Origin of the sequence: Pseudomonas sp. TH15, assembly GCF_016651105.1 — a bacterium.
In the GTDB taxonomy this organism is placed as follows: Bacteria; Pseudomonadota; Gammaproteobacteria; order Pseudomonadales; family Pseudomonadaceae; genus Aquipseudomonas.
In genome coordinates this window covers 112095-169765 of the sequence record NZ_JAEKEL010000002.1, presented here as the reverse complement: position 1 = coordinate 169765, position 57671 = coordinate 112095, and the positions used below count along the sequence as shown (strand labels likewise).

Below are 57671 nucleotides of genomic sequence, written 5' to 3'. Positions count from 1 at the left end.
TCGGCAGGGCGATTCGGTGGGGCGGGAAAAAACTTTTATCGCCTCATAAAAGATGTCGATTTTTGTGATTTCGATTACGTCGCATTTTCAGATCAGGACGACATCTGGCTTTCCCATAAATTGAAACGTGCTACGCTTTTCTTGCAAAGTGGAGTATGCGACGCTTATTCGGGCAGTGTAACTGCTTTCTGGCCCAGCGGAAAAAGTTGCCTTCTGGATAAAAGTCAGCCTCAAGTAGCTTGGGATTATCTTTTTGAGGCCGCAGGTCCTGGTTGTACTTACGTATTTCAGTTACATCTGGCCCGTCAAATAAAGAATGCCTTGATCGCAAATTGGGATTTGATTCAGTTTATTACTCTACACGATTGGTTTTGCTATGGATTTGCTCGTGCGAATGGGTATAAATGGTTTATCGACTCTCATTCATGTGTTCTTTATCGTCAGCATTTGCAGAATCAGGTTGGCGCGAATGTCGGGTTGAAGTCTTTGATTAGTCGATATAGAACTATTAAGAACGGCTGGTGGTTCTCTCAAGTCCTATTGATCATACAAGTTCTCAACAAGTCCAATGAACTCTTTGTTCGCAAGTGGATTAAAATGGGTTGGCGCGAGCTGTTCTACTTGGGTTGTCAGGCTGCTCAATGCAGGCGTCGGCGCCGAGATAAGATACTGTTTTCTGTCGTTTGTTGGGTAAGCGCCTTTGCCAGGGCCAAAGACGGTCACCTTGCGGCAATTCCGCCGGATGCTGAAGAGCGATCGTGATTTTTGATCAGCTTCCAGAACGACTCCAAAAGTATCATGTGCGTCGGAAACATTTTTTTGTCTATCCGATTGACCCAGAAAGCCAGGTTTTTATAGTAAAATCGGAATATTGGGCAGCCATTTGGCGTGATGATTAAATGTTTAAGATGTGGGCATATTGCCACCCTTTTGTCGTTCCTTCAGCGCCTTGCTGTCCTTGGTTAGCAAAATTCGATCCATCTTTTCCGTGATAATCACGCCAATTCATCCTCTCCCTCTGGTGATCGATCTGTCTAATGGCAAGTAGCTATCAATTATGAGGGGGGTGGCTATAATTATGAATTTTGTGCACTTATTTCGTTGCTGATGGAAGCGTCTTAAGCGATCTTTCTAATCGGTGAACGCCAAAATATGAATGGAGCTGGATCGAGTGGCAAGCCGTTTTACGTCAGGCTCTCAACAGAGTTTAGCAATATTCGAAGAGGGGAAGGAAAATCGTCCGTCGAATCAATCGGTTCACGTCAAGATTTTGCTCTGCACGTTCAATGGCGAACGTTTTTTGGCGGAGCAGCTGGACTCAATAGCTGCACAAACGCATGAAAATTGGTCTGTCACGGTATCTGATGACGGATCATCAGACCGCACAATTGATATTCTTAGGGAATATAAATCTCGTTGGGGCGCCGAAAAGTTACTGATAGTCGATGGTCCCCGCGCCGGGTTCGCACAAAATTTCATGTCCCTCGTTTGTGATCTTGAAGGTCGCTCGGATTATTATTCCTGGGCGGATCAGGACGATATCTGGGACGCGTACAAGATAGAAAGGGCGCTGGAATGTATCGGGAGGACTCCTGCGGACACCCCGGTACTTTATTGTGGGCGCACCAATATTGTTACCGAAAATGGCGAACCCGTAGGTCAGTCACCTTTATTCAAGCGTCCGCCGTCATTCTGCAATTCCTTGGTACAGAGCTTGGCGGGAGGCAATACGATGGTGTTCAACCATTCGGCTCAGAAACTGCTGATGTCAGTTGGGCGAAAGTTCCCGATAGTCTCTCATGATTGGTGGGCATATTTGGTAATTACCGGTGTAGGTGGAACTGTTTATTATGATAAGCAACCCCACCTGAATTATAGGCAGCATGCTGGAAATATAGTGGGGGCGAACTCGAGTTTTTTTGCTCGACTCAAGCGACTCAAAATGATTTTCAGTGGTCGCTTCTACGATTGGAATCAAAAAAATATTTTTGCCTTAGAAACAATGCAGTACAGTTTGACAATGAATAATCAACGGGTGCTCGAGAGTTTTCAGAAGGCTCGCAGCGGCGGAGTAGTCACTCGTGTTTTTTATTTAAAAAGGTCAGGAGTGTACCGACAGACTCTATTAGGGGGCTGTGCACTTGTGTTTGCGGTTTTGTGCAATGCAATCTAGTTTGATTGATCTCTGGCTATCAATGGGGATTGATAAATATGTTAGGTGTTTAGTGGAAAAGGGTGGGCTATGACTCAAGTAAACGTCGGAGTGAATCCTCATTCGGCTCATTCGATATCGCCTCTTTTGTTTCTGCTGGGTTTCTGGAGAAACAAACAGATTATTTACCAGATGACACGGCGTGAAGTGGCGAGCAGGTATAAGGGCTCTGCACTTGGATTGCTGTGGTCGCTGTTTAATCCAATACTGATGCTCGTGGTGTATACTTTCGTTTTCTCCGAGATCTTCAAGGCTCGTTGGGGAGGGGCAGGTGGCGACGATAGTAAAACGCAGTTTGCGGTGGTTTTATTTGTCGGGATTATTGTCTTAAACCTATTTTGTGAAGTGATTAACAGGGCGCCAGGTCTAATTGTTTCGAACGCAAACTTCGTAAAAAAGGTGGTGTTTCCTGTCGAAACGCTATCATTGGTCACTGTTTTAGCAGCGCTTTTCAATAGCGCCATTAATTTGACGGTATTACTGGTAGCTCTTGTGGTTTTTAACGGAGCCATTCCCTGGACTGCACTTTTGATTCCATTGGTAATACTTCCCTTGGTGTTGCTGATCGTAGGGTTATCTTGGTTTCTTGCATCGCTTGGCGTTTTTATCCGAGATGTGGGTCAAACTATCAATATCATTACCACAGTACTAATGTTTTTGTCCCCGGTGTTCTATCCGCTGGACGCGGTTCCTGAACGGTTTCGCTCAATCATACTGCTCAATCCACTGACATTCATAATCGAACAATCCCGAGCGGTATTGATTTGGGGTGATTTGCCAAACTGGAGTGGGCTTCTGATATATAGCGGTGCATCTCTGGTGATTGCCTATATGGGTTACATCTGGTTTCAAAAAACCAGAAAGGGGTTTGCAGATGTCCTCTAACGAGTTTGCAATTCGCGTAACTGATATCAGCAAGTTCTATGAGGTTTACTCAAGCCCTAGAGACAGGCTGAAGCAGTTCTTTTTTCCGTTTTTTCGTAAGTTTTTCGGGCGTCTAGAAAGACAGTACTACAAACAATTTTGGGCGCTCAATAATGTTTCCTTCGAAATCAAGAAAGGGGAGACGGTTGGCATTATTGGGAGGAATGGTGCGGGCAAATCTACTTTACTTCAGATCATATGCGGAACACTTCATCCGTCTGCCGGATCGATAGAAACTAACGGACGTATTGCAGCACTGCTTGAACTGGGCTCTGGATTTAATCCCGAGTTTTCAGGTAGGGAAAACGTATTTCTCAATGCCGCTGTCTTGGGGCTGACTCGTAAAGAAGCAGAGGCTCGGTTCGATGATATCGTTGCATTCTCCGAGATTGCTGACTTTATTGACCAGCCTGTAAAGACCTACTCAAGTGGTATGTATGTCCGTCTTGCGTTTTCCGTAATTGCACACGTTGACGCAGATATATTGATAGTGGATGAGGCGCTGGCGGTCGGAGATGTCTTCTTCCAGCAAAAGTGCATGCGTTTCCTTCGAGCGCATCAGGAAAAAGGCGGTACGGTTGTATTTGTAAGCCACGACACCAGTGCGGTTGTAAATTTGTGCGAGCGCGGCGTACTTCTTACAAAGAATGGTCCGCCAATTGTAGATGCGACAGATGTCATCTGCCGAACTTACATAAAAGATTTATATGCTGACAGGGATATACACGCCATCGCGGAATCAGATGGTGTCGAGCATCCGGTATTGCATTCTACGGACGGAAAGCAGGAGCAGTATAGCGCGAATGAACTGCCAGATAATCCAATCAGGGCTTCGCCTTTCAGGGACGAAGCTGAATCATTTGGGAACGATGGTATTAGAATTCTAAATGCTTGGTTTGAAAATGAAGTGGGTGATCGGATTAGTAATCTGGTTGGTGGGGACTCTGTAAGATTTACCCTTCTCGCCAAGGCTACCAAATACATCAATAATCCAGCGTTTGGGATCATGATCAAAGACCGCTTGGGCCAATATGTATTTGCAGAGGGCACGGATTTAGCGTTTCGAAACACGGGATTGCGTGTTCGACCTAACGAAGAAGTCAGGGTCCACTTTTCTTTCAGGATGCCGATTCTCATACAAGGCGATTATTCCATAAATATTGCCGTTGCCGATGGTATTGGCGATGATCATGTGCAACATCACTGGTTAAACGATGCGATGGCTCTGCACAGTTTGAATAGCAGGCTTGTACATGGTATTAGTGGGTTGCAGGATCTGAATATGAATATAGTTGTAAGTTCGGTCGCCGGTGCGGAGTTGAGTTGAAATGATTGCCACTAAATATGGGAAGATGAATGTTATAGCGGCAGACAGAGTGGTGTCCAACTCTCTCTCGTTATACGGCGAATGGGCCGGTGACGAACTGGTTTTTCTGAATAAGCTTATAAAGCCAGGTATGAATGTGCTCGATGTAGGTGCATTCATCGGAACTCACACGCTGGCGTTTTCTAAGTTCGTAGGTGAAAACGGTGGAGTCTATTCTTTCGAGCCGCGTCGAGAAATTCACCAGGTTTTATCATCCAACATTCAGTTGAATGATTTAAAGAATGTCCACGTGTTCAACATGGGGTTGGCAGAAGCCTCGGGCACCATCGCGCTCGAATCTATAGATATCACCGCGTCGGTTAACTTTGGGGGACTGTCGATAAATGATGTCGTGCCAAAGGAAATCAACAGTGTCTATGAAGTTGATATTTCCACAGTGGATTCACTTGATGTTCCCTCGATAGACTTCATAAAACTTGATGTCGAGGGCATGGAGAGGCTGGTCCTTGAGGGCGCCCGAAATGTGGTTTCAAAAGATCGCCCATTGATTTTTTGTGAGTGTAACTCCCTCGCATCAGGTTATGAAATTTTTGAGTTTTGTAACGGTGTGAGTTATACGGTTTTTGCGATATTGTCCGACGCCTACAATCCGGAAAACTTCAATGGTGTTGCTGAAAATATCTTCGGTGATGCTAAAGAGGTTTCTCTATTGTTGGCACCCGCTGCAAAGATTGAAGCGCTTGAGCGTGCAGATTTGTTTGAGAGCTTGATTCAGATAAACAACCTGGAGGATTTTGTTCTTCCAATGCTGCATAAGCCACAGTACGCGCACGAGGTTCTGGCTTATACAGATTCAGCGAAAAAGCTTGGCTTATATTTTCCCTCCCCTAAGAATGACCGGGAGCGGGCCAGACAAAAAAATGAGTATGAATCTATACTCAGAGAAAAAGAACGAAGAATTGATATTCTCGAGTTCAATGCTGTGCAGTCAGAACAAAAGATAGTTGCGATGGCGGCGGATGCCGAATCAAAGCAGCAAGTGATATATTCTTTGCATAGCGATATTTATTCTTTGCATAGCGATATTCAGGCGCTAGTCTCCTCCACTTCGTGGCGAGTTACTGCGCCTGTGCGGTTTGCCATGAAGTATTTTTATAAGCTTAAAAAATTCTTCCGACGATCTCCGCATATTATAGAAAATATCCGGGACTCAAGGGTGTATCGAAACTCTTTAGTACTGTCCGCAAAGATTTGGGTGAAGGTGGCGTGCCTGCTGTAAAAAACAGGTTGAGAATGTTTCGTCAAACGATGACATCTCCAGTGCAGGTTAACAACTCGGTGGCCAAGGTTAATGCTGTTGAAATTGATAAGCTTAGGTCTGAGCTTACGAGCGCTGATCTTATAATCGACACGATTATTTTTGACCACAATGGAGGCGGTGGGTCGAACGCTTATACCTCTGAACTGATTGCCGTAATGCTTGCGGAAAACAAACCGTCTCTGAGAGTTTATTGCTGGGATGCAGATTGGTATGTTCAGCTCAGGACCGAATCGGAGTCTGATGCCAAGGTCTACTCGACCTCAAGCCTCGAAGAGCTGTTTGCGTGTCTGGCTGCTTCCGGTGCCAAAAATATTGTTGTCAATTCGTTTTATGGATACAAATTCATAGAACAATCTATTGATCATGTTATTGATCTCAAGATTTGCTTGGGAGCCTCTCTCGATTTTAAAGTGCATGACTTCCACGCATTGTGCCCTTCGCCCCATCTTTCAGACAGTGAACAAAAATATTGTGGTGTACCGGTTGATCACAATGCCTGCATGAAATGCCTGCCTAAGAACCTCAGTTGGTATCACACATGGTTGAGCGAAAGCGACAGGGCTGTAGATATCGATGTATGGCGTTCTCCTTTTCAAAGGTTGTTTGATGTATGTGATGTGATTACATGCTTCGACGCTTCATCGATCGACATATTGCTCTTGGACTTCGTTATTCCTGAAGATAAGTTCCACGTCGTTCCGCATCAGGCAAAGTATTTGGTGTCTTCCAGGAAGGTTGCCATTCCGGAGAAGTTGAGTGTTGGTGTTATTGGCACGCTTTCTCATATCAAGGGTGGGGATTCGGTCAGTGCGCTATGCTCATATATAGACAATCAAGCGCTAGGGGTGCCGGTAGTCGTCATTGGAGAGAGCTATACTCCACTGCCTGATAGTGCAATCGTCTATGGTCGTTACTCCCCCGTTGAGCTGCCATCGATCATTGAAGCCACTGGCGTTAGCGTAGTGCTGATGGCTTCCATTGTCCCGGAGACGTTCAGTTACACAATTTCAGAAGCAATAGAGATGGGGATGCCTATTGTCGCCTTTGACATAGGTGCTCAGGGACGACGGGTCAAGGAATATCGAATGGGTAAGGTCGTGCCGGTCGGTGCTGCCCCCGAAGAGATTCTGGCCGCTATCCAATCTATCCATAAAGCTGCAAAGGAATAAAATTATGTTGGTCTATACCTCTATTACCAAAAGCTACCTGCCTAAGGCCAGAGTGCTCGCAAAGTCGGTGAAAAAGTTTCACCCGGACTGGACTTTTGTGTTGCTCTACTCCGATGATTTGCCAGCGGGATTCAACTTGGTTGAGGAGCCATTCGATGAAGTTCTCACGATTGAAGATCTCGGCATCCCCGATTGGAAACAGTGGGCGTTTGGTCACACCGTAGTTGAGCTTTGTACTGCGGTCAAAGGGACGGCGGCAGAGGTATTGGCCCAGCGGCCGGGTGTCGACAAGGTTATGTACCTCGATCCGGATATCAAGGTTTTCAACTCGTTGAATCTCCTCGCAGAGTTGTTGGATCAGCAGGAGATTTTGTTGACACCTCATCTGCTGGATAAAGAGTCGGATGTCGCCTCGATTTGCGATAATGAACTCTCTGCATTGAAGCATGGAGTCTACAATCTTGGATTCTTCGCTGCCCGCACGACTGGTCAAGGACTCGAATTTATCCAATGGTGGGCGAACCGTTTACGTTTGTTCTGCCGTGATGATATCCCTGCGGGTATCTTTACTGATCAGCGCTGGTGCGATCTGGCTCCGGCGTTCTTCAGTGGCTTGCATATCGTTAGGGACCGGGGATGCAACGTCGCTACCTGGAACATAGCCCATCGGCCACTCAGTAAAGATAACGTGGGCAATTTCCTTGTAGCCGGCGTACCTCTACGCTTCTATCATTTTACCGGCTATGACAGCGGAGCCGGATTTGGAATGCTTGCGCGCTATGCATCCAGCCAAGAGGTTGCTCAGGAGCTATGGGACATTTACGCGCGGGATATCAAGGCAGAAGGTCAAGGTGACCAGAAACTGAAGGGTTGGTATCTTGGCCAATTTGACAACGGTGAGCCTATTCCTGCAAAAGCTCGTCGTCTGTACCAGCAGCGCGTAGATGTGCAGAAGGCATTTCCGCTTCCCTACGGTACCCAGGAACCATGCTATTTCAGTTGGTGGAAAGCTGAAACCAACAGCGGCGCTTCTCAACCGGTAGACAGTGGCGTTCCTAAACAAAGCATCGCTTCACTAATAGGACAAAGCCTGGCGTCGCCTAAAGTCGGCGTTCAGCATTTTAAAACCGTTGTGAGAGTAATCAAACGCGACGGCGTAAGCGGTTTTATTAAAAAGTTAATGGCTCGATAAAACTTGCTTGCTCGCAGTAGGTTCTAATTTACTTGGACCTGCTGCGGGAGCGGCTTGGACTGCAAGTCTTAATTATTTGTAGTTGGTATGAAATTTCCATGAAACGAACCAAAATACTAGTGACAGGTGCGTCAGGGTTTGTTGGTTCGGCATTGATGAACCGTTTAGCGATGTCACCGTGTTACGAAACTATTGTTGCGGTCCGGCATAGTTTTGAAGCTCCGGCCGGTGTCACCGTTCGTGAAATTCAGAGTTTAAGTAAAGACTGCGACTATAAGGATGTGCTGAGCGGGGTTGATATCCTTGTGCATTGCGCTGCAAGAGTTCATGTAATGAATGAACTGGCGGTTGATCCTTTGGCAGAGTTTCGTTCTGTGAATGTCGAGGGAACCCTGGCGCTGGCACGACAGGCCGCGGCTAGTGGAACAAAGCGTTTCATATTTTTAAGCTCGATAAAGGTCAATGGAGAGGCTACTAAAGCCGCACATCCATTTACTACAGATGATAAACCTGCTCCTTCAGATCCCTACGCCGTTTCAAAATTTGAAGCGGAAGTAGAGCTGCGCAAGATTGCTGAAATTACTGGGATGGAGCTTGTCATTGTACGGCCTCCATTGATTTACGGGCCGGGAGTGAAAGCAAATTTTCACGCCATGATGCGTTGGTTGAATCGTGGAGTGGTGCTCCCATTCGGAAGAGTCTCTAATAAACGTAGTTTTGTTGCTGTGGCCAATCTGGTTGATCTTTTATGTGTCTGCCTGGAACACCCCAATGCGAGCAATGAAACATTTCTGGTGAGTGACGGGAGAGACTTGTCAACTACGGAGTTACTTCGCTTGATGGCGGAGGCGCTAGGAAAGCCGGCCCGATTGATTCCAGTTCCAGTGAGTTTGATGAAGGTGATAGCAGGCCTGGTAAAGCGCAGTGGCGTTGCGTCTCGGTTATTTGATTCTCTCCAGGTTGATATCAGCAAGGCTGAGAAGTTATTAGGCTGGGAACCTCCTTTCAGCATTGAAGATGCAATGAAGTCTACGGCGCAGTATTTTCAAAAGGAAAGTTTATCATGAGGGTGGGGTGGCTGATTTTTTCTGTATTTGTACTGTCATTTATCCTGACCGCGGCATTGCGTAAGTATGCTTTGAATAAGAGTTTGATGGATATTCCCAATCAGCGAAGTTCCCATTCTGTTCCCACGCCCCGTGGTGGAGGTGTGGCAATAGTTATTTCGTTCTTGTTTGCATACGCGACGTTATTCTGGGTTGGGAGTTTGCCGCTCGGTACAGTGTTGGCGGGGATTGGCGGGGGAGGTGTTGTAGCGATTATCGGATTTATGGATGATCATGGCCATATTGCTGCTAGATGGCGGTTACTAGGACATGCTGCAGCGGCTATTTGGATTCTGCTTTTTATGGGGGGTATGGCGCCGATCACTATATTTGATGCAACTATCGACCTTGGTTGGTTAGGACAAGTGTTGGCAGTCTTCTATTTGGTATGGATGCTGAACTTATATAACTTCATGGATGGTATCGACGGAATTGCTAGTGTTGAGGCAGTTATCGTTTGCTTGGGTGCTTGTTTGTTGTATTGGCTTGGAGGTGTCGAAAGCCAGGTAGCGTGGGTGCCGCTTATGCTTGCAGCAGCGGTCGGTGGGTTTCTTTGTTGGAATGCCCCTCCAGCCAAGATATTCATGGGGGATGCGGGGAGTGGTTTTCTAGGGATAACCCTTGGGCTGCTGTCACTGCAATCCACGTGGATTGGACCCAGCTTTATATGGATGTGGGTCATCCTTTTAGGTGTCTTTATAGTTGATGCCACTTTTACACTATTTCGGCGCTTGATTCGTGGCGAGAAAGTATATGAAGCTCACCGAAGCCATGCCTATCAGTTCGCTTCGCGACGCTTTGGAAGTCATATGCCGGTCACGGTGGGTGTGGCGTTAATCAACGTATTCTGGTTATTTCCGATAGCTTATTTGGTCGTGTCGAACGTTATTGCTGGCATGACTGGAGTGCTGATTGCTTATACACCGTTATTGCTCTTGGCACTGTTCTTCAGGGCGGGAACATCGGAAAATCAAGAGCAATCTAAATAGGAAGAAAGTTGGAAGCAGTTCATGGGTTTGCCAAAAGCAGCTTTTGCTGCTTTTGGTGTTTTTGTTCTACTGGTTTGATCGTTGTTCAGTCGACTTTACTCGTCCGAATACAACGATCAGACACATAATCGACACTAAAGGAATAGCGCCGAAAAGATACCTGAAATCTGATGCTATCGTTGTAGGTAGGAATGAAGCATACATCAGGCCTGCTGCGATAAATATCAGGGCTCCTATGAACTTGGCGTGTCCGACGTACCTTGCTTTGCAACCCGCCAAGGAAACCAGCACCATTAGTCCCAGCCAGAAGGCGTGTCTGTAAATCGGCCAGTCGAAAAAGGTGGAGGCGATTCTGTAAAGCAGATGGCTTCGCTGATTCACACCTATTTCCAGTGATACTGCTTTCAGGTATTGCGGATTACCATCGACTCCAATATGTACAGGGAGTGTTCCCTCAATACCTTTCAGGCCAAGCAGCGTGGCGTAGGACTGCAGGCGATGATGGATATAAGCTTCCGGGTTTTGTAGAAGCATGGCTTTCCACGCGGTTTTGAGCGTGTCGGGCGTTAACGTCAGCCATGCGCTTGATACCGGATTGCGATCGAGAAAGTCCACTCTGCTAGGGCTGTATACCGAGCGGATCGCGTTGCGTTGATCATCACTAATTGGAAAAGCAAATTCTGAACTGGTTTTCCCCGAGTAATTAACGATGCCGGCAAGGTCAAACTTCATAATGCTGTTGTAGCCGACAGATTCAAAGTTTTGGTTCGGGCTATGAATGCTCAGTTTGACCAGGCTTTGCAAACCTACAGTAATTAAACCAAAAGTGATTACCAGCGACAGTACGGTTATAGCTCTATTTTTTTGAAAGTAATTGCAGAGTGCAATGGCAGGAATAATGAGCAGCACGGGAACCATGAAAATCCCTTGTTGCCGCGTGAGGTAGGCCATTGAAAGAAAGAAAAGGCAGAGAATAGTGCATGGCAGTCTGAATCGCAGTGTCCCACCTGTGGCGGCCAAACCTGCCGCGCACGCCCCGGCTAGAAATGATCCGAAAAGGACATCCTTCCAGATGATACCGGTATAAATGAAAAGGATTGGGTTGATAATCAAGCATACAGAAGCTATTACTTGCCACGCTTGAATTCGCAATGTTCCATCAGTGCGTTTAAGGTTCGTCAGGACAATGATGACTGTTGCCATTGAACCGTATAGCAATACGGCGTTGATGATCACAATAATGGATGTTGACTCAGCTCCTCCGCCGAACCAGCGTAAAAGCGCTGACATAAAAGGCGGATTGAAGCTGGCAAGTTCTCCTGTTGCCGCTTCGTATAGCTGGACACTGGTGTCCATCGATATTTGCCCTGGAACATGTATTGCTATAGCGCCGAGCGAGGAAAAAATAGAAAGGGCAATCACGCAGTATATAAAAACCGTCGCATCGATCGTGAACCAACGCCTCCAGGAGTGTCCTGTCTCGGGCTTCAATTCTTTAGGGGCAACAGACATAATAAAATCCTTCGGATGCTCTCAAGGCAGTGATTCTCAATAATTTTTTGTAAAGCGTGCTGTGAGTAAGCGCTTCACGTTTTAAGAGCAACTGCGATGCCGGAAACGATCAAAGCAACTCCGATGAAGTATTGAAGCTGGAATCTTTCTCCCAAGAAGAAATGGCTGCCAATAGGAACAAGCACAAAGGCAAGCGCCATTAGAGGATACGCTTTCCCAAGCTCGATTTTTTGCAGAACCCAGATCCACGCAATGGTGGTGATTCCATAGAGCGCCAAAGCCCAGAAAATAATGAATATTGTACTGGGGTCAAAGAAACTACCCGTCCTCTGCAGTGAGGCTGCACTCAGTTTGAAGAGTATCTGGCCCGTTGCGATGCCGACTACACAGAGAATTGCTATAAAATAAATCATCAATTATTTTCGCTTTTTGCAAGTGTAGCGGCATTGGCGCCTTTCTTGTTCAGGTGAAATGCACGTCTCGGGGTGGAAGCGATATCGTGCCCGAGAAAAGCCAGGATAAATTGGATGCCGACAATAATTGGCAGCGCAGATAACATGACTGTGCCGGCTGGCGTGGGAATACCTGAGTTTATCGAGTCAATCCAATGACTCAAGCCGAATATTCCTCCCCCGGCCAACATAATGACCCCCATGGGAAGCTCCAGAGATGCCACCGACATGTTTCGTAGGTAGTAGCTGTAGAAAATTCGCTTTCCAAAATTTCTGATATGCTTGAGTAGAAACTCACCGACAATTTTCGATATTTTTAAGTTACTGACTTCGTCGCCGTACTTGGCGTCCATAGGGATATCTATCACTACTGCGCGGAGTATGTTCAGACGAAACAGTATGTCAGTTTCAAAAAAATAGCGTTTACTGATTTTGTCAAATGGTAAGTGTCGGGCTGCGTCCCGGTGAATTGCAGTGTAGCCATTAGTGGGATCAAACAGTTCCCAGTAACCGGAGGAAAACTTGGTCATGAAAGATAGTACAGCATTGCCAAATAGACGCATTTTAGGCATTGCACGTATTTCTTCCAGATCGAAGAATCTATTGCCCTTGGTATAATCAGCCTCACCAGACAGGATAGGGTCGGTGAAATGGGTTATTAAGGATGGATCCATCTGTCCGTCGCCATCGATTTTAACCATTACGTCCATACCATCGGCGATGGCGGCTCGATAGCCAGTCATCATTGCACCGCCAACACCCTGATTTTCAGGATTTCTAAGCACTCGAACGCGAGGGTCGGAACAGTTTGCTTCGACAAACTTACCAGACTCAACGGGGCAGCAGTCGTCAATTACATAGATAGTATCAACTTCAGGGCCAATAGCCGAAATGACCCCGAGAATATGTTCTTTGACTTTATAGCTGGGAATTAAAACAGCGATTTTTTTGTCTGCTGTAATCACTTTATATCCGGAGAATTGATAGTTTTTGATGAGGTTTGTATTAACTAATGTCGTTTATTGTACCTTATTTTTATCATTTACCAAGTATTCCGGGCCGTCCGCCCGTCATGAGATGTGATCCGGAGCTTTCTCACGATGATTCTTGAAGAAGTGAAGGCGCCCCAACACTGTTTGCAGAGGACATTTTGTGGCATTATGCAAGCCTTATGCCCTTACGTTAACAGTCGTGCCGCGATGCCCTTGAGACATTCCCTTCGCGACATCGCTTTCGTGCGCCGCATACCTATTCTCGGTAGCCAAAAAACTGGATGAATCATGGACGCAAATCACCAAATCTCGTTGTTCTCAGCAGTTGCGGCCAATGCCGGGCTTGATTTTGCCGAGCCGATTATGCGGGTCATTAATCGGCATTGGTACATTCTCGGAGAGGAAGTGAAGGCCTTTGAGCGTGAGTTTGCCGATTACGTTGGGACCGATCACTGTGTTTCGGTAGCGAATGGATCGGAAGCTCTTGAGATAGCGTTGCTGGCGCTGGGAGTCGAGCCAGGTGATCGTGTTGTCACTGTTGCCAACGCAGGTTTCTACAGCAGTACCGCCATTCATGCTGTCGGTGCGATACCTGTTTATGTGGATGTCGACGACGTTACCCTAACGATGTGCCCGGTTTCGCTCGAAAAAGCCCTGAACGTTGATGCTAAGGTGGTAATCGTCACCCATCTCTATGGGCAGTTGAGCGATGTTCAGACTCTGGCTTCCATCGCGCGCTCGAGGAATGCCCTTGTGCTTGAGGACTGTGCTCAAGCCCATGGCGCGAGATCTGCTGACGGGATGGCGGGTGCTTTTGGGGACGCAGCATGCTTTAGCTTTTATCCGACAAAAAATCTTGGCGCGTTGGGTGATGGTGGTGCGATTGTTACCTCGTCTTACGATCTGGCGCAAAAATTATCCACGCTGCGACAGTATGGATGGTCGACCAAGTATCATGTAACGACTCCTGGCGGTCGCAACAGTCGATTAGATGAGATGCAGGCCGCGATACTTCGTTTGAAACTCCCTAAGCTCGATGGTTGGAATGCTGAACGGCGTTCGATTGCCCAGCGGTATTGCAATTCATTTTTAGGTCTGCCTGTAAAGCTACCTTGTAGTACCGGGGTTGATTTCGTTAGTCACCTGTTCGTTTTGCGAGTAGCCAAGCGTGATTCGTTCATCGCTTATCTCAAACAACATGGTGTCGCCACGGATGTTCATTATCCTGTCCCTGATCATCGGCAGCACGCTTATAAGTATGAGGCAGAATGTGACTTGCCCGTCACTGAGAAGACTTGTACTGAAGTTGTTTCCTTGCCTTGCTACTCCAGGCTTGACTTCTGAAGAAGTCGAGAGAGTAATCAATACTGTTAAGAAATTCTTCGAGCAGGAAAATTAATGTGCTATCGCTGATTATTCCTGTCTATCGAAACGAGGAATCGATTCCTTTTCTGCTGGATGCAATCGAAGATATTCGCTCAAAATTACTGGACTCACTTGAGGTTGTCTTTGTTGTTGATGGCAGCCCTGACAAATCATATGAGTTGCTACAAAGTCTTCTAGCCAGTCACGATTTTCGTTCGCAACTGATACTGCTATCTAAGAATTTCGGCTCTTTTATGGCCATCAGGACCGGGCTGCAACATGCCAAGGGATGTCGATTCGCCGTAATGGCTGCAGATTTGCAGGAGCCGCCAAGCCTTGTCTTAAGTATGAATCAGATGCTAAAAGAGGAGTCTGTAGACGTTGTTGTAGGGGTTCGTGAGAGCCGTCAGGATCCTTTTTTTCGAAGTTGGCTTCAAAGGTTTTTTGGGGACTTTACAAGCGTTATGTCATCCCCGAAATGCCGGCGGGTGGTGTTGATATGTTTGGCTGCAATCTCGATTTCAGAAATAATCTGCTGAAGCTCGATGAACGACATAGTTCTTTGGTGGCTCAGATATTCTGGCTGGGTTTTCGGCGAAAAGTTGTCTATTACAGTCGAGTTGCCAGGCAGCATGGAACATCAGCATGGACCTTCAGGAAGAAAGTTAACTATCTGATGGATAGTGTATTTTCATTTACAGATTTGCCAATACGACTGCTTATTCGAATAGGCGCTACGGGCTCAGTACTATCTGCACTATACGGTGTCAGTGTATTGATTGCGCGTATGGGCGGCCTTATTGATGTTCCGGGTTACGCCATGACCCTGTTTACAATAACTTTGCTTGGCAGTTTAAATTTGCTCGGATTGGGGATCATTGGCTCGTACGCTTGGCGAACCTACGAGAATACGAAAGGTCGGCCATTGGCGATTCCTATGAAGATTTCGGAGTTTGGAGTTCGAGATGAGTAGTTCTGTTGAGTTTTTTGTTCATGAGCGAGCAATCTGTGAGAGCTCTAAAGTAGGTCATGGTACAAGGATATGGGCATTCGCCCATGTTTTACCGGGAGCGTCCATCGGTAACGACTGCAATGTTTGCGATAATGTTTTCATCGAAAATGATGTACACATCGGGTCTCGCGTCACTCTGAAATGTGGGGTTCAGGTCTGGGATGGCATTACGATCGAAGATGATGTTTTTGTCGGTCCTAATGTGACGTTTACAAACGATATATTCCCTCGCAGCAAAGTATATCCTCAGGAGTTTGCAAGAACATTGATCAAGAGCGGTGCCTCGCTGGGAGCGAACTCAACCATCTTGCCAGGTATTACCATCGGGAAGTCAGCAATGGTTGGTGCCGGAGCCGTGGTCACTCGTTCTGTGCCTCCCAATGCGATCGTGGTAGGTAACCCGGCCAAGATTATCGGCTATGTGGATGCCAAGCCAAATGATGGTCAGCATGTCGAAGGCCCTGCTCTTGTTGGTACATCTGAGGTATATCCATGTGGTGTAACGCTACATCGCATGCTGGAAGCCGTTGATATCCGCGGTGGGCTGTCGGTGGGTGAATTCGAACGCGATGTCCCATTTGCGGTGAAGCGATACTTTCTGGTGACAAACGTACCTACAGCGGAAACCAGAGGGGAGCACGCCCATCGTAAATGCGAGCAGTTCTTGATTGCCGTGAAGGGAAGTGTTCATGTCGTGGCTGACAATGGGGTTCAGCGGCAGGAATTCTTGCTCGACTCGCATTCGCTTGGACTTTACCTGCCAGCGATGACGTGGGGGTTCAATACAAGTATTCAGCAGATGCGGTTTTGTTGGTTTTTGCATCTCATTATTATGATTCAGAGGATTATATCCGGAACTACGATCAGTTTCTTTTAGAAAAAAACAAGATGTTGATGATTAACATGTTATTCGAAAAGCTGATGAAGTACAGCGCTTTCAGATTTCTGCTAAGTGGCGGTTTGAATACAGGGGTGACATACGGATTATACCTCGTATTGCTGCTGGTGGTTCCCTATTCATGGAGCTATACCATCAGCTATTTGTGCGGAATAATTTTCGCATTTTTTTTGGGTAGGTTTCTCGTGTTTAAGAGTGATAGGGGGCTTAAGTCTGTTCTTTATCTCCCGCTCGTTTATGTAGCGCAGTATTTGTTTGGGATGGTTGTGCTTTGGGTTCTCGTTGCTAAGTTTGCGTTTTATCCAGAGTTTGCGCCATTGGTAGTCGTGGTGTTGTCTCTTCCGCTTACTTATGCTCTTAGTCATTGGGTATTTGTTGGGCGATAATAAAGTGTCCGATGGGTATTGTAAAAGCAACTAATAATATGGTGCTGGAGCTATAAATGCAGGATATACCGATGCCCGAGTCAATGAAGGGAAGAATCGTTTTTTTAGACTACATGAGAGTTTTCGCTTTTGTGAGCGTCTTGATTGGGCATAAGTTTTTTGAAGGCGTGATTGCTCTTGCATCTAATCCGGAAAATCATATTGCACTCAGGCGTCTTGGAGAATTGTTGATTCCGCTGTGCGAGGGTGGAGCCGCGGGCGTTGTTGTATTCTTTATGACGTCGGGGTATATCATCACTCATGTGCTTCAGTCCGAGGTGCCTGCGGACTTTTTGATAAAGCGATTTTTTCGAATCTATCCACTGTACGTATTTGCAGTAATTGCAGAGCAGTTTTTCGGCTTGGCAGTCTATGGTACGCCGTTACCTGAACTTCATGTCATGCTGCCACGAATACTATTGCTTGGTGATTTTTTTGGCACTCCTTACAGCCTGGCAGGTGTTGAGTGGACTTTACGTATTGAAGTCCTATTTTATGTTTTGATGTGCTTTTTAAAAATGGCAGGTGCATTTCGCGGGCAGAAAATTCTTCCTGTTATTTATCTTGCCCTCGGAGTGATGCTTTATTATTTGCCCGCGTTTCCTACAGGCTACGGTTGGAGTGATGGTTATTTAAGTCTGTATACATCGTTTCTCTTCATGGGTTCGAGCATTTATCTGGCGCAAAGCAGGAAAATTGGTGTATTGGCATGTTTGCTGGTTTGTGGCGCTCTGTTTTTTATGTTTGTTGATTTGATTACTCAGCTTCATCCGAACTGGAAAGAAAATAACTATGCTTTTATATCAATTCTGATATTTGTATTTGCATTATTATTTCGTGATCGCCTGGTCGATAGCTCTTTGCTACGCTTGTTGTCCAATTTGACATACTCCGTATATCTTTTTCATAACTGGTTGTGGGCTTATATATTGCTTCCTGTTGAAAAGCTAGGATTTGATGGGGGTTCGGCAAAATTAATCACTGCTATAATCTTGCTGCTCGTTTGTTACGGTTTGTTCGAGACGGTGGAGAAGTTTGGACTCGAACTTGGGCGTCGGGCCCTAAAGTTAAAGCGCAAGTATTTTCCCATTGAGCGGCTAAGTACTTTGCCAGGTAGATAGCCCGCTCTCTACGTAAAGTCTACGGGCGGCCTAGCCTGCGCCCTTCAGGGTGCAGGCTTTTTATTTATTCAAAAAAGCTATGACTGCCATGTTGTTCAACTGCTTTTATAGTATTTGGCATGGATAGGGTCGGGAGTCTTGCTGAGCTTTATATAATATATCCCGTTCTTGAATTGGACCGAGTCTTTCGCTGGCCAAATTGGCATGTCTTCAAATTGCGGCGTCAACGAGATTCTGGACTCCATGTCCAGTTCTTCAACATTATTGAAACCGATTAACTGCATATAGGTAACCATTCTATTCAGGTTTCCGTCATCCCAATCAAAGAATGAAGCGCTCATGGTTGAAGTGAGCGGTGCTGGATAATGGCTTTTGAAGGGGAGGCGGCCGTAGATATCAAGTGTCGCTACGGTGTCTCTGTCGAAATCGGGGTTCAATTGAGCGATTCTTGAATAGATCGCCTCTGCTGTCAGCCGGTCATGGGTTGTCGCCATAATCGTGCTTGCGGAATATTGTCCGTTGACCGATACCATTTGGAAAAGCAGGATCAGTGTGACCGCTACTCCGATACCTCGCAGAATACCTTTCTTTTGCAGGATAACTACGACCGCAATCCAGATGACCAGAGAAACGCCCAGCATTGATCGCAAAGGCAGATACACGGCACCTGTTACAAAGTGAAGCAGAAATGGAGCAACCAACAGTGCGGATATGCAAGCTGCAATCCAGATCGTTGATTTAACTGTTTTCTGATGTATCAGGAAGAAGATGGCAAGTCCCAGGGCAGCAGCTGACCCGAGATAAGTAACGCCATAGCTTTCACCTGATCCCGTGTAAATTTTCCACATTTCATTCAGTACAGCTTTACTGATTCCAGCGGGGTCAGCAAGGAGGTCATCGATTCGCAGGAAACTGTTTATGTATGCCCCGTTTGAAGGGAGAAAAGATTGCGCAAATTTGTTGATGATCACATAGATGATGAGGCCCATAATCAGTGCCACTATCAAGTACATTATTCTTTTCAGTGGAATGCTTCTACGAACCAAGGCAGTGGATTGTTTGTTCTGAAATTCAAAAATTACGGCGCCAATTGCGGCGACGAGATAAAACATCACCAACGATTGATATGCGCCAATAGCAATAGCGATAAAGCCGCTTGCCCCCAGCAGTGGGATGATTTTTTTGGCGCCAACGCGATCGTGGGCTCCTATCTTCATGGTGATGTACGTTGCAATCGAAAGGCTAAGAATTCCTAAGCCTGTGGAAGGCGTATTGGAATAGAACTCTGCAATGAACCACCAGATCGGATGGGCAATCAAAACACCGTACGCAAGCGCAGTAGTCCAGGAAAAGCGCAACTGGTAGGCGCGAAGGATGAACATGTATGATGCGGCGAGGCAGACGTAGAAGAACAGGTTGGGAACAAAAGGCATCACCGGTTGGGTGAAGATAAATTTTTCTACGATAAATGCTGTCCAGCGTCCATCTGCAATCCAGATAGAGGGATCCGTCCGGAACGCACCTGCTTCGTCATCAATAGACAGAAAGAAGTTAACGATGGGAACAATGTTTAGAAATATTCCTATGCCGAGTAGTTTGGTGAATTCCTGCAGAGAGAATTGCTCGTTCGCAAGATGCGTTCTTATCTTTCTGATAAATAGATGATCACGCTGTGCAAACTCCATAATGGATTTGTGCGAAGTTGTCCAGATGGCAATCAGCAGGGCTAGAATCGCCGACACAAAAAACGTCGTAATCGTTCGCAGTTTCTCTATGACTAAACTGTTGATATGGATATGTATCTGCGGGTCCGTTGCACCCTTTGGAACGATATAGTGAATCCGACTTTTTTCTCTGACAGTTTCCTCGACTTCTGCGAACGGAATAACGTTTTCAAAACTAACGTTGGTTCGGTAGCCCATAAAGCTGAGGCGAATTGACTTGATGTCAAAAGTACCGGATTTTTCCAGTGGGTCCCAGCGAAGATTGCTGTAATCGTAAGAAGGCAGCGGAAAGTCAAATGACTGTGTTGATTTGTTGAACTTCACGACGGAAGAATTGCTTTCGCTGAATGCTTCGCCATGCTGATAAAATAACTGGGATTGGTCAGCTGGGTACACTCCAGTGTGTATTGACAGCGTTGGCGTAGAAAGTGAAGTCTTGAGTAAAAGCCAAGCAATGGCAGGTGTAAGAATGCAAGCAAAGAGTATTATCTTTGCGATGATCTTCAGTTTTATTCTGGACGCTATCTGCATCGCTTTTGCTCACTTTTCAATGCGGTAGTTGTTTTCGGTTGTTGGTCGATAATCGCTTTTTTGAATGTTGCTGTGCCACTGGAGAAGTTTTTCTATGGCGATGCCGAATGAGTCAATCCTGAAAGCTTTTTAAATGTACAGTTTTAGAGTTTCGAGGAAATTTGTGTGGCATCAATGCGATGGATTCTGAAAGGCCGTTCCATTGGTCTCGACGGATGCGTGATATGCATTTTGGCTGCGGAGTATACCTTGGTGATCGAGGCGGAGCACCTGCCTGGCCCTTTAACGTGCAGCTGTCTGGCGAGGGCGTGGGGTGCAGAGATAGATTTCGTCAGGCGGGGATGAGCTCTACTATTTTGTGTAACCGTGATCGCTACCTACGTACAATGCGATTCATCAGACCTAATGAAGGAGGAGGCCAGATTGGTACAGGAACGTATGGATAGATTGCGGAGCAAATTGCTGGCTCTTCCACGGCGCCAGAAACGGTTGATACAGGTATTGACTGACGTCGTTCTCGTTTGGGTCGCGCTCTGGCTCGCTTTCATCGTGCGCTTGGGCATTGACGAAATGGTCAATCCCCTCCGGGTCCATCTCTGGTTGTTTGTCTGTGCCCCGGTTATCGCCGTTCCGCTTTTTATCCGCTTTGGGATGTACAGGGCGGTCATGCGCTATTTCGGCAACGACGCGCTTGTGGTCATCATTAAGGCAGTCAGTCTGTCATCTCTCATTCTGGCATTGGTCGTCTACTGGTACAGCAATCACGAAGCGGTTGTGCCGCGCTCGATCATTTTCAATTACTGGTGGCTCAGCCTTGTGATCATCGGTGGGCTACGACTGTGTATGCGCCAGTACTTCATGGGCGACTGGTTTTCGGCAACCCAGCATGTGCCTTTCACCAATCGCGATGATGGCCTGACCAAAGTGGCGATCTACGGAGCGGGAGTGGCGGGCAATCAGTTGGTCGCAGCCTTGCGCATGGGGCGTGTCATGCGTCCAGTGGCCTTTATTGATGACGATTCGAGTATTGCCGATCGGTCTATTTCCGGACTTCAGGTCTATAAGCCAAAGCATATTCAGCAGATGATCGACCTTACGGGGGCACAGGAGATTTTGCTGGCCTTGCCTTCTTCCACCCGTGCCCGACGCAGGGAGATACTCAATTTTCTGGAAGGTTTTCCGCTGCATGTGCGCAGTGTTCCCAACTTTACCGACCTGGCCAGCGGCCAGGTAAAGGTCGAAGACATTCAGGAAGTCGATATCGCCGACTTGTTGGGGCGTGACGCGGTGCCGGCTCAGCCGGATCTGCTGGAACGCTGCATCAAGGGTAAGACGGTGATGGTCACTGGGGCAGGGGGATCCATCGGTTCGGAACTCTGCCGACAGATATTTTCTTTGCAGCCGACCACGCTTTTGCTGTTCGAACACAGCGAATTCAATCTGTACAGCATCCTGTCGGAACTGGAGCAGCGTGGGTGCCGCGAATCCGTCCCGGTCCGATTGCTCCCGATCCTTGGGTCAATTCGCGATCCACACAAGTTGCTGGACGTGATGAAAACCTGGAACGTAGATACTGTTTATCACGCTGCCGCTTACAAGCATGTGCCGATGGTCGAGCACAATATTGCCGAAGGCGTGCTCAATAATGTCATCGGTACCCTCAATACGGCACAGGCTGCGCTGCAGGCCGGAGTCTCGAACTTCGTGCTCATCTCGACTGACAAGGCCGTGCGCCCGACCAATGTGATGGGCAGCACCAAGCGACTCGCCGAGCTGACGTTGCAGGCGCTGAGCCGGGAATTGGCTCCGGTGTTGTTCGGTGAAAAGAGGAATGTCTCCCGGGTCAACAAGACACGCTTCACGATGGTTCGATTTGGCAATGTTCTGGGGTCTTCGGGGTCTGTGATACCGCTGTTTCACAGTCAGATCAAGTCGGGCGGGCCGCTGACCGTTACTCACCCTAAAATCACCCGGTACTTCATGACTATCCCCGAGGCTGCGCAGCTGGTTATCCAGGCTGGCTCGATGGGGCGGGGCGGCGACGTATTTGTGCTGGATATGGGGGAGCCGGTTAAGATCGTCGAGCTGGCGGAGAAAATGATTCATCTGTCGGGGTTGAGTGTTCGCTCTGAGAAAAACGTTCACGGTGATATTGCTATCGAGTTCACCGGCTTGCGTCCTGGCGAAAAGCTTTTCGAGGAGTTGCTGATCGGCGATAACGTGTCTGCCACCCCTCATCCGATGATCATGAGCGCAAATGAAGACCATGTGCCATGGGACACTCTCAAGATTCGACTAACGGACTTGTTGGCTGCTGTGGAGGATGATGACTATTCCCGCGTTCGTCAGCTCCTGCGCGATACAGTTAGTGGCTATGCGCCAGATGGGGAGATCGTGGACTGGATTTATCAGCAGCGCCGCCTCGAGCCCTGATTGTTTCACATCCTGTAACGCACGCATTTTTGACTTGCGCCAGCCATGACCTACTTTTGAGAGGTAGCTTCGGAAAAGCTGCTTTCTCAAATGATGATGGAGCGTCACTTTATGCGTACCGGTTACTTCTACTCGCTGATTTTTGCCCTGTTCACCAGCGCCTCTATTTCGGCGGTTGCCGCGCCGGCTGCACCGACGGAAATGCCTAAGGCGCCGCTGGTGATGGAGGTGGCAGCCACTTCCTCGAAGGAAAAAATCGATCTCAACGACGCTGACGCGACGACCTTGCAGAAAGAGTTGTCCGGCGTTGGGGAGGCCAAGGCAAAAGCGATTGTTGCATATCGTGAAACAAACGGGCCGTTCGCATCAGTGGACGAATTGCTGGAAGTGAAGGGGATCGGCAAGGCGATCCTGGATCGTAATCGTGAAAAGCTCGAAGTGAACTAAGCTGTTTCGTTAAGCCATTAGGCCGGTCATTGACCGGCCTTTTTTGTTTCGGCAGTGCATATCGAGTCCGATTGGTTTTATACGCGTTCATCGGAGAGTAAAAAATTACGACTATCATATTAGCTTTGGATTATGCCTATAATAAATTGTCGCCGCTGATTCCTCTTTTTCCTCAGTGGCCTGTTCATCTCAAGCATTTTCAGGAGTACTGGCATGAATTCGGCAAAATCCCAAGGTACGGCTGTGGTCACCGGCGCATCATCCGGCATTGGTGCGATATACGCCGAGCGGCTTGCTGCGCGTGGTTTTAATCTACTGTTGGTCGCTCGTGATAAGGCCCGTCTGGAGAGCGCTGCGGCCAAGCTGCGCGATGCTCATGGGGTGCAGGTCGAAGTGCTCAAGGCAGACCTGACGCAAAAGGAAGAAGTGCTCAAACTCGAGCAACGCCTGCGCAGTGATTCCAGCATCAGCCTGTTGCTCAACAACGCCGGCGTCGCGGCCGATGGTTTGTTGGCCAACGCCGATATGGAGCAACTGGAGCGCCTGATTCAGCTCAACGTCACCACGGTTACACGATTGGCCTCGGCCGCAGCCGCCAGTTTTACCAAGGCTGGGCGAGGGACGATCATCAATATCGCGTCGGTAGTCGCCTTGTTCCCTGAGCGGTTCAACGCGACTTACAGCGCCAGCAAGGCGTATGTTCTGAGTCTGACTCAGTCATTGAACACTGAACTCAATGGCACCGGGGTCCAGGTTCAAGCGGTGTTGCCTGGGGTAACACGCACCGAAATCTGGGAGCGTTCCGGTATCGACGCCAGTGGCATACCGGCGGAAATGGTCATGGAAGCAGGGGAAATGGTCGACGCTGCTTTGGCTGGTCTGGACCAGGGTGAGTTGATCACCATCCCTTCTCTGCCTGATGCGGCTGACTGGCAGGCATTCATGGCCGCGCGCCACGTCCTGGCGCCGAACCTTTCACACCGTTCAGCAGCCCAACGCTACAAGTAATACAAGCCAATTGAGCAGAGGTAACCGGGGTATGGATCAGCGTCGAATAGTTGTCACGGGCATGGGTCTGGTTTCACCCTTGGGCAGTGATGTCGAAGTCGTCTGGCAGCGTTTGTTGGCCGGGCGTTCGGGAATACGTAACTTGCCGGAAGCGGTGATTGCTGATTTGCCGACGAAGGTTGGCGGTGCGGTGCCGACGTTGGAAGATGATGCCGAGGCGGGTTTCGATCCGGATCGTGCCACGCCGCCTAAAGAGCAGAAGAAGATGGACCGCTTCATTCTGTTTGCCATGGAGGCTGCCCGGCAGGCACTGGAGCAGGCAGGCTGGCATCCGTCAGAGAGCAAACACCAGGAACGTACAGCGACGATCATCGGCTCCGGTGTCGGCGGTTTCGGCGCGATTGCCGACGCCGTGCGGACTACCGACAGTCGCGGCCCTCGGCGTCTGTCACCGTTCACCATTCCGTCCTTTCTGGTCAATCTCGCGGCAGGACACGTGTCTATTCAGCACGGTCTCAAGGGACCTTTGGGCGCACCAGTGACGGCGTGCGCTGCTGGTGTTCAAGCGATTGGCGATGCGGCGCGATTGATTCGCGCCGGTGAGGCCGACATTGCCGTGTGCGGCGGGGCGGAAGCGGCGATTGATCGAGTCAGTCTCGCCGGATTTGCGGCTGCCCGGGCATTGTCCAGTGGCTACAACGAGACTCCCGAGCGCGCTTCACGTCCGTTCGACAGTGGACGCGACGGCTTTGTGATGGGCGAGGGCGCCGGTCTGCTAGTGATCGAATCCCTCGAACATGCACTGGCTCGTGGCGCGCAGCCACTGGCCGAACTGGTCGGCTATGGCACCAGTGCCGACGCCTATCACCTGACTGCCGGGCCCGAAGATGGTAGTGGAGCAAGGCGCGCGATGGAGCTGGCTCTGGCTCAGGCCGGTATCACGCCGGATCAGGTGCAACATCTCAATGCTCACGCCACTTCTACCCCGGTCGGTGATCTGGGGGAACTGGCGGCGATCAAAAGTGTGTTCGGTGAGGAGAACCAGATTGCGGTGACCTCGACCAAATCGGCCACCGGGCATTTGCTCGGTGCTGCCGGAGGCCTGGAAGCGATTTTCACGCTGTTGGCGATTCGTGATCAGATCGTGCCTGCGACACTTAACTTCGACAATCCGGATCCAGCGAGCAAAGGAGTGGACATTGTCCATGGCAAGGCGCGCCAGATACCGATCGAATATGCGTTATCCAACGGCTTCGGTTTTGGCGGGGTGAATGCCAGCGTGTTGTTCAAGCGCTGGCAGGACTAGTCCTCATCCTGTTTGAGATAAGTGCGTGTAACGTCGAGAATTCGCTGGGCCAATTGCGGATTTTCGACACTGCGTGCGAGCACCAGCGCGCCGACCAGGGTTGCCATGATGACGATGCTGCGGTCGGCGGCAGACTCACCACCCAAAGTGTTTTGCACTTGTTCCATACGAGCGTTGAGCACTGCGTCGGTGGTCGGACTTGGCTGGCCGCGCAAGCCGAGCTCTGAACACATGGTGGGCAGCGGACAACCTTCGTGTGGCGAGGTGTAGTGCCATTCGGACAGATAGCTGTCGATGAACGCCGCCAGCGGAAGCGCTTCAGAGAACAACATTGCACAGTGGGCATCGAGTTGCGATCCCGCCTCTTGCAGAGCTTTCTCTACCAACTCGTCCTTGGATTTGAAGTGTGAGTAAAAGCCGCCATGGGTAAGGCCCAGCGCTTTCATCAGCGGTTGCAAGCCAGTCGCACCGATACCGTCGCGGCGAAAGCGTGCTGATGCTTCCTTGATGATGCGTTGGTGGGTCTGGGCTTTATGGTCCTGCGAGTAACGCATCTTTATTCTCCACAACAATGCGCCATATTAACCAATGAATGTTGAATGGTGACTGTACTTCTACTTCTAAAAAGCATGCAGATAAGTCCAATGTCGCGATAAAACACAAACCCCGCCGATTAGGCGGGGTTTTTCGTTTAGCGGTCCTGCGCTTCCTTGGCATCCATTTCCGCATTGCGTTCGGCGACGCGTTTACGTTGCTCTTCGGTCATATCGACCTTGGTGGCGGTGTCGCGCAACATCATCAAACCACCAACGATCGAGCCGATTGCAACGACCAGAATCAACCAGGCATACCAGGGCATAGGGCTCTCCTTAAATGGCAGATCGACAGACGAGATTTTCGTCGTGCGATGCTGCTTACCACTTTTGAGCGAAGTGACTTCGCAGTGGTTCCATTCTAGGCCCGATATCCCTGCTGCACCCTAATTCCCTGTAGGAGCTGCCGCAGGCTGCGATCTTTTGATCTTGTTTCTAAAAAACAAAGTCAACAGATCGCAGCCTTCGGCAGCTCCTACATGAGCGGTTACTGGCCCGTGAGCATGGCGTCGGCCGGGGCGTTGGCGCGAAGTTGACCGGTGAGCATGAAGTACACGAATCCCACCGCCATGAAGCCGAGGAAGATCACCCCGATCAATGCGTTGAACCAGGCCATCGCCACCAGGCACACCACCGCCAGCACCAGCGCAATCATCGGCACCAGCGGATAGCACGGCGCGCGGAAAGTCCGTTCCAGGTTCGGCTCGGTTTTACGCAGTTTGAACAGGCTGAGCATGCTCATGATGTACATCACAATCGCGCCGAACACCGCGATGGTGATCATCGCCGCCGTCAGCGTCATGCCGCCGAGGTTGATCAAGCCGTCGCTGTAAATCGCTGCGATGCCGATCAGGCCGCCGGCAATAATCGCCCGGTGCGGGGTTTGGAAGCGTGACAGCTTGGCCAGGGATTTCGGCAAGTAACCGGCCCGAGCAAGGGCAAAGAACTGCCGCGAGTAGCCAAGAATGATCCCGTGGAAACTCGCCACCAAACCGAACAGACCAATCCACACCAGCATGTGCAACCAGCCGGAGCTTTCGCCAACCACCGCTTTCATCGCTTGCGGTAGCGGGTCGTTGATGTTCGACAGGGTGCGCCAGTCACCGACGCCACCGGCAAAGAACATCACGCCCATGGCCAGCAGCACCAGGGTCAGGATACCGCTGATGTAGGCTTTCGGAATCGTGCGTTTCGGGTCCTTGGCTTCTTCGGCCGCCATTGCCGCGCCTTCGATGGCCAGGAAAAACCAGATCGCAAACGGGATCGCCGCAAACATCCCGGCAATCGCCGGCATGCTGAACACATCGGAACCGGCCCAGCCGTTAAGGGCAAAGTTGCTGAAGCTGAACGCCGGGGCGACCACGCCCATAAACACCAGCAGTTCGGCCACGGCCAATACGCAGACCACCAGTTCGAACGTCGCCGCCAGTTTCACTCCGAGGATGTTCAGGCCCATAAACACGATGTAGGCGCCGACGGCTGCGTGTTTCGGATCAAGCGCTGGAAACTGCACATTCAGGTACGCGCCAATCGCCAAGGCGATCGCGGGCGGGGCGAAGACAAATTCGATCAGTGTCGCCATCCCGGCGATCAATCCGCCTTTCTCGCCAAAGGCGCGGCGGCTGTAGGCAAAGGGACCGCCGGCATGGGGAATCGCCGTGGTCAGTTCGGTGAAGCTGAAGATGAAGCAGGTGTACATGGTGGCGACCATAAAGGAAGTCACCAGAAAGCCCAATGTCCCGGCCACGCCCCAGCCGTAACTCCAGCCAAAGTACTCACCGGAAATCACCAGCCCGACGGCGATGCCCCACAAGTGCAGCGTGCCCAGCGTGGGTTTGAGTTGTGTGTTCATGCGTTGCTCCCTGAACGGTTTGGAAAGCTCGGGGGAGGGCTTTGCAGTGGGCGTGCCATTTTGTATTTGTGCGTCGTAAAGGGGTGAAAGCTGTCGTATCGGGGATGATCGCCGCGCGATGGCCTGTTTTTGTGCGCCAGTTGGGGGCGGTGTCGTCATTTATGCCGCCATCGCGAGCAAGCTCGCTCCCACAGTTGGAATGCGTTCGCCCAAACAACACCGATCCCTGTGGGAGCGAGCTTGCTCGCGATGGCGTCCGCCCCAACCCCGCTGTAACGCCGGCATAAAGCCACTCTTTACGCTTTCTTTATGCCCCGTCACACCCCTCGGTCTCGTTCCTTTACAGCCACCCTGCGGACAATGACTCCACACGCGGCAATACGCCGTAACACGGAGAACTTCCATGAGCGTTCTGGACGGGGTGTCACTGCTACTGGCAGTGGGGCTGTTCATTTATCTGTTGGTTGCGCTGTTGCGCGCGGATCGGAACTAGGAGCGGCTATGCACAGTTATGACTATTGGCTGATCCTGGCCTTCTTCGCCCTGGTGCTGATTCCGGCACCGTTTCTGGGGCGTTTTTACTACAAGGTGATGGAGGGGCAGCGCACTTGGCTGTCACCGATCCTTGGCCCGGTGGAGCGCGGCTGTTATCGCGTAGCCGGGGTAGACCCGCAGGCAGAACAGAGCTGGCAGAAATACACCCTGGCCTTGCTCGCCTTCAACCTTGCGGGCTTCTTGCTGTTGTTCGCGATCCTGTTGTTCCAGGACCACTTGCCGCTCAACCCGCAAAACCTGCCGGGTCAAGAGTGGACGCTGGCGTTCAACACCGCCATCAGCTTCATGACCAACACCAACTGGCAGTCCTACAGCGGTGAAGCGTCCTTGAGCTACCTGAGTCAGATGGCCGGCCTCACCGTGCAGAACTTCGTCAGCGCCGCCACCGGCCTCGCCGTGCTGGTTGCCCTGTGCCGCGGTATCGGTCGCAAGTCCACCAAGACCTTGGGTAACTTCTGGGTCGACATGACCCGTGCCACCCTCTACGGCCTGCTGCCAATCTGCTTGCTGCTGGCGCTGTATCTGGTCTGGCAGGGCGTGCCACAAACCTTCGCGCACTACGTGAATGCCGTGACCATGCAAGGCGTCGATCAAGTGATCCCGCTTGGCCCGGCCGCCAGCCAGATTGCGATCAAGCAACTGGGCACCAACGGTGGTGGCTTCTTCGGCGTGAACTCGGCGCATCCGTTCGAGAACCCGACTGCCTGGAGCAACCTGTTTGAAATGGGTTCGATCATCCTGATCCCGGTCGCCCTGGTGTTCACCTTCGGTCATTACGTGAAAGACCTGCGTCAGAGCCGCGCGATCATCGCCTGCATGCTGGCGCTGTTCCTGATCGGCGGCGCGACGTCGATGTGGGCTGAATACCAACCCAACCCTGCGCTGGCCAACGCTGCCGTCGAACAGACCGCACCGCTGGAAGGCAAGGAAGCGCGCTTCGGTACCACCGCCACCGTGCTCTGGTCGGTGACTACCACCGCGGCGTCCAACGGTTCGGTCAACGGCATGCATGACAGCCTTAACCCGCTGAGCGGCATGGTCGCACTGGTCAACATGATGGTCGGCGAAGTGATCTTCGGCGGCGTCGGTGCCGGGCTCTACGGCATGTTGCTGAACGTGTTGATCGCGGTGTTCCTCGCCGGCCTGATGATCGGCCGCACACCGGAATACCTCGGCAAGAAACTTCAAGCCAAGGAAGTGCAATTGTTGGTCGTGACCTTGCTGGTGATGCCGGTCGGCGTGCTGGTGCTGGGTGCAATCGCCGCCAGCCTGCCGGGACCTGCCGGTGCCATCAGTAACCCTGGCCCGCATGGTTTCAGTCAGTTGCTGTACGCCTACACCTCGGCCAGTGCCAACAACGGTTCGGCATTCGGCGGTCTGAGTGCCAACACCCCGTTCCACAACCTGATGCTCGGTCTTGGCATGTTGATCGGTCGCTTCGGTTACATCCTCCCGGTTCTGGCATTGGCCGGCAGCCTGGCGATGAAGAAAACCGCACCGATTGGCCAGAACAGCTTCCCGACGCATGGCCCGTTGTTCGTGACCTTGTTGACTGTGACCATTTTGCTCGTGGGTGGCCTGACCTTCTTGCCGACGTTGGCGCTGGGTCCGATTGCCGAACACTTGAGCATGGGCTTCTAAGGAATCAATGAATGAATATGCCCGTAAATAAACCGGTGATCGTCAAGGCGCCGGAACAACCGAAAACTGCGATGTCGGCCCTGTGGCGCCCGGCGCTGGTGCAAGCCTTCGTCAAGCTCGACCCTCGGCAATTGCAGCGTGCGCCGGTGATGCTGGTGGTCGAACTGACCGCCATCCTGACCACCGTGCTGTGCTTCATTCCCGACGGCAGCGTGCCGACCTTCGTCGCGGCGCAAATCGCGCTGTGGCTGTGGTTTACCGTGCTGTTCGCGAACTTCGCCGAAGCCTTGGCCGAAGGTCGGGGCAAGGCCCGCGCCGACAGCCTCAAGGCCGGCAGCGAAGGCTTGAGTGCCCGCCGCAAAACCTCCAACGGCACCTTTCAAGTGGTGCCGGCCACCAGCCTGCGCAAGGATGATGTGGTGCGCGTCGAAGCCGGGGAAATGATCCCCGGTGACGGCGAGGTGATTGAAGGCATCGCGGCGGTCAACGAAGCGGCAATTACCGGTGAGTCCGCGCCGGTGATTCGTGAGTCCGGCGGTGACCGTTCGGCCGTCACCGGCAACACCCGCCTGGTCTCCGACTGGCTGCTGATACGCATTACTGCCAACCCTGGCGAGTCGACCCTCGATCGCATGATCGCTCTGGTCGAAGGCGCCAAACGTCAGAAAACCCCGAACGAAGTGGCGCTCGACATCCTGCTGATCGGCCTGACGCTGATCTTCCTGCTGGTGGTCGTCACCCTGCAACCGTTCGCCCACTTCGCCAACGGCAGCCTGCCGCTGGTGTTCCTGGTGGCGTTGTTGGTCACGCTGATTCCGACCACCATCGGCGGCCTGCTTTCCGCCATCGGTATCGCCGGGATGGATCGTCTGGTGCGCCTGAACGTGATCGCCAAGTCCGGTCGCGCGGTGGAAGCAGCGGGGGACGTGCACGTCCTGCTGCTCGACAAGACCGGCACCATCACCTTCGGTAACCGTCGTTGCACCGCCGTTTACGCGGCACCGGGTGTTACCGCCAAGGAACTGGCCGAAGGTGCGTTGTTTGCCTCGCTGGCCGACGACACGGCTGAAGGCAAATCCATCGTCGAGTACCTGCGTGGCCTGCATCCGCAGCCAGAGCCAAGCCCTGAGCTGCTGACGGCGGTGCCGTTCAGCGCCGAAACTCGCCTGTCCGGTGTCGACCATCAAGGCCGCGTGTATCGCAAAGGCGCGGTGGATTCATTGCTGGCCTTCGTCGGTCTGAAACGTGCTGATTTGGCGCCGTCGCTGTCCCGGGAAATCGACAAGATCGCCCAGAGCGGTGGCACTCCGTTGCTGGTCTGCGCCGAAGGCAAACTGCTCGGTGCGATCCATCTGAAAGACGTGGTCAAACCTGGCATTCGTGAGCGTTTTGCCGAGCTGCGCAAACTGGGGATTCGCACCGTCATGGTGACCGGCGACAACCCGCTGACCGCTGCAGCGATTGCGGCTGAAGCGGGCGTCGATGACGTGCTGGCCGAAGCCACCCCGGAGAAAAAACTGGCGCGTATTCGTCACGAGCAAAACGACGGTCGTCTGGTCGCCATGTGCGGCGACGGCGCCAACGATGCCCCGGCCCTGGCCCAGGCAGACGTCGGCATGGCAATGAACGACGGGACGCAAGCGGCACGCGAGGCGGCGAACATGGTCGACCTCGACAGCGACCCAACGAAGTTGCTGGACGTGGTGCAGATCGGCAAGGAATTGCTGGTGACTCGCGGCGCGCTGACGACCTTCTCCATCGCCAACGACGTGGCCAAGTACTTCGCCATCCTGCCGGCGCTGTTCGCTTCGATCTACCCGCAACTCGGTGTGCTGAACGTCATGCATTTGACCAGCCCGCAGAGCGCGATCCTCTCGGCGATTGTGTTCAACGCCTTGATCATCGTCGTGCTGATTCCCCTGGCCCTGCGCGGCGTGCGGGTGCAGGCGGCGAGTGCGGCGGCGTTGCTGCGTCGCAACCTGCTGATCTACGGCTTGGGCGGGCTTCTGGTGCCGTTCGTGGGCATCAAGGCGATCGACATGGTGTTGACGGCGTTGCATTTGGTTTGAGGCTGGAAGAGCCCCTCACCCTAACCCTCTCCCGGAGGGAGAGGGGACTGACCGAGTGGTTTTTCAGAGGTGCATCGACCTGAGATACCGAGCTGAACTCCGGTCCTGAGAAGCACAACGATCTGCTCCCTTTCCCCCTCGCCCCCTTGGGGAGAGGGCTGGGGTGAGGGGGAAGAGATCCCCCTGACACCCCACCAACGTTTGCCCAACGAATTCGAGGATTTTGAAATGTCCACAATGATACGTCCGGCCCTGAGCCTGCTGGTCCTGATGACGCTGATCACTGGCGTCGCTTACCCCTTGGTGGTCACCGGCGTGGCTCAGGTCGCCTTCCCGGACCAGGCCAATGGCAGCCTGGTGCGTGACGCCGACGGCAAGGTCCGTGGCTCGTCGCTGATTGCCCAGGATTTCGTCGGCGACGCCTGGTTCCATCCACGACCATCGGCAGGTGCGTTTGCCACCGTGTCGAGCAGCGCCAGCAACCTCTCGCCGAGCAACCCGGCGCTGGCCACTCGAGTGATCGACGATGCCAACAAACTGATCGTGCCAGGCCAGGGCCCGGTGCCGTTGGCGATGCTGACCACCTCCGGCAGCGGCCTCGATCCACACTTGCCACCGGCAGCGATTGCCTATCAACTGGCGCGTGTTGCAGCTGCGCGTAACCTGCCGGTGGCGACGGTTGAACAACTGATGAATGCAAACATCGAGCGACCATTGGTGGGGCCACCGGTGGTTAATGTGTTGGCGTTGAACATCGCGCTGGAAAAACTGTAAATCGGTGGCGCGGCCATTCGCGAGCAAGCCCGCTCCCACATTGGAATGCATTTCAAAATGTGGGAGCGGGCTTGCTCGCGAAGACGGTCTCACAGGCACTTAATCAACATCTGAAAAAAGAGTATCAAGCATGAGTGACTCCGGCCGCGCCGATGCGTTGTTAGCAGATCTGCCTCGGGATGGCCGTGGCCGGCTCAAGGTGTTCCTCGGTGCCGCGCCGGGTGTCGGCAAGACCTACGCCATGCTGCAAGCGGCCCACACCCAACTGCGTCAGGGTGTGAAAATCATCGCTGGCGTGGTCGAAACCCATGGCCGCGCCGAAACCGAAGCGCTGCTCGGTGGCTTGCCGCAACAACCGCTGGTGCGCTCGGAATACCGTGGCGTGATGCTTGAAGAGATGGACCTCGACGGCCTGCTCAAAGCCAAGCCGAAACTGGTGCTGGTCGATGAGCTGGCCCACAGCAACGCCCCCGGCAGTCGCCACGCCAAGCGTTGGCAAGATATCCAGGAACTGCTGGCCGCCGGCATCGACGTGTACACCACGGTTAACGTCCAGCACCTGGAAAGTCTTAACGACCAGGTGCGCGGCATCACTGGCGTTCAGGTCCGCGAAACCCTGCCGGACTGGGTCCTGCAAGAAGCCTACGAACTGCTGCTGATCGACCTGCCGCCCCGGGAATTGCTGGAGCGACTGCGCGATGGCAAGGTCTACGTGCCGGAGCAGGCGCGGGCGGCCATCGATGCGTTCTTCACGCAAACCAACCTCACCGCCCTGCGTGAAATGGCCATGCAAACCGCTGCGGCTCAGGTCGATGATGATCTGGCCCAGGGTTATCGCCAACTCGGCCAGGCGGCACCTGCGGTGCGCGGTCGCTTGTTGGTCGGGGTCGATGGCGATGCTCAGGCCGAACGTCTGGTGCGTCACGCCAGCCGCGTCGCCCAGCGTCGGCATTTGCCGTGGAGCCTGGTGCATGTGGACAACGGCAGCGTGCGCGACGAGCAATCGCGCCTGCGCCTGCAAAGCGCCCAGCAACTGGCCGAGCGCCTCGGCGGCGAAGTGGTGTTGCTGCGGGCCGGCGAGGTGGCGAAAACCCTGATCCAGCACGCCGCCGAACGTCGCGCGAGCCTGGTGTTGGTCGGTCAGTCGCGCCAGCGTTTGCGTCGAAGGGTGTTCGGCGGCGGTCTGGCGTCACGCTTGTTGCGCGATGCCCGTGGGCTGGAAATCAACGTCCTCGACAGCGACCATGAAGTGCCCGCAACCCGTCAGCGTTCGGCGCATTCACTGGTCTGGTTCGACTACGCGCTGGCCTTGGTGGCAACCGTTTTGGCCAGTGCTTTGGCCTGGGCAGTGGCAAGTGTTTTGCCGCTGCCGAATATCTCCCTGGTGTTCCTTGCCGCCGTGTTGCTGGTGGCGGTGCGCAGCAGCCTTGGCCCGGCGCTGGCCTGTGCGGCGTTGTCGTTTCTGACCTACGACTTTCTGTTCATACCGCCAAACTTCTCGTTCGCCATCCAGCGCGAAGAAGACGTCCTGACGTTGCTGTTTTTCCTGCTGATGGCGGCGCTCACCGGCAACCTCGCCGCGCGGCAACGTCGACAACTGGAGGCTTTGCGCGACACACAGGAAGAAACCACCGAACTGCTCGACCTGTCGCGCAAACTCACCGCCGCCACCGACCGCCAGGCCGTGGTCAGTGCCGCCGCCCAGCATTTGAATGGTTGGAGCGATCTGCAACTGTGCCTGCTCAACCGCGACGGGCAGGGTGGCTGGAAAGTCGAAACCGGCGGTCCGCTGGAGTTCTCCGAGGCCGAACGTGCCGCTGCCGATTGGGCCTGGCAACACGATCAGCCGGCGGGCGCCGGCACCGGCACGCTGCCGTTCGGGCGTTGGTGGTGGTGGCCGTTGTCGGTCGAAGATGGGCCGCTGGCGTTGCTCGGTGTCTGCGCCAAAGAAGGCCAGACCTTGAGCGGCCAGCGCCGGCGTTTGCTGACTGCGCTGAGCCAGCCATTGGCCCAGGCCCTGGCCCGTGCACAATTGGCCGAAGACCTCGAAGCAGCGCGGCTGCACGGTGAAACCGAGCAACTGCGCAGTGCCTTGCTGGCCTCGGTGTCCCACGATTTGCGCACGCCGCTGACTTCCATGCGTGGCAGCATCGACAGCCTGCTGGCCCTCGGCGAAGCGATCCCGCTGGAGGATCGCCGCGAGCTGCTCGAAGGCACCCGCGATGAAGCGGAGCGTCTCGACCGCTACATCCAAAACCTGCTGGACATGACCCGCCTCGGTCACGGCGCGCTGAAACTGGCCCGGGACTGGGTGTCGCCCGCCGATATCGTCGGCAGTTCGCTCAATCGCCTGCGCGCGGTGTTGGCGCCGTTGCAGGTCAGCACCGAAGTGCCGGCCGAGCTGCCGCTGCTGTACGTGCATGCGGCATTGATCGAACAGGCGCTGGTCAACGTGATCGAAAACGCCGCGCGGTTTTCACCGGTTCACGGACGCCTGCAAGTGCGCGCCGGGGCCGATGACAGCGAGCTGTTTTTTTCCGTCAGCGATGAAGGCCCGGGGATTCCGGAGGACGAGCGAGCGAAGATTTTCGACATGTTCTACACCGCCGCGCGTGGTGATCGTGGCGGGCAGGGCACGGGGTTGGGGCTGGCGATTTGTCAGGGCATGGTCGGCGCCCATGGTGGGCGGATCAGCGTTGCCGATGGCATTGAAGGGCGTGGCACCTGCATCACCTTGCACCTGCCGTTGCAGGCGCAACCGGGCTACGAAAGTGAAGCCTGATCGCGCTTGCGCTACTCTCTTGCCACTTCTATTTGTTGATGTGAACTCATGAGCCAGACCGCGACCATTTTGGTCATCGACGACGAACCGCAGATCCGCAAGTTCCTGCGCATCAGCCTCGCCTCCCAGGGCTACAAAGTGCTGGAGGCCGGCACTGGCAACGAAGGTTTGGCGCAAGCGGCGCTGAACAAACCCGATCTGCTGGTGCTCGACCTGGGGCTGCCGGACATGGACGGCCAGCAAGTGCTGCGCGAGTTTCGCGAATGGTCGACGGTGCCGGTGCTGGTGCTGTCGGTGCGCGCCAGCGAAGGGCAGAAGGTTGAAGCGCTGGATGGCGGCGCCAACGATTACGTGACCAAGCCGTTTGGCATTCAGGAATTCCTCGCGCGCGTTCGGGCGTTGTTGCGACAGGCGCCGGCCGGTGAGGCTCAGCAAGCGGCCCTGACGTTCGGCCCGCTGACCGTAGACCTGGCGTATCGCCGAGTGTTGCTCGACGGTGTTGAAGTCGCGCTGACCCGCAAGGAGTACGCGGTGCTGGCGCAACTGGCGCGGCATCCGGGGCGGGTCATCACCCAGCAGCAATTGCTCAAGGACATCTGGGGGCCGACCCATACCGAGGACAGTCATTACCTGCGGATTGTGGTTGGGCATTTGCGCCAGAAACTCGCAGATGATCCGACTCAGCCGCGGTTTATCGTGACCGAGGCGGGGGTGGGGTATCGACTGATCAGCGAGAACAACCTTTGAATGTTGTGTTGTCTTTTCGGGCCTCATCGCTGGCAAGCCAGCTCCCACAGGTTTCTCGGGTGTAGCTGGAATATGTGCATCACACCCACCACTGTGGGAGCGAGCTTGCTCGCGATGAGGTCCTGACAGTCACCCGAGAATTTTCAGATTCTCAGTTCTGCTCATTCTCATACCGGTCCATCGTATCCCGCGCAATCTCCCGTCCCAACGCGATCAACTCCGGTGCTTTGTAAAACTCGAAAAACCGGCACACGCGCTTCGGCACGTTGATCAAGACATCCGGCGGATACCCGGCAATCTTGTACTGCGCCAACGAGGTCTGCATCACTTCGAAACTCTGGTTGATCAGGTCCAGCAAAGACGCCGGCCCAACGTTGTCGATGATGAACGAGCCCGTAGCGGATTTCGGCGCACCTTCGCCTTGCGGCGCAGCGGCGGGCTGCTGGGCTTCGGGTTCGGCAGATTCGATCCAGGGATTGATTTCCGCCGCCTCGGCTTTCAACGCCTCCTGTTCCAGCAGCAGCAATTGTTCAGCCTGTTTGCGCCGGAACGGCATCTTCGAGCCGAGGGAATTGATCAGGTTATCGAAGCGCGACTTGAACGCCGCCGGACGCTGGATCACCGGCAGTTGATAATGACGCTGGTTGGTCGAGTTGAGGTTGACCGCGATGATCAAATCACAATGGCTCGACACTACCGGCACAATCGGCAGCGGGTTCAGCAGGCCGCCATCGACCAGCATGCGATTGCCCTGCATCACCGGCGTGAACAAACTGGGAATCGCCGCCGAGGCGCGAATGGCCTGGTGCAGGCAGCCTGCCTGGAACCAGATTTCCTGCTGGTTGGTCAGGTCGGTGGCCACCGCCGTGTAAGGGATGCGCAGGTCTTCGATATTGATCTCGCCGACGATCTTGCGGATCTGGCCAAAGACTTTCTCCCCGCGAATCGCCCCCAGGCGAAAACTGACGTCCACCAGGCGCAACACATCGAGGTAATCCAGGCTTTCGATCCAGTCACGATACTCGTTGAGTTTGCCGGCGGCATAAATCCCGCCGACCACCGCGCCCATCGAGCAACCGGCGATGCAGGCGATGTCGTAGCCACGCCGTTCGATCTCTTCAATGACACCGATATGGGCGTAGCCCCGGGCTCCACCTGAGCCCAGCACCAGTGCGACACGCTTTTTCATGAACCGCCCTCATCTGACAAGGTTCAACAATGCACCCATCGACGGACAGGCTCAATCGCCAACGTCGTTGAGTACGCCGGTGACGTCGTTTTTTCGCTACCGCTTGCGCCATCAGCACGGTTCTTTTCGCCCGCGCAGTTTCATGCGCGAACGAGGCACTTTTTACGCGCCCAAACGTCTTACCTGCACGACTGTTTATTTATCTTTGAGGTGTTATCGATGAAAGCCTGGATCTGTGTGCCTTTGATTGCCCTGGCGCTGGCCGGTTGTGCTGGGAAAACTGCGTACCGTGACAGTTGTGGCAGCCAGATTGATGCGGCCTGGCATGAGCTGGATCTGGCCAAGGCCGAAGGCTTTGCCGGCACCGTCAGTTACTCCAAAGCCCTGTCGTTGTTGACGGCGGCCAAGACCCAGCAGCAATTCGAGGGCTTTGAAGGCTGCAGCAGTAAAGCCGAGAAAGCGCGTTTCTATATTCGCGAATCCCGGGCCGGGCGCTAAGCTGCTGATCTGAAGCAAGGATGCTGGATGTTCGCAGCGCCAGACTCATCCCCCAAGTCATTTGAATCAGGAGCAAGTGATGTCTGCGTTGGTTGACCGCTTGGTGGCTCATGTTCTGAGCATTGAAGTGCGCCTGCTGGCCTGTCAGGCGCGGTTGACGGCGCGCACCGACCCTGAGGCGCTGCACGATTTGCGTACCACGGTGCGGCGCTTGCGCAGTCTGCTGCGGCCGTTGCGCGGCTTGCCCGGTGTCGAGCAACTGGAAGAGGCGGCGTCGGCGGTCGGTCAGTTGACCACGCCGTGGCGCGATCGCGAAGTGCTCGCGGCGTATTTGCTTGAACACCAACAGCCGCAAGCCGCGCAACGGCGTATGGCGCAGATGGCCGAGGCCTATCCGGCGCTGGCAGCGAGTGCCGAAGTGGCTTCGCTGCTGATGATTCTCGACGCTTTTCCACGTTTTCTGCGCGCCTCGCAGCGCCAAGGATTGCTCAATGGCTTGGGTAAACGCATCGAAAAACGTCTCGGCAAACAATGGAAGAAACTCGACCAGGCGTTGCACGATCCCGCCCACGACCGTCATCGCCTGCGCTTGCTGATCAAGCGTGTGCGCTATGGCATCGAAGCCTATCCCGAACTGGATCGGCTGCCGGAAGCAGCGTTGCCACGTTTGAAGTCCGCGCAAGGTGCGTTGGGCGATTGGCACGACTGCTGGCAATGGCTGGCCAGGGCCCAACTGGAAACTGACCTGCTGCCGTGCGTCGCCACTTGGAAAGCGACCATGATCAAGGCTGAAATCAAAGCCGATCGCGTCCTCGAAAAGCTCAGTTCAAGCTGTTTCAAATCCTGAGCACCACACCTCCCTTGTAGGAGCAGAGCTTGCTCGCGAAAGCGGCGTATCAGTCGATGAAGATCTTGTCTGATGGTCCGTCTTCGCGAGCATGCTCTGCTTCGACAAAGGCACGGTGGTGTCTGATCTGTCAGTGCTTTTGGCCGGAATAAGCGCTGTGCCGCCCTCAGAGGCTGGTTAAGATCCCTTCATCCTTTTCCGCGTTCTGAGGTTTTCATGCGATTTTCCGATCTGCTCGACGCTGTCCGCAGCCAGCCGCAGGCGCTGTCGATTCCCGCCGAATGGGGCCAGGGCCGTGCCAGTTTTGGTGGCCTGGTCGCCGCGTTGCAGTACGAAGCCATGCGCGCAAAAGTCCCGGCGGATCGGCCAGTGCGTTCGCTGGCGATCACTTTTGTCGGCCCGGTAGAACCCGATGTGCCGGTCAGTTTTGAAGTCGACGTGTTGCGCGAAGGCAAGGCCGTCAGCCAAGTGCTGGGCCGGGTGATGCAGAAAGGTCAGGTGGTGACACTGGTCCAGGGCAGTTTCGGTGCCTCGCGACCGTCCGAAGTGGCGGTGACGGCGCAATCTGCGCCCGAGATGAAACACTGGGACGAATGCCAGGAACTGCCCTACATCAAAGGCGTGACCCCGGAGTTCATGAAACATCTGGCGATGCGCTGGAGCGTCGGTGGGTTGCCGTTCACCGGGAACAAATCCCGGGACATGGGCGGTTGGGTGCGCTTGCGCGGGGATGTGAAGGACGAGCCGCTCAGCGAGGCGTATATCCTCGCGCTGGTCGACGCCTGGCCACCGGCCTTGCTGCCGCACCTGAACAAACCGGCGGCGGGCAGTACGCTGACCTGGACCATCGAATTCGTCCAGCCGTTGCTGGCGTTGAGTACGCTGGACTGGTGCAAGTACCTGGTGGACATCGAATATGCTGCAGATGGCTATGGGCATGCGGCGGCGAAACTGTGGAGCACAGACGGTCAGTTGATTGCCATGAGCCGGCAGACCGTGACGATTTTTGCCTGACTCAGCAAGGGTGGCGCTTCTTACACCAAGCGCGCCACCCGCCACCGCTGAGAACGTCAGGAATTGATCGGCCAGCAAGCACGACATCACTCAGACTCACGCCTTCAGGCTGTGACCGCGGCGCTGAATACCCAGCGCGGCGAACACACCGATGGCGCCAATCACGACATTGATCGGGCTCAGGCTGAAAACGCCTGAAACGAGCAGCAGAAACCCGATGATGACCAGCGCAACGGCGATCAGATTCAAAGCATGATGGGTTGCGTGTTGGTCATTTTGCGGGTGCGACTTCCATTGCCAGGCTGGAAGGTTAGGATGACGTTTGCCCATGTTGAAACTCCTCGATACATGTTGAACACATGCTTGAAGAATAGGCGGGGCAGGGGTGGGCGGCGAATCAAGGTTGGCTATTGACTCGATAGGTGTAATGGGCAAAAAAGATCGCAGCCTTCGGCAGCTCCTACAGGTGTACGCCGATCCAATGTAGGAGCTGCCGAAGGCTGCGATCTTTTGACTTTAAAGCTTTAGCTGCCCGATAGCCTTGCTCAACTCCCCAGCCAACGTCGCCAACTCATTACTGGTGGTCGCTGAATCCACCGTCTGTTGCACCGTGTTCTCGGTCACGTCACGAATGCTCACCACCGCCCGATTCATCTCTTCGGCCACATGGCTCTGCTGCTCGGCGGCCACTGCGATCTGCGTATTGCTTTCACGCATCTGCGCCACCGCGCTGGTGATTTGCGCCAAGGCTGCCCCGGCTTCCTGAGCCTGCTGGACGCAATCGTCGGCCTTGAACGAGCTCTCCTGCATGAAGTCCACGGCGTCTCGGGTCCCGGCCTGCAAGGCAGCAACCATCAGCGTGATTTCATCCGTCGAGGTTTGCACGCGCTTGGCCAGGTTGCGTACTTCATCGGCGACCACCGCAAAGCCGCGGCCCATTTCTCCGGCCCGCGCCGCTTCGATGGCCGCGTTGAGCGCCAGCAGGTTGGTTTGCTCGGCAATGCTGTGAATCACGCTGACCACGCCATTGATCTTCTGACTGTCCTCGGCCAGGCGCTGGATCATCTCGGCGGTCTGCTGCACGCCGCTGGACAATCCGGCAATCGACTTCTGCACTCGGCTGACCACTTCCTGGCCGCTGCCGGCCAGGGTGTCGGCGCTTTGCGAGAGGTCGCGGGTGGCGCCGGCATGCTGGGCGATGTGATAAACCGTGGCGGTCATTTCGTTGATGGCGGTGGCGGCTTGATCGGTTTCGCTTTGCTGGCCGAGCATGCCGTGGCGCACTTCATTCATGCTCGACGCCAGCCGTGCCGCGCCGACATCCAGTTGCCGGGCGGTGTTGGCGACGGTGTTGACCACCCGCTGATAACCGGCCTGCATGGCGTTGAAGGCGTTGGCCATCTGCCCGACTTCATCCTTGCAGGCCAGTGGCACGCGGGCCGACAGGTCGCCGGTTTTCTCGACGTGCAGCATCACGTCTTTCAAGGTATTGAGCTGGCTGAGCAAGAAACGGATCAACAACTGCGAAGCACCGAGCATCGCCAGCATCAGGATCGCCACCGCCATCGCATAGTTGAAGAAACGTTCGCCGAACACTTGGGTCAGGCTCGGGCCGTAAGCGATCACTGCGATTTGCTGGCCGTCGGCGCGGCTGAACACCTCGGCGCCCATCAACGGGTTGTCGCCGAACAGCGGCATGCGGTTGATATCGACCCAGCCATTGGTGTCGGTCAGTTCCAGCACTGGTTGATCGTTGATCCGTGGTGCCTGGCCGTGACTGAAGGTCAGTACGTTGTCAGCCTGGGGCAGCGGCTGCCCGGCAGGCCAGGCGTTGAGCAAACGTGCCTGAGCCTGAGCCGATGCCTGGGATGCATGGCTGCGGGCTTGCTGTTCAAGTTGTACGGCGTACAACACCAACAGCAGGGTGGTGACGAAGGCGACCGCATTGACCGCCCAGAATTTGTATTTCAGCGAGATGTTGCTAAGCCAGGCACCCATAGGAGGTCTTCTCTGATAGCGGAAACAGCATTGGCAAGGTGCCATCATTGTGCCGCTATGCAGGGATTCGGACGTTGATGCAGGTCAACAACCACCACGCTCCCACAGGGGATTTAGGTGTTACTGGGGGAACGTAGGCAGGCCGAAGAATGCCCGGGCGCAAGCAGTGGTATGAGCCGCCAGGTCTTCTTCACTTTCCTCGCGATGCAACGCCACTTCGCGCAACACCTCGGTCAGATAAGCCGGCTCGTTGCGCCCGTTCTTTGGCTTGGGCCTTAGACTGCGCGGCAGCAAGTACGGTGCATCACTCTCCAGCATCAAGCGTCCGCGCTTGATCTCTTTCACCAGCGGATGCAGGTGCGTGCCCCGTCGTTCATCACAGATCCAGCCAGTGATGCCGATGTGCAAATCCAGGTCGAGGTAACTGAACAGCGCTTTCTTTTCGCCGGTGAAGCAATGCACCACGGCGGCTGGCAACTGATCACGGTAGTCGCGCAGGATTTCGAGCAAGCGCTGACTGGCATCGCGTTCATGGAGGAACACCGGCAATTGCAGTTCGACCGCCATGGCCAGGTGTTCTTCGAGGACCTTTTCCTGTTGCGGACGCGGCGAGAAGTCGCGATTGAAATCCAGCCCGCATTCGCCCACGGCCACCATGTTCGGCTCTTTGAGCAAACTGCGCAGGCGCCGCTCGCTATCGGCATTCCAGTCGCTGGCGGAGTGCGGGTGAATGCCGGCGGTGGCGAACAGCCGTTGCGCGCTTTCGTCCAGTTGCCGGCACAGTTCCAGAGCCTGTTCGCTGCCGTCGACACTGGTCCCGGTGAGCACCAATTGGCAGACCCCGGCAGCGTAGGCGCGGTCGAGTACGGCCTGGTGTTTATCGTCGAAACTGGGGTTGGTCAGGTTGACGCCGATATCGATGAGTTGCATGGTGCTACCTCGGACCAAAGGCCGGAAAGCATATCAGAGCTGTAGATTTATAAGAAAAGCCAAGAACTACAACGAGTTAAAGCTGTCTTTTGATGCCGCGAGACAGGTCGGGTTGGTGAAACTGCCATCACTGTGCCAGTCTTTCGCACTTTGCCAGCGCTCCAGGCGCTCTGTTTCTGTCGTTTTGCTTCACGGAATTTACCCTGAAGCCGGACCAGTATTCTTTCCGGAGAGTGGATGACACGTCCCTCGGTTTTGCTACTGCTGTGTTGTTCGTTGCTGCTGCCGATGCCGGCGGTTGCGCGCCTCGCCGGGCCGCTGCAAGCCGTGCCGTCCACCCAGGTCCGCGATCTGGCGGCAATCCGCAGCAGCCGCGTGCTGAAGGTCCTGGTCAATCAGAGCCGTAACAGCTCCGGTGAAGTTGAGGGCCAGGCCATCGGTGTCGAGTACCATCGCCTGCGGGCCTTCGAGCAATACCTCAATGGCCACGCACGTGACGGCCAGGAAATCACCCTCAAGATCATCCCCAAAGCCAAGGATCAACTGCTCGGCGCGTTGCAGCGCGGCGAGGGCGATCTGGTGGCTCCCGGGGAATTGCTCGATCCGCAATCCGGCCACGCCGTGAGTACCAGCGAACCGATTGCCAGCAACGTGCCGCTGATCCTGGTCGGCATCAAGGGTGAACGACGTTACACCCATCTCGAACAACTCTCTGGCAAAACCCTGGCATTGCCCACGGGCAGTGCGGCCGGGGACGCGGTCAGTCAGATCAATCAAAAGCTCGCCTTGCACAAACTGGCACCGGTAAAGGTTGAGTGGGTCGACCCGAGCCTGGCGGTTGAGGACGTGCTGGAGATGGTCCAGGGTGGCATCTTCCACCTGACCATCGTCGAGCAGCCGATCGCCGAGCGCTGGGGCAAGATTCTGCCCAAGCTGCGGTTTGATCGGCAGGTGCTGATCGGTGCGCCCGGCGAGGAATACTGGTTCGTGCGCCGCGATGCCTCGATGTTGCGGGCGAGCATTGATCGCTTCCTGACCACCTACAAGAAACCGTCGGATGAGGACGTGGCGTTTCTGCGGATCTACCGGCGCCTGTATCAAGTGCACTATCCGTTGGCGAAGGCCGATCGGGAGCGGCTGGAAAAACTCCGGCCGGTGTTGCAAAAACACGCTGATGCCCAAGGCATGGACTGGTTGAACCTGGCGGCGTTGGCGTTTAAGGAGTCGGCGCTGCAACCCGAGGCCCGCAGTGGCGGTGGCCCCACTGGCTTGATGCAGATCACCCCGTCGGCGGCACAGCGGGTCGGGGTCAACAATGTGCAGAACCTCGACGCCAATGTGCAGGCAGGGGCCAAGTACCTGGCGATGATCCGCCGAAAATTCTTCTCCAGCCCCAAACTCAACGAGCGCGAACGGATGGCGTTCGTGCTGGCGGCGTACAACATGGGGCCGGAACGGGTTCAGGGCATGCGTGCTGAGGCCCGGCGACGGGGTTTGAACCCTAATCAGTGGTTCTTTCAGGTCGAGCGCATTGCCATGGAGCAAGTGGGGATGAGCGCCGTCAGCTATGTTAATAGCGTGAACAAGTATTACTTGGCGTTTGATCGGGAGCGGGAGTCGTTGGAGCCTAAAGGGCAAAAAGTGGTCTCTCGGAAATGATCGACTAAGCTGATTGTTATGGTGGGATATTTCCGCTTTTATCATTCGATTTTCAGATTAATATGGCGGCCAACCAACACACATACTCACAATGGATGACACAGCATGAGCACTCTGATCAACAAGGTACTGTTTACCCGCGCTGGCTACGGCCTGACTGTTCTGCGTATTTTCGTCGGCATTATCTTCGCGGCTCACGGTTCGCAGAAGCTCTTCGGAATGTTCGGTGGTTACGGGATTGCCGGCACCGCGCAGTACATGGAAAGCCTTGGCCTTGCACCGGGTCACCTGATGGCGATCCTGGCGGGTGGTACGGAATTCTTCGCTGGTCTGGCCTTGATCATCGGTTTGCTGGTTCGTCCGGCGGCACTGGGGCTGACCTTCCTCTCACTGGTGGCGATCTTCTCGGTGCACATCCATAACGGTCTGTTCTTGGCCAACAATGGCTACGAGTTTGCCCTGGCTTTGCTCGGTGGCAGCATCGCGGTGCTGATCGAAGGCGCCGGCAAGCTTTCAGCAGACCGCGCCATCGCCGGCTGATCCCGAGCTTCGGACAAAAAAATGCCCGTATCGCGAGATACGGGCATTTTTGTTTTCTACGGCTGAACCTTTAAACCATGCAATCAACCGCGGCGACGCAGCGCGTCAATACGCTCTTCCAGCGGTGGGTGGCTCATGAACATCCGGGCGAACCCTTGTTTGACGCCACCGTTGATGCCGAAGGCGTTCAAGGTGTCCGGCATGTGCACCGGCAGTCCTTGTTCGGCTCGCAGGCGTTGCAGGGCGCCGATCATCGCGCTGGTGCCGGCCAGGCGTGCACCGGCTTCGTCGGCACGGAACTCGCGTTTACGCGAGAACCACATGACGATCGAGCTGGCGAGGATACCCAGCACCAGTTCGGCGACGATGGTCGCCACGTAGTAGGCGATTCCCTGGCCTTCTTCGTTCTTGAAGATCACCTTGTCGACAAAGTTGCCGATGATCCGCGCGAAGAACATCACAAAGGTGTTCACCACGCCCTGGATCAACGCCAGGGTGACCATGTCGCCATTGGCCACGTGCCCGATTTCGTGGGCCAGGACGGCTTTGACTTCATCCGGCGAGAACCGCTCGAGCAGGCCTTGGCTGACCGCAACCAACGCGTCGTTCTTGTTCCAGCCAGTAGCGAAGGCGTTAGCCTCGTAGGCCGGGAAAATCCCGACTTCGGGCATCTTGATCCCGGCTTCGCGAGACAGTTGCTCAACGGTTTGCAGCAGCCATTGTTCGTGACGGGTGCGCGGCTGGCTGATGATTTGGGTGCTGGTGCTCATCTTCGCCATCCACTTGGAGATGAACAGCGAGAACAGGGAACCGGCGAAACCAAAGACCGCACAGAAAATCAGCAGCTGATTGAGGTTGAGATCAACCCCGTTGGCCGCCATGAACCCGTTGAAGCCGAAAAGGCTCAGGGTGATGCTGGCAATCAGCACGACCGCCAGGTTAGTGGCCAAAAACAGCAGGATGCGCATCATGGTTGTAGAAATCTCCTCATGCTAAAGATGTAGCGTACTGCGGGGTATATAAGGTGCTGCACGGTGCTATTCAACCGAGTGACTATTTCAAACTGTGTCCTACAGCAATAGTTTAGCTGTATGCAGGGCATTTCCGGCGTGGACGCAGGAAGGGTTTGTCAGTCGATTGACTGTGTGGCCCCTGTCTTTGTTGGACGCGCGCACGAAACCGGTCACCAGGCAGCGATGGCAACAAAGATGTGCGGCAGGGTGCAGAGATGTGTTGCTGAATTAATCACCGTGCGACCCGGGTCGCACGGTGAACGTCAGCTTACTGACGGTAGGTCTTGAGGAAGTTGCCGATCCGGCCGATGGCCTGATCCAGTTCATCGACCCGGGGCAGGGTGACGACGCGGAAGTGATCCGGCCATGGCCAGTTGAAAGCCGTGCCTTGAACCACCAGCAGCTTCTCGGAGAGCAGCAGGTCGAGGACGAATTTCTCGTCGTTGTGAATCGGGCAGACTTTCGGGTCAATTCGCGGGAAGGCATACAGCGCGCCCATCGGCTTGACGCAGCTCACGCCCGGAATGTCGTTGAGCAATTCCCAGGTACGGTTGCGCTGTTCCAGCAGGCGACCCTGAGGCAGCACCAGGTCATTGATGCTCTGGTAGCCACCCAGTGCGGTCTGGATCGCGTGCTGGCTCGGCACGTTGGCACACAGGCGCATGTTCGCCAGCATGTCGATGCCTTCGATGTAGCTCTGGGCGTGGTGTTTCGGGCCCGAAATGGCGATCCAGCCGGAGCGGAAGCCGGCGACGCGGTAGGACTTGGACAGACCGTTGAAGGTCAGGCACAGCAAGTCCGGCGCCAGGGAGGCGGTGCAGATGTGCACGGCGTCGTCGTAGAGGATCTTGTCGTAGATCTCGTCGGAGAACACCACCAGGTTGTGCGAGCGGGCCAATTCGAGCATGCCCAGCAAGACTTCTTTGGAGTACACCGCGCCGGTCGGGTTGTTCGGGTTGATGATCACCAGGGCCTTGGTGTTCGGGGTGATCTTGGCCTTGATGTCGGCCAGGTCCGGGAACCAGTCGGCGCCCTCATCGCACAAGTAGTGCACCGGGTTGCCGCCCGCCAGGCTGACTGCGGCGGTCCACAGAGGGTAGTCGGGAGCCGGCACCAGTACTTCGTCGCCATTGTTGAGCAACGCTTGCATCGACATCACGATCAGTTCGGAAACGCCGTTGCCCAGGTAGATGTCTTCAATGCCGACGCCTTCGACCTGCTTCTGCTGGTAATACTGCATGACGGCCTTGCGCGCACTGAACAGACCCTTGGAGTCGCTGTAGCCTTGGGCCGTCGGCAGGTTACGGATCACGTCCTGGAGAATTTCATCCGGCGCTTCGAAACCAAAGGGCGCCGGGTTGCCGATGTTCAGCTTGAGGATGCGATGGCCTTCCTCTTCCAGGCGTTTGGCGTGCTTGAGCACTGGGCCGCGAATGTCGTAGCAGACGTTGGCGAGCTTGTTCGATTTGCTGACCTGCATGGCGATGTGTTCCCGAAAATGAACGATCCAGGCGGCGTATGAACTACCGTACTGGGAATCCTGCGTAATCACACAGGCCTGACGCCTTGAGAGGCAGCACCCATAAATCCGTTTGAATGCGCGTGGTCTGGCTGCCAGACTGGCGTTTGACGAGGCGCAATCATACGTGCCGCCCGATCCGTGGAAAAGGTACAGATCGGGCTTTTTCAGCTGCTGAGGTGTGACGATGGAAAAGTTGGAAAAAACCCTGGAAGAATGGAAGGCCATGCTCGATCCGGAGCAATACAACGTTTGTCGCCTCAAAGGCACCGAACGACCGTTCTCCGGCAAGTACAACGGCACCAAGACTGACGGCGTTTACCACTGCATCTGCTGCAACGAGCCGTTGTTCGATTCGAAAACCAAGTTTGATTCCGGCTGTGGCTGGCCGAGCTTCTACGCGCCGATTGGCGACAGTGCGATGGTCGAGATCCGCGATGTCAGCCACGGCATGATTCGCACCGAAGTAGTCTGCGCCACCTGCGATGCGCACCTGGGGCATGTATTCCCGGACGGCCCGCCACCGACCGGCCTGCGTTACTGCATCAACTCGGTGTGCCTGGACCTCGTTCCGCGCTCGTAATGCGAGCCCTGTAGGAGCGAAGCTTGCTCGCGAAGGCGGATTTTCAGTCAACATCAATGTTGAATGTCAGTCCCTCTTCGCGAGCAAGCTTCGCTCCTACAGGTAATCGACTATTGATTTATTAAATTGCACACAATTCAATTGCTCGCTATGTTCAGTGCTTCTTCCTACATCTGGAGCCCGAATCATGAGCGACAACCTGCTGAGCATCCCGGTCACCACCATCAAGGGTGAACAAAAGACCCTGTCCGACTTCGCCGGCAAAGCGGTGCTGGTGGTCAATACCGCGAGCAAGTGCGGCTTTACCCCGCAATACAAAGGTCTGGAAGAGCTGTGGCAGACCTACAAGGATCAAGGCCTGGTAGTGCTCGGCTTTCCCTGCAACCAGTTCGGCAAGCAAGAACCCGGTAACGAAGGGGCGATTTCCGAATTCTGCGAGTTGAACTTCGGCGTCAGCTTTCCGCTGTTCAAAAAAATCGACGTCAACGGCTCTGACGCCCATCCGCTGTTCGTTCAACTGAAAAAACGTGCACCAGGCCTGCTGGGTTCCCAGGGCATCAAGTGGAACTTCACCAAGTTCCTGATCGGCAAGGACGGCCAAATGGTCAAGCGCTTTGCCCCGGCGACCAAGCCGCAGGATTTGAGCGCCGAGATCGAAGCCTTGCTCAAATGAACACCGTGTCCGCCGACTCCCTGAAGCTCGACAGCCAGCTCTGCTTCAAGCTGTATGCCGCGTCCCGGGCGGTGATTCGTGGCTACAAGCCGATGCTCGATAAGCTCGGCCTGACCTACCCGCAATACCTGGCGATGCTGGTGTTGTGGGAATGGCAGGAAGCGGCCCCGGAGCAACCGACCGTCAAGGCCTTGGGCGAACGCCTGGCGCTGGACTCCGGCACGCTCACGCCGTTGCTCAAGCGGCTTGAGCAGTTGCAACTGGTCCAGCGTCAGCGTTCGGCGCGAGATGAGCGGGAAGTGCACTTGAGCCTGTCGCCAGCCGGCCTGGCCTTGCGCGAGCAGGTCGGGCCGCTGAAGGCGCGCCTCCTGTGCGACAGCGGTGTGGACCTGAATCGCCTGAATGAACTGCGCGATGGCCTTGATCAGTTGTTGGGGCAGATCAAAGCGCTGTCCTAGCCGGTATCCACTGGTCGAGCAAAGCGGCCAGTTCCTCTCGTCGAAAGGGTTTGGCCAGGTAGTCGCTCATGCCCGCCACCCGACAGCGCTCGCGTTCTTCGGACATGGCGTTGGCGGTCAGGGCGACGATCGGCAATTGTGGCCAGCGCCCGCTGCGGCGGATGTGCCGACTGGCTTCATAGCCGTCCATCACCGGCATGTTGCAGTCCATCAGCACCAGGTCGAATTCCCCCAGCTCAAGTTGATCCAGGGCTTCGGCGCCGTGGGCGGCGACAATCACCTCGCAACCGAGCTTGCCGAGCATGCCTTTGGCCACCAACTGATTGACCGGGTTGTCCTCCACCAGCAGCACCCGACCGCGTCTTGTCGAGGGTGGGCTTTCAAGTTGTGTAGCATTGATGGTGGCAAGGTCCGGTTGCAAGGTGCGCCGCAAGTTCTGATAGAGCGCGTTTCGTGCCAGCGGTCGTGCCTGTTGTTGCAGCGGCGCAAGGGCTGCCGCCTCTTCGCTGGGCAGAAAACTGCCGTAGGCGGTTACCAGCAGAATGGGCGCGCCAAGCGTCGGTCGCAGCCCGAACAGGCATTCGGGACAGTCGGTAATCAGCACGTCGGGAGTCAGGCCAAGCAATGAGTCGTCGATGGTACGTTGCTCATACTCGAGTCCCCAGCCGGGCAATAGGCTCTTCAGCAACTCCGCCAAACCGCTGCTGCCAGCGGTAATCGCCAGAACTTTTCCGCGCAGCGCCGCCGGGGCGACAGCGCGGGTATGGCAGGGCAGCGGTAGTTCGGCGCAAAACTGACTGCCGAAACCTGCCTCGGAACTGATCGTCAGACGCCCCTGCATCGCTTCGCAGAGGTTGTAGGTCAGCGCCAGGCCCAGCCCGGTGCCGCCGAATTGCCGGGTAATGCCGGCGCCGGCCTGGGTGAAGGGCTGGAAGATTTTGACCTGCGCGTCCTGGGCGATCCCGATGCCGGTGTCGCACACTTCAATGCGCACACCATCCTCGAACGTTGAAAGACGCACATCGACCCGCCCGAAACGGGTGAATTTGAGGGCGTTGGACAGCAAGTTGCTGACAATCTGCCGGACGCGGGTCGGGTCGCCCAGTACCAGCGCCGGAAACTGCGGATCGATCAGGCAGGCCAGTTCGACGCTGGGCGCGGCATTCTGGGACAGCAGGTTGGCGGTGTCCTCGATCAGCGAGCCAAGGTCGAACGGAATGTGTTCGAGCTCCAGCTGGCCGGCATCGAATTTCGACAGGTCGAGAATATCGTTGAGCAGTTCCACCAGTACTTTGCCCGAGTCATGGGCGATGGACAGTTGTTGCTGTTGCTCGGCATTGAGCGGGCCGTCGAGCGAGAGGGCGATCATTCCCAGCAGGCCGTTGAGCGGCGTGCGGATTTCATGGCTCATATTGGCCAGGAACGCCGAGCGCGCTTCGGCCATGTCCAGGGCCGTTTGGCGGGCGACTTCCAGTTCTTCGTTGGACTGACTGAGCCGGGTGTTGATGGCCTTGAGTTCGGCGGTGCGGGCCGAGACTATATTTTCCAGTTGCTCGAGGTAGTCGGTCAGGCGGTTTTCAGCATTGCGCCGTTGCTGGATTTCCGTGGCGATGTTTTCGAACTGTTGATTGGCCACTTTGACCAGCACACCGATTTCATCGTTTTCATGCCCCGCCGGGTACTCCAGCCATGTCGGCTCCGCGCTACGTGGATCGCGGCCGCTGAGTTCGCGGATGACCCGTACCAGTGGCTTGGTCAGCATCACGTAAAACAGCGCCAGCAGGATGCCGGTCAGGATCAGGCTGCGGGCGAAACCGTTGAGCAATGTCACTTCGGCCCGGCGCAGGAAGCGGCTACCGAAGGAATAGGTGTCGACCTCCAGCTGCAGGGTGCCGAGGGATTCGTCGGGCAAGTGGTCGAGGAAGAGGCGATCTTCGAACTGGCGGTTGGCGCCGAACAGGAAGTCGCTGATCACCCGATAACCGCTTTCCATGCCCTGGCGTTTGACGCTGGCCAGCACGGTATTGTTGTTGTCGGTCAATTGCGCGCTGATGATCGCTGGTGAGCGCAGCAAGCCCATGGTCAATTCCTGGGCGAGTTCGGCGTCGATGTTGTAGGCGATACGTGACGCCGGGTTATGGCTGATTTCCAGCAAAGACAGTATTTCGCGGTTGATGGAGGCGTCTTCGCTGGCATAATCGATGCCTATTTGCACCAGACTGAGCAATGTGCCCAATATGAAACCGACCAGCACAGTAAGCCGGGCTTGCTTGTAAGAAAGCCGGTGGGTGAACTTGATATCCATTGGGTGTTGAACCACTTCCGTTTCCCTTCGCTGCTCCAGCATAGTCGATCATGCAGGGATACCGATGTTCCCCGGCCCCAAGATTCAACGATGGGCCGGTTATTGAACACTGTGTTGGGTTGCTCTTGTCGCCATCATTACTGTGAAACGTGCCCGAGGAGAAGACGTGGATTCCCGATTGAATGCTTTTCTTGAACGCGCCGATGCCGTTCTGGCCCGAATCGAGCCGCTGTTGCCGGCACCGAGACAAACTATCGACTGGGCGCACTGCCTGGCCGCGCGCTGGCAGCGTGAGGGCCGCAGCGGTTTTCTGCTGCCGCTGCAAGTCAGCCTCGACACCCGTTTGACCGACTTGATCGGTGTCGACCGCCAGGTTGAACAACTGGGGCGCAACACCCAACAGTTCCTCGACGGCATGCCGGCCAACCACGCGTTGCTCTGGGGTTCGCGTGGCACCGGTAAATCGTCGCTGGTTCGCGCGTTGCTCGCCGAACACGCCGAGGCCGGTTTGCGCTTGATCGAGATCGAACGCGATCACCTGGCGGACTTGCCGCGTATCGTCGAGCAGATCGCCAAATTCCCTCAGCGTTTCGTGCTGTTCTGCGATGACCTGTCGTTCGAGTCGGGCGAGGGCGACTACCGCGTGCTCAAGAGCGTGCTCGACGGCTCCCTTGAACAGGCGCCGGACAATGTTCTGCTGTACGCCACTTCCAACCGTCGCCACCTGGTGCCGGAAAAGGAAAGCGACAACGAGAACTGGAAACGCGTTGATGGTGAGCTTCACCCAAGTGAGGCCGTCGAGGACAAGATTGCACTGTCGGATCGTTTCGGTCTGTGGCTGTCGTTCTATCCGTTTACCCAGGAACACTTCCTCAACGTCGTCGAGCACTGGATCGGGCAATTGGCCGACAAGGCCGGCCTGGCCTGGCAGCGCACTGAAGAGCTGGACATCCTCGCGGTCCGTTGGGCCACTGGCCGGGGTAATCGCAATGGACGTTGCGCCTATCAATTTGCTCGCTATTGGGTCGGGCTCAAGCTGTTGGAGCACAAGGCATGATCGATTTACAAAAGAGCGGCCAGGGCCTCGAAGGCTACGGCATGCTCTGGGCGCAGTTGGAGTCGCTGTTGGCGGACGAGCGGGATTTCATCGCCAACGCGGCGCAGTTTTCGGCGTTTCTGTTTAACCAGCTCGATGACCTGAACTGGGCCGGTTTTTACCTCAATCGCAACGAAGAACTGGTGCTTGGCCCATTCCAGGGTCAGATCGCCTGTGTGCGAATTCCGTTTGGCCGGGGCGTGTGCGGGGCTGCTGCGGCGACCTTGCAGACTCAACTCGTCGAAGACGTTCACGCGTTTCCAGGGCACATCGCCTGCGACAGCGCGTCGAACAGTGAGTTGGTGGTGCCCTTGATCAAGGACGGTCGACTGATCGGCGTATTGGATCTGGACAGCCCGAAACTGGCGCGTTTTACCACCGATGATCAGGCTGGCATCGAACAACTGGCAGCTATTTTCCTGCGACTGACTGATTGCTGATCAGGCCGTGAGGCCAGCCTTGTGCAACAGGCTGGCCGAATCCACCGAATCAATCTGCTGTGGATCGAGAAAGCGCAGGGCGTATTGCATGTACACGCCTTCGTTGATAAACAGCTCGAACAATTGCGGATCGATATGGGCGTCACGGCACATCGTGGCCATGATGCCCAACGCTTCGCTCAAGGACTTGGCCTTTTTGTAGGGGCGATCTGCCGCCGTCAGCGCCTCGAAAATATCGGCAATTGCCATCATCCGAGCCGGCAGGCTCATGTCGTCGCGCTTCAACTGTTTGGGATAACCGGTGCCGTCCATTTTTTCATGGTGGCCGCCCGCGATCTCGGCAACGTTGTTGAGATGGCCTGGAAAGGGCAGGTGGCTGAGCATCAGGATCGTCTGCACCATGTGGTGATTGATGATGTAGCGCTCTTCGCGTGTCAGGGTGCCCCGGGGAATGCTCAGGTTGTAGAGCTCGCCGCGATTGTATTTGTAGCGCGGCACATCAAGTTTGAAGCCCCAGGGATTGTCGGCCGGGATCAGTTCGCCTTCGGCGCGTTCGAACAGTTGCTCGGGTTTGTCCGCCAGCAGCGGTTCACTGACCGGCAGTGTCGACGCCGGGGTGCGCGCCTGACGACGGTTCTCTTCCCAGGAAACCCCCAGTCGATCATCCAGGGTTCGGGTCCAGGTCTGTTGAGCGATGGTGTTCAGGCGCTTGAGGTCGGCTTCGGCCATGGCTTCGCTGCCCAGATTGCAGCGGGCGACAAAGGTGAAGTCATCGTCCAGCCCCGCCAGCACGGCATTGCGTAGTTCGGCCAGGTGCTGCTCGTCGCCACCCAGGGCGATGGCCTGCCAATAGTTGATCCAGGCATCGCGCTTGAGCACTTCGAAGCGGGTTCGAATTTCGTGGATGCGATCGTTCAGGGTTTCCAGTTTGGTGGCCTTGTCGACCACATACTCGGGCGTTGTGACCTTGCCGCAATCGTGAAGCCAGGCCGCAATGTGCAAGGCTTCCCACTCATCTTCGGTGGGATGGTAGCCGCTGAAGGCCGGGGCCTGACTGGCCGCAGCCGCCTGGGCGAGCATCAGGGTCAGCGCCGGCACCCGCTGGCAATGGCCGCCGGTGTAGGGGCTCTTGGCGTCGATCGCGCCGGCCAGCAGTTGAATGAAGGAATCGAGCAGTTGTTTTTGTTTCGCCTGCAGACGTTGGCTGTCGATACTCACCGCTGCGGCGCCGGACACCGCTTGAAGAAACGCAATGCGATCCGGTCGAAGTTTTTCCAGGTCGCTTTGGCTGCCGCTGTCGGCCAGCAGCAGAACCAGCAAGCCCACGGTTTCGTTATGCCGGTTGCGCAATCGAATACCGATCAGGTGCACCCGCGGGCTCTCCATCGCGAGCAGCACCTTCTGCAAATCCCCGGCCTGTTCGAAACCCAGGCTGGCAACCACGTTCTCGGTATTCGCCAGCCGTTGTAACCACGCTGGGTTCTGTGGGTTTTGCAGTTCATGCCCTTGAATATCAAACGACGGCAAGGCCTGGGACAGGCCATTGATGACCAGGCCATGGGGTTCAATTCGATCACCGTCGCCTTCGCGCAGGTAGATCAGACCGGCCTGGGCCTGGGCGATTTTTACCGTTTCAAACAGCACTCGCTGCAGCAACGGCGCGAAGCGGGTTTCGGCACACAGGCTGTCGGTGATCTGGAAAAAACTCCCCAGGGTGTCCTTCATCCGCGCCATCGACACGCTCAACTGATCGACTTCCAGCACTGGCGAGCGGCGGCTCACCGGAAAGTTGAAATCGAAACTGCGAATTGCATCGGCTTCCTTCACCAAGGCATGCAGGGGATTGACCAGAATTCGCGACGTCAGCCAGCCCAGCGGCAGGCACAGCAGCAAAGTGGCCAGGGTGATCAGAGCGCCTTGCCAGCGCATGCGATAGGCATCGACGAGTAACTCGTCTTCAGGCACCAGCAGTGCCAATTGCAAGCCCTGGGGGCCACCTTCCTGCATGCTGCTGCGGGCAAAGATCCACTGCCGGCCGTCAACCTCCAGGCGATTGCCCCTCTGCTCGCCGGACAGCAATGCGTGCAGGCTCGGGCTCAGGTCGGTGACTTTGGCCAGCCGCGCGGTGCGGTCATCGACAATCAGTCGACTGCTGTCGGGGTAGGCCACGGCATTGCCGTCAGCGTTGAACAGGGCAATTTCGGTGGCCGGCGTCACCACGTGTTTGCTCAGGGTCGCGGACAGCGCTTGCAGCGTCAGGTCGGCGCCGATGACGGCGTTGTCGCCGCTGCGTCGGGCAAGGGTGGTGCCGACATTGTGGGTCGAGAAAAATACGTACGGTTCGGTGGTGATCTGTTCGGATTGCTGCCGAGCGCTGATAAACCAGGCACGGCTGCGTGGATCGTAGGTATCTTCAGGGTTGTCCAGGCGGCTGATGGGGGTCAGTGATTGATCGAAAAACAGTGTTTGCGAGTGTGCTTGACCCTCGGCGTCGTGTTCGATGCTCCAGACCTGATAGGCCGCGGTATCCGGGGCCTTGAGGAGCGTCTTGAGGGCATCGGTGCGCAGCGGCCGAACCATGAAGAAATCGCCATTGCCGTAGCCCAGGTACAGCGAAGCCAGGTCGGGGTTGTCCTTGAGCGATTGGCTGAACGGCTTGAGCAATGCCCGCCGTGGTTCAAGAGCCGGGGCCTGGGTGGCCGGCAGATCGGCCAACAGGCTTAGTAGGTGGCGAATGGGTTCATAGGTGGTTTGCAGGTCCAGGCGTACATCCTGCTCGATGCGATTGAAGAGCTTTTCACTGCTGGAAAGAATGATCTGCGTGGTTTGTCGGTAATTGAAAATCCCCAGCACCACGCCGGTCAGTAACAACAGGAACGTGAACATGACGCTGATATGGACGTGCAGGGGAAACCGGCGTTGATCCGGGCGCAGTGGGCTGGGCATCGCTGGTCTCTCCATAGTGGTTAACGCACTGCTCAGCGTCCAAGCATAGTTAAGGCACAGTCATTCTGCCTTGGTCGGTTAAATCCAATTGTTGCTGCAGGGCGTGCTCCAGTTCGAGCATCACCTGATTACTGGCGGCGCAACGACGGGCGATCTCTTCTTTTGCCAGCGTTTGCGTACAGGCTTGCTCAAGGGCTTCGCAGCACTCGATCACCCGCGAGGCCTGGGCGATGCGTGCGGCCCCCTTGATCTTGTGGGCAACCACGACCAATGCCTGGCAATCATTTTGTGGCGACAGCGCGAGCAGTTCCTCGCGATCGAGGCGGCTGCTTTTCAATAATTCAACCAACAGCCGTCGGCTCTGCTCGGGGTTGCCGCCGGTGAGCATGTTCAGGCTTTGCAGATTGAATGCGGCAGGTGTCGATGCCGGTGTCACGCTTTCGACCCATTGGCTCAACGCAGCCAGGCTCAAGGGTTTGAACAGGCAATCGTTCATTCCGGCTTGCTTGCAGCGGTGTATTTCTTCCGGCTGTGCGTTGGCGGTAAAACCCAGCACGGTACAGGGAGGGCGGTGCTGTTGCTGTTCCAGCAGGCGAATGGCGCAGGCCAGGTCGTAGCCATTCATGATGGGCATGTTGCAATCAACCACCACCAGATCGAAGGCTTCGTGCGTCCAGGCTTCCAGTCCCGCCTGGCCATCGCAGGCACCGGTAAAACGATGCCCGAGGTATTCCAGTTGTTGGCACATGAGCAAGCGGTTGGCGGGATGATCGTCGACCACCAGCACGTTCAAGGGCGCGTCGCTGGTGGGGATGTGTGGTTCGACCCGGTCTGGTGCCAGCTCGCGCGGCAGCGTCGCCAAGTGCAGTGAAACGTTGACCTGAGTACCAACCCCCGGCTGGCTGCTCAGTTGCAGGCTGCCCCCCATCATTTCGCACAAACTGCGACTGATGACCAGACCGAGCCCTGCGCCGCCCCGGGCCAACTGCCCGTTGTTGTCAATCTGGGCGAAGGGTTCAAACAGCCGCTGCTGATCCTGTTCGCTGATGCCGACACCACTGTCGTGTACCTGCACCTGCATCTGCGTACGTCCAGGCTCATCGTCAGGAAGCAAGTCGACGCTAATTTTGACCTGACCCTGCTCGGTAAACTTGATGGCATTGCTGACCAGGTTGGACAGCACCTGCTTGAAGCGCAGTGGGTCCAGCATCACATCCACGGGCGGCTGCGGCGGATTGAACTCCAGCAGCAGGCGAAGATTTTTTTGCCGGGCCAGGCCGTCGAAAATCCTCACCACCGAGGCCACGATTTCACCCGGGTTGACGCGCTCCGGGCTCAGGCTCAGGCGCCCTGATTCGATCCGCGCTATATCGAGAATGTCGCCGATCAACTCCAGCAAGTCCTTCGCCGAGTAGTACGCGGTTTCGATGGACGAACGATCCAGATGACCCTGATCCATGCGTTTGAGGGTCAATTCAAGCATG

General features: G+C 54.9%; 47 protein-coding genes and 3 pseudogenes (2 of these 50 cut by a window edge). 34 read left to right on the top strand and 16 right to left on the bottom strand.

Annotated elements, in window-relative coordinates:
* The 9 genes from JFT87_RS24525 to JFT87_RS24485 all read left to right on the top strand — a co-directional run.
* Window positions 1-762 carry the 3' portion of a glycosyltransferase gene (locus JFT87_RS24525; protein ID WP_342367199.1) on the top strand. The gene continues 195 nt to the left of window position 1, outside the view, so only the last 762 of its 957 coding nucleotides appear in the window; the start codon falls outside the window, past its left edge; its stop codon occupies window positions 760-762.
* Between the two features lie 409 nt (window positions 763-1171).
* Window positions 1172-2173, top strand: a complete 1002-nt coding sequence (locus JFT87_RS24520; protein ID WP_342367198.1) for a glycosyltransferase family 2 protein — start codon at window positions 1172-1174, stop codon at window positions 2171-2173.
* A 90-nt stretch (window positions 2174-2263) separates the two neighbouring features.
* Complete coding sequence (locus JFT87_RS24515) at window positions 2264-3097, top strand: ABC transporter permease (protein ID WP_446739747.1); 834 nt, start codon at window positions 2264-2266, stop codon at window positions 3095-3097.
* Window positions 3087-4463 (top strand): ABC transporter ATP-binding protein, encoded by a 1377-nt coding sequence (locus JFT87_RS24510; protein WP_201205593.1) that lies wholly within the window; start codon window positions 3087-3089, stop codon window positions 4461-4463. Before JFT87_RS24515 ends, JFT87_RS24510 begins: the two co-directional genes overlap by 11 nt.
* Before the next feature lies 1 nt (window position 4464).
* Window positions 4465-5742, top strand: coding sequence for an FkbM family methyltransferase (locus JFT87_RS24505; protein ID WP_201205591.1), 1278 nt, complete (start codon window positions 4465-4467; stop codon window positions 5740-5742).
* 14 nt (window positions 5743-5756) lie between these two features.
* On the top strand, window positions 5757-6953 hold the full coding sequence (locus tag JFT87_RS24500; RefSeq protein WP_201205589.1) for a glycosyltransferase: 1197 nt from the start codon (window positions 5757-5759) through the stop codon (window positions 6951-6953).
* A 4-nt stretch (window positions 6954-6957) separates the two neighbouring features.
* Window positions 6958-8145 carry a glycosyl transferase gene (locus JFT87_RS24495; protein WP_201205587.1) on the top strand — a complete coding sequence of 396 codons (1188 nt, stop codon included), beginning with the start codon at window positions 6958-6960 and terminating at the stop codon, window positions 8143-8145.
* 98 nt (window positions 8146-8243) lie between these two features.
* Window positions 8244-9212 (top strand): UDP-glucose 4-epimerase family protein, encoded by a 969-nt coding sequence (locus JFT87_RS24490; protein WP_201205585.1) that lies wholly within the window; start codon window positions 8244-8246, stop codon window positions 9210-9212.
* Window positions 9209-10240, top strand: a complete 1032-nt coding sequence (locus JFT87_RS24485) for an MraY family glycosyltransferase (protein ID WP_201205583.1) — start codon at window positions 9209-9211, stop codon at window positions 10238-10240. The genes JFT87_RS24490 and JFT87_RS24485 overlap by 4 nt, the downstream gene beginning before the upstream one ends.
* 66 nt (window positions 10241-10306) lie before the next feature.
* Here the strand turns inward: JFT87_RS24485 and JFT87_RS24480 are convergent, their stop codons facing one another.
* The 3 genes from JFT87_RS24480 to JFT87_RS24470 all read right to left on the bottom strand — a co-directional run bounded on the left by JFT87_RS24480 (window position 10307) and on the right by JFT87_RS24470 (window position 13169).
* Window positions 10307-11752, bottom strand: coding sequence for a hypothetical protein (locus JFT87_RS24480; RefSeq protein ID WP_201205581.1), 1446 nt, complete (start codon window positions 11750-11752; stop codon window positions 10307-10309).
* A 74-nt stretch (window positions 11753-11826) separates the two neighbouring features.
* The gene (locus tag JFT87_RS24475; protein ID WP_201205579.1) at window positions 11827-12165 is read right to left on the bottom strand and encodes an EamA family transporter; all 339 of its coding nucleotides are present in this window, start codon (window positions 12163-12165) and stop codon (window positions 11827-11829) included.
* Window positions 12165-13169: a glycosyltransferase gene (locus JFT87_RS24470; protein ID WP_201205577.1), complete on the bottom strand. Its 1005-nt coding sequence runs from the start codon at window positions 13167-13169 to the stop codon at window positions 12165-12167. Before JFT87_RS24470 ends, JFT87_RS24475 begins: the two co-directional genes overlap by 1 nt.
* Before the next feature lie 315 nt (window positions 13170-13484).
* On the opposite strand from JFT87_RS24470, the gene JFT87_RS24465 reads away from it, so the two are divergent.
* The 5 genes and pseudogenes from JFT87_RS24465 (at window position 13485) to JFT87_RS24445 (ending at window position 18017) form a co-directional block, all read left to right on the top strand.
* Window positions 13485-14540 carry a DegT/DnrJ/EryC1/StrS family aminotransferase gene (locus JFT87_RS24465; RefSeq protein WP_242487343.1) on the top strand — a complete coding sequence of 352 codons (1056 nt, stop codon included), beginning with the start codon at window positions 13485-13487 and terminating at the stop codon, window positions 14538-14540.
* Window positions 14541-14590: 50 nt separating this feature from the next.
* A pseudogene (locus tag JFT87_RS24460) lies at window positions 14591-15534 on the top strand (glycosyltransferase family 2 protein).
* Window positions 15527-16392, top strand: a pseudogene (locus tag JFT87_RS24455) (WxcM-like domain-containing protein); the annotation flags it as partial. The pseudogenes JFT87_RS24460 and JFT87_RS24455, both read left to right, overlap by 8 nt.
* Before the next feature lie 69 nt (window positions 16393-16461).
* Complete coding sequence (locus JFT87_RS24450; protein ID WP_446739746.1) at window positions 16462-16857, top strand: GtrA family protein; 396 nt, start codon at window positions 16462-16464, stop codon at window positions 16855-16857.
* Window positions 16858-16913: 56 nt separating this feature from the next.
* A complete protein-coding gene (locus JFT87_RS24445) occupies window positions 16914-18017 on the top strand; it encodes an acyltransferase family protein (protein WP_201205575.1) in 1104 nt (367 codons plus the stop codon).
* Between the two features lie 95 nt (window positions 18018-18112).
* Here JFT87_RS24445 and JFT87_RS24440 read toward each other — a convergent pair whose 3' ends face one another.
* On the bottom strand, window positions 18113-20272 hold the full coding sequence (locus JFT87_RS24440) for a glucosyltransferase domain-containing protein (protein WP_201205573.1): 2160 nt from the start codon (window positions 20270-20272) through the stop codon (window positions 18113-18115).
* A 438-nt stretch (window positions 20273-20710) separates the two neighbouring features.
* Between JFT87_RS24440 and JFT87_RS24435 the strand changes: the two genes are divergently transcribed.
* The 4 genes from JFT87_RS24435 to fabF all read left to right on the top strand — a co-directional run bounded on the left by JFT87_RS24435 (window position 20711) and on the right by fabF (window position 25466).
* Window positions 20711-22705 carry a polysaccharide biosynthesis protein gene (locus tag JFT87_RS24435; protein ID WP_201206741.1) on the top strand — a complete coding sequence of 665 codons (1995 nt, stop codon included), beginning with the start codon at window positions 20711-20713 and terminating at the stop codon, window positions 22703-22705.
* Between the two features lie 111 nt (window positions 22706-22816).
* The gene (locus tag JFT87_RS24430) at window positions 22817-23152 is read left to right on the top strand and encodes a ComEA family DNA-binding protein (protein WP_201205570.1); all 336 of its coding nucleotides are present in this window, start codon (window positions 22817-22819) and stop codon (window positions 23150-23152) included.
* A 213-nt stretch (window positions 23153-23365) separates the two neighbouring features.
* Window positions 23366-24160 carry an SDR family NAD(P)-dependent oxidoreductase gene (locus JFT87_RS24425; RefSeq protein ID WP_201205569.1) on the top strand — a complete coding sequence of 265 codons (795 nt, stop codon included), beginning with the start codon at window positions 23366-23368 and terminating at the stop codon, window positions 24158-24160.
* A 31-nt stretch (window positions 24161-24191) separates the two neighbouring features.
* Entirely contained in the window at window positions 24192-25466 is a 1275-nt protein-coding gene (gene fabF / locus JFT87_RS24420; RefSeq protein WP_201205566.1) for a beta-ketoacyl-ACP synthase II, read from the top strand.
* Here the strand turns inward: fabF and JFT87_RS24415 are convergent.
* From JFT87_RS24415 to eat, 3 genes are all read right to left on the bottom strand, one after another.
* Window positions 25463-26020 (bottom strand): TetR/AcrR family transcriptional regulator, encoded by a 558-nt coding sequence (locus JFT87_RS24415; RefSeq protein WP_201205563.1) that lies wholly within the window; start codon window positions 26018-26020, stop codon window positions 25463-25465. The genes fabF and JFT87_RS24415 overlap by 4 nt on opposite strands.
* Window positions 26021-26157: 137 nt before the next feature.
* On the bottom strand, window positions 26158-26325 hold the full coding sequence (locus tag JFT87_RS24410; protein WP_123406749.1) for a DUF2897 family protein: 168 nt from the start codon (window positions 26323-26325) through the stop codon (window positions 26158-26160).
* Window positions 26326-26546: 221 nt separating this feature from the next.
* A complete protein-coding gene (eat, locus tag JFT87_RS24405) occupies window positions 26547-27911 on the bottom strand; it encodes an ethanolamine permease (protein ID WP_201205561.1) in 1365 nt (454 codons plus the stop codon).
* 403 nt (window positions 27912-28314) lie between these two features.
* Here eat and kdpF point away from each other — a divergent pair, with 403 nt between their 5' ends.
* The 6 genes from kdpF (at window position 28315) to JFT87_RS24375 (ending at window position 36479) form a co-directional block, all read left to right on the top strand.
* The gene (gene kdpF, locus JFT87_RS24400) at window positions 28315-28404 is read left to right on the top strand and encodes a K(+)-transporting ATPase subunit F (protein WP_007899818.1); all 90 of its coding nucleotides are present in this window, start codon (window positions 28315-28317) and stop codon (window positions 28402-28404) included.
* Window positions 28405-28412: 8 nt separating this feature from the next.
* Window positions 28413-30107 (top strand): potassium-transporting ATPase subunit KdpA, encoded by a 1695-nt coding sequence (gene kdpA, locus JFT87_RS24395; protein ID WP_201205559.1) that lies wholly within the window; start codon window positions 28413-28415, stop codon window positions 30105-30107.
* A gap of 11 nt (window positions 30108-30118) precedes the next feature.
* Window positions 30119-32176 carry a potassium-transporting ATPase subunit KdpB gene (gene kdpB, locus JFT87_RS24390; protein WP_201205557.1) on the top strand — a complete coding sequence of 686 codons (2058 nt, stop codon included), beginning with the start codon at window positions 30119-30121 and terminating at the stop codon, window positions 32174-32176.
* Between the two features lie 228 nt (window positions 32177-32404).
* Entirely contained in the window at window positions 32405-32950 is a 546-nt protein-coding gene (gene kdpC / locus JFT87_RS24385; protein WP_201205555.1) for a potassium-transporting ATPase subunit KdpC, read from the top strand.
* Between the two features lie 130 nt (window positions 32951-33080).
* Window positions 33081-35732: a sensor histidine kinase gene (locus JFT87_RS24380; protein WP_201205553.1), complete on the top strand. Its 2652-nt coding sequence runs from the start codon at window positions 33081-33083 to the stop codon at window positions 35730-35732.
* 48 nt (window positions 35733-35780) lie between these two features.
* Window positions 35781-36479: a response regulator gene (locus JFT87_RS24375; RefSeq protein WP_201205551.1), complete on the top strand. Its 699-nt coding sequence runs from the start codon at window positions 35781-35783 to the stop codon at window positions 36477-36479.
* Window positions 36480-36630: 151 nt separating this feature from the next.
* Here the strand turns inward: JFT87_RS24375 and JFT87_RS24370 are convergent, their stop codons facing one another.
* Window positions 36631-37668: a patatin-like phospholipase family protein gene (locus JFT87_RS24370; protein WP_201191347.1), complete on the bottom strand. Its 1038-nt coding sequence runs from the start codon at window positions 37666-37668 to the stop codon at window positions 36631-36633.
* Window positions 37669-37887: 219 nt separating this feature from the next.
* Between JFT87_RS24370 and JFT87_RS24365 the strand changes: the two genes are divergently transcribed.
* The 3 genes from JFT87_RS24365 (at window position 37888) to JFT87_RS24355 (ending at window position 40027) form a co-directional block, all read left to right on the top strand.
* Entirely contained in the window at window positions 37888-38166 is a 279-nt protein-coding gene (locus JFT87_RS24365; protein ID WP_201205549.1) for a hypothetical protein, read from the top strand.
* 79 nt (window positions 38167-38245) lie between these two features.
* Window positions 38246-39013 (top strand): CHAD domain-containing protein, encoded by a 768-nt coding sequence (locus JFT87_RS24360; protein WP_201205547.1) that lies wholly within the window; start codon window positions 38246-38248, stop codon window positions 39011-39013.
* Window positions 39014-39229: 216 nt separating this feature from the next.
* Window positions 39230-40027 carry an acyl-CoA thioesterase gene (locus tag JFT87_RS24355; protein ID WP_201205545.1) on the top strand — a complete coding sequence of 266 codons (798 nt, stop codon included), beginning with the start codon at window positions 39230-39232 and terminating at the stop codon, window positions 40025-40027.
* A 1-nt stretch (window position 40028) separates the two neighbouring features.
* Here JFT87_RS24355 and JFT87_RS24350 read toward each other — a convergent pair.
* From JFT87_RS24350 to JFT87_RS24340, 3 genes and pseudogenes are all read right to left on the bottom strand, one after another.
* Window positions 40029-40357: pseudogene (locus JFT87_RS24350) on the bottom strand (terminase).
* A 186-nt stretch (window positions 40358-40543) separates the two neighbouring features.
* A complete protein-coding gene (locus tag JFT87_RS24345; RefSeq protein ID WP_201205543.1) occupies window positions 40544-42025 on the bottom strand; it encodes a methyl-accepting chemotaxis protein in 1482 nt (493 codons plus the stop codon).
* A gap of 120 nt (window positions 42026-42145) precedes the next feature.
* On the bottom strand, window positions 42146-42955 hold the full coding sequence (locus tag JFT87_RS24340; RefSeq protein WP_201205541.1) for a TatD family hydrolase: 810 nt from the start codon (window positions 42953-42955) through the stop codon (window positions 42146-42148).
* A 237-nt stretch (window positions 42956-43192) separates the two neighbouring features.
* On the opposite strand from JFT87_RS24340, the gene JFT87_RS24335 reads away from it, so the two are divergent.
* Together JFT87_RS24335 and JFT87_RS24330 are read left to right on the top strand one after the other, a co-directional pair.
* Window positions 43193-44614 (top strand): transglycosylase SLT domain-containing protein, encoded by a 1422-nt coding sequence (locus tag JFT87_RS24335; RefSeq protein ID WP_201205539.1) that lies wholly within the window; start codon window positions 43193-43195, stop codon window positions 44612-44614.
* Between the two features lie 105 nt (window positions 44615-44719).
* The gene (locus JFT87_RS24330) at window positions 44720-45154 is read left to right on the top strand and encodes a DoxX family protein (RefSeq protein ID WP_201205537.1); all 435 of its coding nucleotides are present in this window, start codon (window positions 44720-44722) and stop codon (window positions 45152-45154) included.
* 83 nt (window positions 45155-45237) lie between these two features.
* Here JFT87_RS24330 and htpX read toward each other — a convergent pair whose 3' ends face one another.
* Entirely contained in the window at window positions 45238-46125 is an 888-nt protein-coding gene (htpX, locus tag JFT87_RS24325; protein ID WP_201205535.1) for a protease HtpX, read from the bottom strand.
* Window positions 46126-46435: 310 nt separating this feature from the next.
* A complete protein-coding gene (locus tag JFT87_RS24320) occupies window positions 46436-47647 on the bottom strand; it encodes a pyridoxal phosphate-dependent aminotransferase (protein ID WP_054052048.1) in 1212 nt (403 codons plus the stop codon).
* Window positions 47648-47873: 226 nt separating this feature from the next.
* On the opposite strand from JFT87_RS24320, the gene msrB reads away from it, so the two are divergent.
* The 3 genes from msrB to JFT87_RS24305 all read left to right on the top strand — a co-directional run bounded on the left by msrB (window position 47874) and on the right by JFT87_RS24305 (window position 49400).
* Complete coding sequence (gene msrB, locus JFT87_RS24315) at window positions 47874-48269, top strand: peptide-methionine (R)-S-oxide reductase MsrB (RefSeq protein ID WP_201205533.1); 396 nt, start codon at window positions 47874-47876, stop codon at window positions 48267-48269.
* 187 nt (window positions 48270-48456) lie between these two features.
* A complete protein-coding gene (locus JFT87_RS24310; protein WP_201205531.1) occupies window positions 48457-48942 on the top strand; it encodes a glutathione peroxidase in 486 nt (161 codons plus the stop codon).
* A complete protein-coding gene (locus JFT87_RS24305; RefSeq protein WP_201205528.1) occupies window positions 48939-49400 on the top strand; it encodes a MarR family winged helix-turn-helix transcriptional regulator in 462 nt (153 codons plus the stop codon). Before JFT87_RS24310 ends, JFT87_RS24305 begins: the two co-directional genes overlap by 4 nt.
* Here JFT87_RS24305 and JFT87_RS24300 read toward each other — a convergent pair.
* The gene (locus JFT87_RS24300) at window positions 49384-51705 is read right to left on the bottom strand and encodes a hybrid sensor histidine kinase/response regulator (RefSeq protein WP_201205526.1); all 2322 of its coding nucleotides are present in this window, start codon (window positions 51703-51705) and stop codon (window positions 49384-49386) included. The genes JFT87_RS24305 and JFT87_RS24300 overlap by 17 nt on opposite strands.
* A gap of 166 nt (window positions 51706-51871) precedes the next feature.
* Here JFT87_RS24300 and JFT87_RS24295 point away from each other — a divergent pair, with 166 nt between their 5' ends.
* Window positions 51872-52762, top strand: a complete 891-nt coding sequence (locus tag JFT87_RS24295; protein ID WP_201191251.1) for an ATP-binding protein — start codon at window positions 51872-51874, stop codon at window positions 52760-52762.
* The gene (locus JFT87_RS24290) at window positions 52759-53241 is read left to right on the top strand and encodes a GAF domain-containing protein (protein ID WP_201205524.1); all 483 of its coding nucleotides are present in this window, start codon (window positions 52759-52761) and stop codon (window positions 53239-53241) included. The genes JFT87_RS24295 and JFT87_RS24290 overlap by 4 nt, the downstream gene beginning before the upstream one ends.
* Here JFT87_RS24290 and JFT87_RS24285 read toward each other — a convergent pair whose 3' ends face one another.
* Both JFT87_RS24285 and JFT87_RS24280 read right to left on the bottom strand, forming a co-directional pair.
* Window positions 53242-56187 carry an HD domain-containing phosphohydrolase gene (locus JFT87_RS24285; protein ID WP_201205522.1) on the bottom strand — a complete coding sequence of 982 codons (2946 nt, stop codon included), beginning with the start codon at window positions 56185-56187 and terminating at the stop codon, window positions 53242-53244.
* A 49-nt stretch (window positions 56188-56236) separates the two neighbouring features.
* Window positions 56237-57671 carry the 3' end of a transporter substrate-binding domain-containing protein gene (locus JFT87_RS24280; protein WP_201205520.1) on the bottom strand. It continues 2210 nt past the right edge of the window, so the window shows 1435 of its 3645 coding nt (coding positions 2211-3645); its start codon lies off the right edge, out of view — the gene reads right to left on this strand; it ends in the stop codon at window positions 56237-56239.

Bases quoted from the DNA above. Each gene is read 5' to 3' on its own strand.
- JFT87_RS24285 (WP_201205522.1), bottom strand. From the start codon at position 56,187: ATGCCCAGCCCACTGCGCCCGGATCAACGCCGGTTTCCCCTGCACGTC.
- JFT87_RS24360 (WP_201205547.1), top strand. From the start codon at position 38,246: ATGTCTGCGTTGGTTGACCGCTTGGTGGCTCATGTTCTGAGCATTGAA.
- JFT87_RS24410 (WP_123406749.1), bottom strand. From the start codon at position 26,325: ATGCCCTGGTATGCCTGGTTGATTCTGGTCGTTGCAATCGGCTCGATC.
- JFT87_RS24435 (WP_201206741.1), top strand. From the start codon at position 20,711: ATGGATAGATTGCGGAGCAAATTGCTGGCTCTTCCACGGCGCCAGAAA.
- htpX (WP_201205535.1), bottom strand. From the start codon at position 46,125: ATGATGCGCATCCTGCTGTTTTTGGCCACTAACCTGGCGGTCGTGCTG.
- kdpB (WP_201205557.1), top strand. From the start codon at position 30,119: ATGAATATGCCCGTAAATAAACCGGTGATCGTCAAGGCGCCGGAACAA.
- JFT87_RS24450 (WP_446739746.1), top strand. From the start codon at position 16,462: ATGTTGATGATTAACATGTTATTCGAAAAGCTGATGAAGTACAGCGCT.
- JFT87_RS24500 (WP_201205589.1), top strand. From the start codon at position 5,757: ATGTTTCGTCAAACGATGACATCTCCAGTGCAGGTTAACAACTCGGTG.
- JFT87_RS24485 (WP_201205583.1), top strand. From the start codon at position 9,209: ATGAGGGTGGGGTGGCTGATTTTTTCTGTATTTGTACTGTCATTTATC.
- kdpF (WP_007899818.1), top strand. From the start codon at position 28,315: ATGAGCGTTCTGGACGGGGTGTCACTGCTACTGGCAGTGGGGCTGTTC.
- JFT87_RS24365 (WP_201205549.1), top strand. From the start codon at position 37,888: ATGAAAGCCTGGATCTGTGTGCCTTTGATTGCCCTGGCGCTGGCCGGT.
- JFT87_RS24480 (WP_201205581.1), bottom strand. From the start codon at position 11,752: ATGTCTGTTGCCCCTAAAGAATTGAAGCCCGAGACAGGACACTCCTGG.
- JFT87_RS24290 (WP_201205524.1), top strand. From the start codon at position 52,759: ATGATCGATTTACAAAAGAGCGGCCAGGGCCTCGAAGGCTACGGCATG.
- JFT87_RS24415 (WP_201205563.1), bottom strand. From the start codon at position 26,020: ATGCGTTACTCGCAGGACCATAAAGCCCAGACCCACCAACGCATCATC.
- JFT87_RS24300 (WP_201205526.1), bottom strand. From the start codon at position 51,705: ATGGATATCAAGTTCACCCACCGGCTTTCTTACAAGCAAGCCCGGCTT.
- JFT87_RS24375 (WP_201205551.1), top strand. From the start codon at position 35,781: ATGAGCCAGACCGCGACCATTTTGGTCATCGACGACGAACCGCAGATC.
- msrB (WP_201205533.1), top strand. From the start codon at position 47,874: ATGGAAAAGTTGGAAAAAACCCTGGAAGAATGGAAGGCCATGCTCGAT.
- JFT87_RS24440 (WP_201205573.1), bottom strand. From the start codon at position 20,272: ATGCAGATAGCGTCCAGAATAAAACTGAAGATCATCGCAAAGATAATA.
- JFT87_RS24305 (WP_201205528.1), top strand. From the start codon at position 48,939: ATGAACACCGTGTCCGCCGACTCCCTGAAGCTCGACAGCCAGCTCTGC.
- JFT87_RS24510 (WP_201205593.1), top strand. From the start codon at position 3,087: ATGTCCTCTAACGAGTTTGCAATTCGCGTAACTGATATCAGCAAGTTC.
- JFT87_RS24340 (WP_201205541.1), bottom strand. From the start codon at position 42,955: ATGCAACTCATCGATATCGGCGTCAACCTGACCAACCCCAGTTTCGAC.
- JFT87_RS24425 (WP_201205569.1), top strand. From the start codon at position 23,366: ATGAATTCGGCAAAATCCCAAGGTACGGCTGTGGTCACCGGCGCATCA.
- JFT87_RS24445 (WP_201205575.1), top strand. From the start codon at position 16,914: ATGCAGGATATACCGATGCCCGAGTCAATGAAGGGAAGAATCGTTTTT.
- JFT87_RS24430 (WP_201205570.1), top strand. From the start codon at position 22,817: ATGCGTACCGGTTACTTCTACTCGCTGATTTTTGCCCTGTTCACCAGC.
- JFT87_RS24465 (WP_242487343.1), top strand. From the start codon at position 13,485: ATGGACGCAAATCACCAAATCTCGTTGTTCTCAGCAGTTGCGGCCAAT.
- JFT87_RS24475 (WP_201205579.1), bottom strand. From the start codon at position 12,165: ATGATTTATTTTATAGCAATTCTCTGTGTAGTCGGCATCGCAACGGGC.
- JFT87_RS24495 (WP_201205587.1), top strand. From the start codon at position 6,958: ATGTTGGTCTATACCTCTATTACCAAAAGCTACCTGCCTAAGGCCAGA.
- kdpC (WP_201205555.1), top strand. From the start codon at position 32,405: ATGTCCACAATGATACGTCCGGCCCTGAGCCTGCTGGTCCTGATGACG.
- JFT87_RS24370 (WP_201191347.1), bottom strand. From the start codon at position 37,668: ATGAAAAAGCGTGTCGCACTGGTGCTGGGCTCAGGTGGAGCCCGGGGC.
- fabF (WP_201205566.1), top strand. From the start codon at position 24,192: ATGGATCAGCGTCGAATAGTTGTCACGGGCATGGGTCTGGTTTCACCC.
- JFT87_RS24345 (WP_201205543.1), bottom strand. From the start codon at position 42,025: ATGGGTGCCTGGCTTAGCAACATCTCGCTGAAATACAAATTCTGGGCG.
- JFT87_RS24310 (WP_201205531.1), top strand. From the start codon at position 48,457: ATGAGCGACAACCTGCTGAGCATCCCGGTCACCACCATCAAGGGTGAA.
- eat (WP_201205561.1), bottom strand. From the start codon at position 27,911: ATGAACACACAACTCAAACCCACGCTGGGCACGCTGCACTTGTGGGGC.
- JFT87_RS24490 (WP_201205585.1), top strand. From the start codon at position 8,244: ATGAAACGAACCAAAATACTAGTGACAGGTGCGTCAGGGTTTGTTGGT.
- JFT87_RS24355 (WP_201205545.1), top strand. From the start codon at position 39,230: ATGCGATTTTCCGATCTGCTCGACGCTGTCCGCAGCCAGCCGCAGGCG.
- JFT87_RS24335 (WP_201205539.1), top strand. From the start codon at position 43,193: ATGACACGTCCCTCGGTTTTGCTACTGCTGTGTTGTTCGTTGCTGCTG.
- JFT87_RS24320 (WP_054052048.1), bottom strand. From the start codon at position 47,647: ATGCAGGTCAGCAAATCGAACAAGCTCGCCAACGTCTGCTACGACATT.
- kdpA (WP_201205559.1), top strand. From the start codon at position 28,413: ATGCACAGTTATGACTATTGGCTGATCCTGGCCTTCTTCGCCCTGGTG.
- JFT87_RS24505 (WP_201205591.1), top strand. From the start codon at position 4,465: ATGATTGCCACTAAATATGGGAAGATGAATGTTATAGCGGCAGACAGA.
- JFT87_RS24330 (WP_201205537.1), top strand. From the start codon at position 44,720: ATGAGCACTCTGATCAACAAGGTACTGTTTACCCGCGCTGGCTACGGC.
- JFT87_RS24380 (WP_201205553.1), top strand. From the start codon at position 33,081: ATGAGTGACTCCGGCCGCGCCGATGCGTTGTTAGCAGATCTGCCTCGG.